General features: G+C 38.7%; 53 protein-coding genes and 5 pseudogenes (1 of these 58 running past the window's edge). 48 read left to right on the top strand and 10 right to left on the bottom strand.

Annotation, left to right across the window (positions count from 1 at the left end):
• The first annotated feature begins 1,504 nt into the window (after positions 1-1,504).
• The 20 genes and pseudogenes from ACVIJU_RS08540 to ACVIJU_RS08635 all read left to right on the top strand — a co-directional run bounded on the left by ACVIJU_RS08540 (position 1,505) and on the right by ACVIJU_RS08635 (position 20,982).
• On the top strand, positions 1,505-2,356 hold the full coding sequence (locus tag ACVIJU_RS08540; RefSeq protein WP_042411712.1) for a hypothetical protein: 852 nt from the start codon (positions 1,505-1,507) through the stop codon (positions 2,354-2,356).
• Between the two features lie 1,233 nt (positions 2,357-3,589).
• Positions 3,590-4,849, top strand: a complete 1,260-nt coding sequence (gene ltrA / locus ACVIJU_RS08545) for a group II intron reverse transcriptase/maturase (protein ID WP_456687929.1) — start codon at positions 3,590-3,592, stop codon at positions 4,847-4,849.
• 252 nt (positions 4,850-5,101) lie between these two features.
• On the top strand, positions 5,102-5,470 hold the full coding sequence (locus ACVIJU_RS08550) for an ArsR/SmtB family transcription factor (protein ID WP_011229855.1): 369 nt from the start codon (positions 5,102-5,104) through the stop codon (positions 5,468-5,470).
• Entirely contained in the window at positions 5,463-7,601 is a 2,139-nt protein-coding gene (locus ACVIJU_RS08555; RefSeq protein WP_063388926.1) for a heavy metal translocating P-type ATPase, read from the top strand. The genes ACVIJU_RS08550 and ACVIJU_RS08555 overlap by 8 nt, the downstream gene beginning before the upstream one ends.
• Positions 7,602-7,891: 290 nt before the next feature.
• Entirely contained in the window at positions 7,892-8,200 is a 309-nt protein-coding gene (locus ACVIJU_RS08560; protein ID WP_456687480.1) for a helix-turn-helix domain-containing protein, read from the top strand.
• A 55-nt stretch (positions 8,201-8,255) separates the two neighbouring features.
• Positions 8,256-8,576: an IS66 family insertion sequence element accessory protein TnpA gene (gene tnpA / locus ACVIJU_RS08565; RefSeq protein ID WP_327864002.1), complete on the top strand. Its 321-nt coding sequence runs from the start codon at positions 8,256-8,258 to the stop codon at positions 8,574-8,576.
• The gene (gene tnpB, locus ACVIJU_RS08570; protein ID WP_157727923.1) at positions 8,570-8,926 is read left to right on the top strand and encodes an IS66 family insertion sequence element accessory protein TnpB; all 357 of its coding nucleotides are present in this window, start codon (positions 8,570-8,572) and stop codon (positions 8,924-8,926) included. Before tnpA (ACVIJU_RS08565) ends, tnpB (ACVIJU_RS08570) begins: the two co-directional genes overlap by 7 nt.
• Before the next feature lie 61 nt (positions 8,927-8,987).
• A complete protein-coding gene (gene tnpC / locus ACVIJU_RS08575; protein WP_327864003.1) occupies positions 8,988-10,565 on the top strand; it encodes an IS66 family transposase in 1,578 nt (525 codons plus the stop codon).
• Between the two features lie 101 nt (positions 10,566-10,666).
• Positions 10,667-11,215 carry a hypothetical protein gene (locus ACVIJU_RS08580; RefSeq protein WP_456687481.1) on the top strand — a complete coding sequence of 183 codons (549 nt, stop codon included), beginning with the start codon at positions 10,667-10,669 and terminating at the stop codon, positions 11,213-11,215.
• Positions 11,216-11,243: 28 nt separating this feature from the next.
• Positions 11,244-11,483 (top strand): annotated as a pseudogene (locus ACVIJU_RS08585) (arsenical pump-driving ATPase); the annotation flags it as partial.
• A gap of 448 nt (positions 11,484-11,931) precedes the next feature.
• Complete coding sequence (gene merR, locus ACVIJU_RS08590) at positions 11,932-12,330, top strand: Hg(II)-responsive transcriptional regulator (RefSeq protein WP_035067772.1); 399 nt, start codon at positions 11,932-11,934, stop codon at positions 12,328-12,330.
• A 157-nt stretch (positions 12,331-12,487) separates the two neighbouring features.
• Entirely contained in the window at positions 12,488-12,619 is a 132-nt protein-coding gene (locus tag ACVIJU_RS08595) for a hypothetical protein (protein WP_268753480.1), read from the top strand.
• 60 nt (positions 12,620-12,679) lie between these two features.
• Entirely contained in the window at positions 12,680-14,329 is a 1,650-nt protein-coding gene (merA, locus tag ACVIJU_RS08600) for a mercury(II) reductase (protein WP_063388928.1), read from the top strand.
• A gap of 320 nt (positions 14,330-14,649) precedes the next feature.
• Positions 14,650-15,078 (top strand): annotated as a pseudogene (locus ACVIJU_RS08605) (hypothetical protein); the annotation flags it as partial.
• 60 nt (positions 15,079-15,138) lie between these two features.
• Positions 15,139-16,301, top strand: a protein-coding gene (locus tag ACVIJU_RS08610) for an IS3 family transposase (RefSeq protein ID WP_419177803.1) whose coding sequence is annotated in 2 segments (ribosomal slippage) — positions 15,139-15,382 and positions 15,382-16,301 — 1,164 coding nt in all. Because the reading frame shifts where the segments join, the coding sequence is not laid out codon by codon here.
• 138 nt (positions 16,302-16,439) lie between these two features.
• Positions 16,440-16,751 (top strand): metal-sensing transcriptional repressor, encoded by a 312-nt coding sequence (locus ACVIJU_RS08615; RefSeq protein WP_042411649.1) that lies wholly within the window; start codon positions 16,440-16,442, stop codon positions 16,749-16,751.
• A gap of 16 nt (positions 16,752-16,767) precedes the next feature.
• Positions 16,768-19,164, top strand: coding sequence for a heavy metal translocating P-type ATPase (locus ACVIJU_RS08620; protein ID WP_456687482.1), 2,397 nt, complete (start codon positions 16,768-16,770; stop codon positions 19,162-19,164).
• 31 nt (positions 19,165-19,195) lie between these two features.
• Complete coding sequence (gene copZ / locus ACVIJU_RS08625; RefSeq protein ID WP_042411645.1) at positions 19,196-19,399, top strand: copper chaperone CopZ; 204 nt, start codon at positions 19,196-19,198, stop codon at positions 19,397-19,399.
• A 611-nt stretch (positions 19,400-20,010) separates the two neighbouring features.
• Positions 20,011-20,540, top strand: a pseudogene (locus ACVIJU_RS08630) (cytochrome c oxidase assembly protein).
• A 76-nt stretch (positions 20,541-20,616) separates the two neighbouring features.
• A complete protein-coding gene (locus tag ACVIJU_RS08635) occupies positions 20,617-20,982 on the top strand; it encodes a response regulator transcription factor (protein ID WP_456687483.1) in 366 nt (121 codons plus the stop codon).
• Positions 20,983-21,119: 137 nt separating this feature from the next.
• On the opposite strand, the gene ACVIJU_RS08640 is transcribed toward ACVIJU_RS08635, so the two are convergent.
• A protein-coding gene (locus ACVIJU_RS08640; protein ID WP_445659443.1) for an IS3 family transposase occupies positions 21,120-22,276 on the bottom strand; the annotation gives its coding sequence in 2 pieces (ribosomal slippage) (positions 21,120-22,015 and positions 22,015-22,276; 1,158 coding nt in all).
• A gap of 185 nt (positions 22,277-22,461) precedes the next feature.
• On the opposite strand from ACVIJU_RS08640, the gene ACVIJU_RS08645 reads away from it, so the two are divergent.
• From ACVIJU_RS08645 to tnpC (ACVIJU_RS08690), 10 genes and pseudogenes are all read left to right on the top strand, one after another.
• Entirely contained in the window at positions 22,462-22,701 is a 240-nt protein-coding gene (locus ACVIJU_RS08645; RefSeq protein WP_456687484.1) for a winged helix-turn-helix domain-containing protein, read from the top strand.
• Positions 22,698-24,104, top strand: a complete 1,407-nt coding sequence (locus tag ACVIJU_RS08650) for a sensor histidine kinase (RefSeq protein ID WP_042411641.1) — start codon at positions 22,698-22,700, stop codon at positions 24,102-24,104. The genes ACVIJU_RS08645 and ACVIJU_RS08650 overlap by 4 nt, the downstream gene beginning before the upstream one ends.
• Positions 24,101-24,301: a hypothetical protein gene (locus tag ACVIJU_RS08655; protein WP_042411639.1), complete on the top strand. Its 201-nt coding sequence runs from the start codon at positions 24,101-24,103 to the stop codon at positions 24,299-24,301. The genes ACVIJU_RS08650 and ACVIJU_RS08655 overlap by 4 nt, the downstream gene beginning before the upstream one ends.
• A 2-nt stretch (positions 24,302-24,303) precedes the next feature.
• The gene (locus ACVIJU_RS08660) at positions 24,304-25,491 is read left to right on the top strand and encodes a F510_1955 family glycosylhydrolase (protein ID WP_082830419.1); all 1,188 of its coding nucleotides are present in this window, start codon (positions 24,304-24,306) and stop codon (positions 25,489-25,491) included.
• Positions 25,492-25,503: 12 nt separating this feature from the next.
• A complete protein-coding gene (locus ACVIJU_RS08665) occupies positions 25,504-25,704 on the top strand; it encodes an SHOCT domain-containing protein (protein ID WP_235600518.1) in 201 nt (66 codons plus the stop codon).
• Positions 25,705-25,845: 141 nt separating this feature from the next.
• Positions 25,846-26,058 carry a hypothetical protein gene (locus ACVIJU_RS08670; protein ID WP_042411632.1) on the top strand — a complete coding sequence of 71 codons (213 nt, stop codon included), beginning with the start codon at positions 25,846-25,848 and terminating at the stop codon, positions 26,056-26,058.
• A 213-nt stretch (positions 26,059-26,271) separates the two neighbouring features.
• Positions 26,272-26,535: a DUF2933 domain-containing protein gene (locus ACVIJU_RS08675; RefSeq protein WP_063389608.1), complete on the top strand. Its 264-nt coding sequence runs from the start codon at positions 26,272-26,274 to the stop codon at positions 26,533-26,535.
• An 822-nt stretch (positions 26,536-27,357) separates the two neighbouring features.
• On the top strand, positions 27,358-27,681 hold the full coding sequence (gene tnpA / locus ACVIJU_RS08680; protein ID WP_063389610.1) for an IS66 family insertion sequence element accessory protein TnpA: 324 nt from the start codon (positions 27,358-27,360) through the stop codon (positions 27,679-27,681).
• Positions 27,678-28,034 (top strand): IS66 family insertion sequence element accessory protein TnpB, encoded by a 357-nt coding sequence (tnpB, locus tag ACVIJU_RS08685; protein WP_063389611.1) that lies wholly within the window; start codon positions 27,678-27,680, stop codon positions 28,032-28,034. The genes tnpA (ACVIJU_RS08680) and tnpB (ACVIJU_RS08685) overlap by 4 nt, the downstream gene beginning before the upstream one ends.
• A 59-nt stretch (positions 28,035-28,093) precedes the next feature.
• Positions 28,094-29,671 (top strand): annotated as a pseudogene (gene tnpC / locus ACVIJU_RS08690) (IS66 family transposase).
• Positions 29,672-29,719: 48 nt separating this feature from the next.
• Here the strand turns inward: tnpC (ACVIJU_RS08690) and ACVIJU_RS08695 are convergent.
• Both ACVIJU_RS08695 and ACVIJU_RS08700 read right to left on the bottom strand, forming a co-directional pair.
• A complete protein-coding gene (locus ACVIJU_RS08695; protein ID WP_063389613.1) occupies positions 29,720-30,964 on the bottom strand; it encodes a recombinase family protein in 1,245 nt (414 codons plus the stop codon).
• On the bottom strand, positions 30,957-31,115 hold the full coding sequence (locus ACVIJU_RS08700) for a hypothetical protein (protein WP_161939841.1): 159 nt from the start codon (positions 31,113-31,115) through the stop codon (positions 30,957-30,959). Before ACVIJU_RS08700 ends, ACVIJU_RS08695 begins: the two co-directional genes overlap by 8 nt.
• A 186-nt stretch (positions 31,116-31,301) precedes the next feature.
• Here ACVIJU_RS08700 and ACVIJU_RS08705 point away from each other — a divergent pair.
• From ACVIJU_RS08705 to ACVIJU_RS08750, 10 genes and pseudogenes are all read left to right on the top strand, one after another.
• Positions 31,302-33,418: pseudogene (locus tag ACVIJU_RS08705) on the top strand (thioredoxin domain-containing protein).
• A gap of 669 nt (positions 33,419-34,087) precedes the next feature.
• On the top strand, positions 34,088-35,593 hold the full coding sequence (locus ACVIJU_RS08710) for a 4-hydroxyphenylacetate 3-hydroxylase family protein (protein WP_429652892.1): 1,506 nt from the start codon (positions 34,088-34,090) through the stop codon (positions 35,591-35,593).
• A 20-nt stretch (positions 35,594-35,613) separates the two neighbouring features.
• On the top strand, positions 35,614-36,099 hold the full coding sequence (locus ACVIJU_RS08715) for a flavin reductase family protein (RefSeq protein WP_063389616.1): 486 nt from the start codon (positions 35,614-35,616) through the stop codon (positions 36,097-36,099).
• A 16-nt stretch (positions 36,100-36,115) separates the two neighbouring features.
• Complete coding sequence (locus ACVIJU_RS08720) at positions 36,116-36,976, top strand: adenylyltransferase/cytidyltransferase family protein (protein WP_456687485.1); 861 nt, start codon at positions 36,116-36,118, stop codon at positions 36,974-36,976.
• A gap of 29 nt (positions 36,977-37,005) precedes the next feature.
• The gene (locus ACVIJU_RS08725; protein ID WP_063389618.1) at positions 37,006-37,431 is read left to right on the top strand and encodes a GlcG/HbpS family heme-binding protein; all 426 of its coding nucleotides are present in this window, start codon (positions 37,006-37,008) and stop codon (positions 37,429-37,431) included.
• 62 nt (positions 37,432-37,493) lie between these two features.
• Positions 37,494-38,408, top strand: a complete 915-nt coding sequence (locus ACVIJU_RS08730; RefSeq protein ID WP_063389734.1) for a catechol 2,3-dioxygenase — start codon at positions 37,494-37,496, stop codon at positions 38,406-38,408.
• A gap of 550 nt (positions 38,409-38,958) precedes the next feature.
• Positions 38,959-39,807, top strand: a complete 849-nt coding sequence (locus ACVIJU_RS08735) for an alpha/beta fold hydrolase (protein WP_235600522.1) — start codon at positions 38,959-38,961, stop codon at positions 39,805-39,807.
• A 460-nt stretch (positions 39,808-40,267) separates the two neighbouring features.
• Positions 40,268-40,513 (top strand): 4-oxalocrotonate tautomerase, encoded by a 246-nt coding sequence (locus tag ACVIJU_RS08740; protein ID WP_261308745.1) that lies wholly within the window; start codon positions 40,268-40,270, stop codon positions 40,511-40,513.
• Between the two features lie 319 nt (positions 40,514-40,832).
• On the top strand, positions 40,833-41,102 hold the full coding sequence (locus ACVIJU_RS08745; RefSeq protein WP_063389622.1) for a 2Fe-2S iron-sulfur cluster-binding protein: 270 nt from the start codon (positions 40,833-40,835) through the stop codon (positions 41,100-41,102).
• 17 nt (positions 41,103-41,119) lie between these two features.
• Positions 41,120-43,012 (top strand): XylR N-terminal domain-containing protein, encoded by a 1,893-nt coding sequence (locus tag ACVIJU_RS08750; protein ID WP_063389623.1) that lies wholly within the window; start codon positions 41,120-41,122, stop codon positions 43,010-43,012.
• Between the two features lie 540 nt (positions 43,013-43,552).
• Here ACVIJU_RS08750 and ACVIJU_RS08755 read toward each other — a convergent pair.
• Entirely contained in the window at positions 43,553-44,254 is a 702-nt protein-coding gene (locus ACVIJU_RS08755) for a Crp/Fnr family transcriptional regulator (protein WP_082830420.1), read from the bottom strand.
• 174 nt (positions 44,255-44,428) lie between these two features.
• Between ACVIJU_RS08755 and ACVIJU_RS08760 the strand changes: the two genes are divergently transcribed.
• From ACVIJU_RS08760 to ACVIJU_RS08780, 5 genes are all read left to right on the top strand, one after another.
• On the top strand, positions 44,429-45,331 hold the full coding sequence (locus ACVIJU_RS08760; protein WP_456687486.1) for a hypothetical protein: 903 nt from the start codon (positions 44,429-44,431) through the stop codon (positions 45,329-45,331).
• A 231-nt stretch (positions 45,332-45,562) separates the two neighbouring features.
• A complete protein-coding gene (locus ACVIJU_RS08765) occupies positions 45,563-46,252 on the top strand; it encodes a Yip1 family protein (RefSeq protein WP_063389624.1) in 690 nt (229 codons plus the stop codon).
• A 7-nt stretch (positions 46,253-46,259) separates the two neighbouring features.
• A complete protein-coding gene (locus ACVIJU_RS08770; protein ID WP_063389625.1) occupies positions 46,260-47,387 on the top strand; it encodes an efflux RND transporter periplasmic adaptor subunit in 1,128 nt (375 codons plus the stop codon).
• Positions 47,384-48,073, top strand: coding sequence for an ABC transporter ATP-binding protein (locus ACVIJU_RS08775; RefSeq protein ID WP_063389626.1), 690 nt, complete (start codon positions 47,384-47,386; stop codon positions 48,071-48,073). The genes ACVIJU_RS08770 and ACVIJU_RS08775 overlap by 4 nt, the downstream gene beginning before the upstream one ends.
• Positions 48,070-49,263 (top strand): ABC transporter permease, encoded by a 1,194-nt coding sequence (locus tag ACVIJU_RS08780; protein ID WP_063389627.1) that lies wholly within the window; start codon positions 48,070-48,072, stop codon positions 49,261-49,263. Before ACVIJU_RS08775 ends, ACVIJU_RS08780 begins: the two co-directional genes overlap by 4 nt.
• A gap of 103 nt (positions 49,264-49,366) precedes the next feature.
• Here ACVIJU_RS08780 and ACVIJU_RS08785 read toward each other — a convergent pair whose 3' ends face one another.
• On the bottom strand, positions 49,367-50,536 hold the full coding sequence (locus tag ACVIJU_RS08785; RefSeq protein ID WP_063389628.1) for an FtsW/RodA/SpoVE family cell cycle protein: 1,170 nt from the start codon (positions 50,534-50,536) through the stop codon (positions 49,367-49,369).
• Between the two features lie 213 nt (positions 50,537-50,749).
• Between ACVIJU_RS08785 and ACVIJU_RS08790 the strand changes: the two genes are divergently transcribed.
• A complete protein-coding gene (locus tag ACVIJU_RS08790) occupies positions 50,750-51,604 on the top strand; it encodes a DUF4349 domain-containing protein (RefSeq protein WP_157727941.1) in 855 nt (284 codons plus the stop codon).
• 352 nt (positions 51,605-51,956) lie between these two features.
• Here the strand turns inward: ACVIJU_RS08790 and ACVIJU_RS08795 are convergent, their stop codons facing one another.
• The 3 genes from ACVIJU_RS08795 to ACVIJU_RS08805 form a co-directional block, all read right to left on the bottom strand.
• Positions 51,957-52,085 (bottom strand): hypothetical protein, encoded by a 129-nt coding sequence (locus tag ACVIJU_RS08795; protein ID WP_327863000.1) that lies wholly within the window; start codon positions 52,083-52,085, stop codon positions 51,957-51,959.
• 385 nt (positions 52,086-52,470) lie between these two features.
• Positions 52,471-53,097 (bottom strand): LysE family translocator, encoded by a 627-nt coding sequence (locus ACVIJU_RS08800; protein ID WP_339195362.1) that lies wholly within the window; start codon positions 53,095-53,097, stop codon positions 52,471-52,473.
• A 309-nt stretch (positions 53,098-53,406) separates the two neighbouring features.
• Positions 53,407-54,639, bottom strand: a complete 1,233-nt coding sequence (locus ACVIJU_RS08805) for an aminopeptidase (RefSeq protein ID WP_063389631.1) — start codon at positions 54,637-54,639, stop codon at positions 53,407-53,409.
• 147 nt (positions 54,640-54,786) lie between these two features.
• Between ACVIJU_RS08805 and ACVIJU_RS08810 the strand changes: the two genes are divergently transcribed.
• Both ACVIJU_RS08810 and ACVIJU_RS08815 read left to right on the top strand, forming a co-directional pair.
• A complete protein-coding gene (locus tag ACVIJU_RS08810; protein WP_456687487.1) occupies positions 54,787-55,755 on the top strand; it encodes an acyl-CoA dehydrogenase family protein in 969 nt (322 codons plus the stop codon).
• Positions 55,718-55,954: an acyl-CoA dehydrogenase family protein gene (locus ACVIJU_RS08815; RefSeq protein ID WP_456687488.1), complete on the top strand. Its 237-nt coding sequence runs from the start codon at positions 55,718-55,720 to the stop codon at positions 55,952-55,954. The genes ACVIJU_RS08810 and ACVIJU_RS08815 overlap by 38 nt, the downstream gene beginning before the upstream one ends.
• A gap of 231 nt (positions 55,955-56,185) precedes the next feature.
• Here the strand turns inward: ACVIJU_RS08815 and ACVIJU_RS08820 are convergent, their stop codons facing one another.
• Complete coding sequence (locus ACVIJU_RS08820; protein ID WP_094245628.1) at positions 56,186-57,403, bottom strand: MFS transporter; 1,218 nt, start codon at positions 57,401-57,403, stop codon at positions 56,186-56,188.
• 264 nt (positions 57,404-57,667) lie between these two features.
• On the bottom strand, positions 57,668-57,671 hold the 3' portion of the coding sequence (locus tag ACVIJU_RS08825; RefSeq protein WP_327848549.1) for a metal ABC transporter substrate-binding protein. The gene runs 1,034 nt beyond the window's last position; the window shows 4 of its 1,038 coding nt (coding positions 1,035-1,038); its start codon lies off the right edge, out of view; it ends in the stop codon at positions 57,668-57,670.

Here is a 57,671-nt window from a genome sequence, read left to right on the forward strand (position 1 = left end):
AGAACAAATTATGAAGAAATTATGGAAAATAAAAACAATTCAAGAGAAAGTAATGTTAATCAGTAGTGTGATATCAGTATCTTAATGTATCACAAAGGGAAAGAGAAAATTTAATTGGAATCCAAACAAAGTAAAAGGATAAACGTGGATTTATCTTTCCTTTTTAGGGTAGTACCAACAAAAAGCATACGCTAAAGACATATATTGAAAACGAAAAGTCGTTTTTTCTACGCTAAGCAAGAAAGAATCAGCTTTTCAAGAAGGAATTTCAGTTGATTATTTCTGAAATAAACATCTTGGCGATTTAACAATATATCGAATGTCTTTTCACACATAGTTGGACAATCTTGGAGAGTTTTATGTGTGCTTGGCGACATCATCATTGTGAATCCATTATCATCTCTCCTCTAAATATCCTACGCTGATAAAGTATTCATTGTGCGAATATCCTGTCACCAAGGCATTAACCTAAAAATCAAGCATAAAAATACCAGTTCACGAAAGGTTGGTATTAAATAAATTTATTGTTTTATACAGAGAAAGCTGTCAAAATTCTTTTTTGGTCCAATACATTAGATCCAGCCCGTTCAAGATGATCAATCAATTCTTTCTAAGTAAAATTCTCTGGTGGATGGTCAAATTTGAAATATATCTTAAAAAATAAGGGGCGTCCTTATCTAAATCCTCCACCATATATCACCTGATTTTAAAACGCGGTGAATTTCTGAGTGGTGATTTTTATGCAAAGGTAAATTACTTGCTATTGGGGCTGGTCAAGCTAATTGCTGATTTATGTGGTCATAGATTGTAGAGTTTATTTGCGTACATATATTCAAAGGATATTCATTAAAGCGATATCAAATATTAATAAAATCTAAATCCTTGAAATACAACTGTAGAGCGCTAATAGCCATGAAAATGTTTAGCTGCATCAAATTTGACTTTTTTCATTTTTACACCACAATATGTAGTGAACACCATATGTGTGGTTAATGCGTAGAAAGGATGAGAAACAATGGAAAATCAATGAAGAGGGGATTGAATCGTTTCTTTGGAGCTTAAAGCAAAAATAATGAATTATATCTGGGCATCAGGGGAAAGTTACCATTAGGGAAGTCCCACAGCATATCAACAATGAAAAACCAATTTCTTTTAATGCTGTTATGACTGTGTTGATAAAGGATATTTACATAAAGAAACGAGAAGAGGAATTGCTTACTTTAAATACGTTCAAACCAAAGAGCATTTTTATCTGAGCAAACAAAATCCGTAGCTTATGGATTTTTTGAGGAGTTTGGAGGATTAGCTGTGGTTCAAATGGTTGATGCTATTCAGGATGTGGATCTATACTTGCTTAAACAGCGAAAAGAAAAATTAAGTGCAGTGAAAAGAAGGAATGAACATGACTTCAAGGATGAAATCTGATGTGTCCATTTTTGCAATATGTTTAGAAAGTCAAATCTTGTTTCACAAATTCTTAATCTAGAAAGGGTGAAGTATCAATATGAAAAAAATAATGCTAATAGCTCTGATCTCCGCTTTATTGATTGCAAGTGGATGCGGCAAATCCGACAATACAAATGAAAATCAACATATGAATCACAAAAATATGCAACAAGGTGAAAATCACGAAGGAATGAATAACGAAACGAACCAGTCCCCAGATGTCACTACACAGGTTGTTTGGAAGTTTTCAAAAGAAACTCCAAAAAGCAATGAAACGGTTGATTTAACAATTCAAATTAATGATAAAGAAGGGAAACCTATTGAAAAATTTGATATTCAGCACGAAAAGCTAATGCATCTAATTGTAGTAAGTAAAGATTTATCTTATTTTGATCATTTACACCCTGAATACAAAGGTGACGGACTGTTCACGACTGCCTTAAACTTTCCTGCTGGAGGAGAATATAAATTATATGCCGATTATGTTCCAAAAGGGGCATCAAAAGTTGTAAAAAATCACACTGTTACGGTTATGGGAGAAAAAGCACAAACAACTCCACTCAAACCAGATGAAAATTTAACTAAAGTTGTCGATGGCAAGGAAATTACATTATCTTTTGACGAACTCAAAGCCGGAAAAGATGTTACATTGAACTTTAACATTAAAGACCACAAGACAGGTCGACCGATTACTAATTTACAACCATACTTAGGTGCTATTGGACACGTTGTCATCATCAGTGAGGACACAGAGGAATACTTACACGTACATCCAATGGACGAAAAGGCAAAAGGACCAGACGCTAAATTTATGACCAAGTTCCCTAAGAGTGGAATCTATAAAATTTGGGGTCAGTTCCAACACGAAGGTAAGGTTATTACCGTTCCTTTCGTAGTCAAAGTTTCATAAAAACAAAAAATCCTCCCACGGCGGAGGATTTTTTGTTTTGGTGCGCCCGGCATGTACATGAACTATAGGGTGTAAGTCCCGAACCCCGAAGACAGAAGTAGAGGTTAGCCAAGAGCAAGGGTGTCCGTGGTGACGCGGAATCTGAAGGAAGCTGGAGGCAAAACACCGGTCCGAGGAACACGAACCTCATATAAGGCTAGGTATGATTGAGTGAGTTTGCCAAACAAAACAAAGCTCTTTCTGTCGAAGGTCATATCGAGTAAATGAGGCGGATAGATGGTGTGAAAGTGCATGTACTTACCCGGGGAGGTCTGGCGGATAGGTGAAATGCGCTTCATAACCTACTTAGTGATAAGTAGCTGAACCGTCAGAAGTCAGCAGAGGTCATAGTATTAGTTGGTTTAGAACTACTAAGAAGGACCGAACAATTAAGAGAGAATAGCCCTTGGCATTCAGTGAGTCATGATGAACACAGAAAACGTAGTACCTCACTTGAGGAAGGAAGCGGTGAATCCCGTGGGAGACCTCTTGGAGGGTGGAGTGACCACTGGCATAAAGAGAACAGCTATTCACGGAAGTTATAAAGACTTGCGTCAATCATCTTAATTGAACCGCCGTATACGGAACCGTACGTACGGTGGTGTGAGAGGACGGGAGTTAATCGCTCCCTCCTACTCGATTGTGCGCCCGGCATGGGTGTAATCTATAGGGTGAAAGTCCCGAGCTGCGAAGGCAGAAGTAGCAGTTAGCTTAACGCAAGGGTGTCCGTGGCGACGCGGAATCTGAAGGAAGCGAGCGGCAAACTTCCGGTCTGAGGAACACGAACTTCATATGAGGCTAGGTATCACTGGGTGAGTTTGCACAACAAAACAAAGCCCTTTCTGCCGAAGGTGATACAGAGTAAATGAAGCAGATGGATGGAAGGAAAGATTACACTCTTACCCGGGGAGGTCTGGCTGGCACGCCAAGTAACCTTGGTAACCTATCTAGTGATAGATAGCTGAACAGTCAGAAGTCAGCAGAAGTCATAGTACTCTTTCAAGCTCGAGATGGAAGAGGAAGGACTGAACAATTAAGGAGAACGAATCGCTAGGCGTTCATCTTCTGTGTGGAAGCAGACAATCCGATAGGACTTACTTGAAGGAGGAAGTGGTGAATCCCACGGGGGACTTCAAGAGGGTGGAGCAGAAGATGGCACAAATAGAAGAATTCGTTCACGTGGAGAGGATATCAATGTTGATGGAAATGATTTTGTCACGGGAAAATCTCCTGGCGGCACTGAAACGAGTCGAACAGAATAAAGGAAGTCACGGAGTAGATGGCATGTCCGTAAAAGACCTACGAAAACACCTCTACGAAAATTGGGACTCCATTCGACAGTCGTTGAGAGAAGGAACCTACAAGCCCTTACCCGTCCGTCGGGTCGAAATCCCGAAACCGAACGGTGGAGTAAGGCTTCTAGGGATCCCTACCGTGACGGATCGTTTCATCCAACAAGTGATTGCCCAAGTGTTGACGAAAATTTTTGATCCGACCTTCTCGAACCATAGCTATGGTTTCCGCCCAGGCAGAAGGGGACATGATGCGGTTAGGGAAGCAAAGGGTTATATCAAAGAAGGATATCGTTGGGTAGTCGATATAGACCTAGAGAAATTCTTTGACAAGGTGAATCACGACAAACTGATGGGGATCTTGGCGAAAACGATCAAAGATCAAATTCTACTGAAGGTAATTCGCCGGTATCTTCAATCAGGCGTGATGATCAATGGAGTGGTAATGGAAACGGACATGGGAACGCCTCAAGGCGGCCCGCTTAGTCCACTTTTATCAAACGTCATGCTTCATGAATTGGATAAGGAGCTTGAGAAACGTGGACATAAGTTTGTTCGGTATGCGGATGACTGTAACATCTATGTGAAAACAAAGAAAGCAGGAATTCGTGTCATGAATTCCATTACGAACTTTATCGAGAAGGAGTTAAAGCTCAAGGTAAATAAAGAGAAATCGGCGGTAGACCGTCCTTGGAAACGGAAGTTTCTCGGTTTCAGCTTCACACTCAATAAGACTCCAAAGGTACGGATTGCGAACGAAAGTGTGAAACGTTTGAAGAACAAGATCCGTGAAATTACATCAAGGTCGAAACCGTATCCAATGGAGAAAAGGATTGAGAAACTGAACAAGTATTTAATGGGATGGTGCGGATATTTTGCCTTGGCAGAAACACCAAGTAAGTTCAAAGAATTTGATGAATGGATTAGACGAAGGCTTCGAATGTGTTTGTGGAAAGAATGGAAAACCCCGAAAACAAGAATTCGGAAACTCAGAGGATTAGGGGTTCCAAGCCATAAAGCATTCGAATGGGGCAATACACGCAAGAAATATTGGCGGATTGCCTGCAGTCCCATTCTACACAAAACCCTCGACAACTCCTATTGGAAGCGTCGAGGGTTAAGAAGTCTATTCGAAAGATATCAAGCACTACGTCATACTTAATTGAACCGCCGTATACCGAACGGTACGTACGGTGGTGTGAGAGGTCGGGGGTTAGTCACCCCCTCCTACTCGATTTTTAGCTAATAGAATTTTTTGATGTAGCTAATTAAATGAATCGCACGGTAAATATTGGGTTGATTTTTTTAAATTCCATTCTTTTTTTGTTTTTAATTCAAATAAATATTTGAATAATAAAAGAAATGGGGTATAATATATTCAAACGGAAATTTGAATATGAAAGGGGGATAATGAATGAGTAAGAAAGATACATGTGAAATTTATTGTTATGACGAAGAAAAAGTCAATCGAATACAAGGGGAATTGCAAAAAGAAGATATATCCAGTGTTGTCCTGTTGTTTAAAGCACTGGCAGATGAAAATAGGGCAAAAATTGTCTATTCACTTTGCCAAGATAAAGAGTTATGTGTATGTGATATTGCCAATATCATTGGGGCTTCTGTTGCAACCACTTCCCATCATTTACGGACTCTTTATAAACAAGGGATTGTAAAGTATCGAAAAGAAGGAAAGCTAGCATTTTATTCGCTGGATGATGACCATATTAAGCAGTTAATCATGATTGCGTTAGTACATGAGAAAGAGGTGAAAGTCCGTGTCTGAACAACAAGCAAAATTATCTAAATCAGAAGCGAAAACCTACCGTGTTCAAGGATTTACTTGTGCAAACTGTGCGGCAAAGTTTGAAAATAATGTAAAATCATTGCCAGGTGTTCAAGATGCTAAAGTAAACTTTGGAGCATCTAAAATTACCCTTTGGGGTACAACAACCATCGAAGAATTAGAAAAAGCAGGAGCTTTTGAAAACTTAAAGGTTCGGGAAGATAAAGAAAAATCAGTCAAGCGTGAACCTTTTTGGAAGCAAAAAGAGAACATTAAAGTGTATATTTCCGCCGTTTTGCTTGTGATCAGTTGGTTTTTAGGGAAGCAATACGGAGAAGAGCATATCTTTGCGACAATTGGATATGCTGCAGCAATTTTAATCGGTGGATATTCGTTATTTATAAAAGGTTTCAAAAACCTAGTTCGATTGAATTTTGATATGAATACGCTGATGACAGTGGCGATTTTAGGAGCTGCAGCGATTGGTGAATGGGGAGAAGGTGCAACGGTTGTTATTCTATTCGCCATTAGCGAAGCCTTAGAGCGTTATTCCATGGATAAAGCTCGTCAATCCATTGAATCGTTGATGGATATTGCTCCAAAAGAAGCATTAATTCGTCGCGGAAATGAAGAAATGATGGTCCCTGTTGACGATATTCAAGTCGGAGATATTATGATCGTAAAGCCTGGTCAGAAATTAGCGATGGATGGAATCGTCATCAAGGGTACATCTACGCTAAATCAGGCTGCCATTACGGGAGAAAGTGTTCCAGTAACCAAAACAGTCGGTGATGAAGTCTTTGCAGGAACATTGAATGAAGAAGGGTTATTGGAAGTAAAAGTTACAAAACGAGTGGAAGATACAACTCTTTCGAAAATCATCCATTTAGTGGAAGAAGCTCAAGCAGAACGAGCACCTTCTCAAGCGTTTGTAGATCGTTTTGCCAAATACTATACACCAGCCATTATCATTTTTGCTCTTTTACTAGCCGTTATTCCTCCATTATTTATGGGTGCTGATTGGAGCGAATGGATTTATCGAGGTCTAGCTGTATTAGTGGTTGGTTGTCCGTGTGCGTTGGTTATTTCCACGCCTGTTTCGATTGTAACTGCCATTGGAAATGCAGCGAAAAACGGTGTGTTAATTAAAGGTGGTATTTATTTAGAGGAAGCAGGAAACTTAAAAGTGATTGCTTTTGATAAAACAGGAACATTAACAAAAGGTATTCCTTCCGTCACCGATGTGGTCACTTATAATGGCAATGAAAATGAACTAATGACCATTACAGCAGCCATTGAAAAAGGCTCACAACATCCACTTGCTTCCGCCATTATAAGAAAAGCAGAAGAAGATGGATTGAATTTTAATGATGTATCGGTTGAAGAATTCCAATCCATTACAGGTAAAGGGGTCAAAGCCAAAGTAAATAACGCAATGTATTATGTCGGAAGTCCAGGTCTTTTTGAAGAACTTCTTCCAAATGGCATCCAATCAGAAATAAAAGAACAAATTACAACCCTTCAAATACAAGGGAAAACGGTCATGGTATTAGGGACGGAAAAAGAAATTCTGGCGTTAATTGCCGTGGCAGACGAAATAAGAGAATCATCCAAAGAGGTTATTCGAAAACTTCATCAAGTCGGTATTGAAAAAACGGTGATGCTGACGGGAGATAACCAAAGAACAGCCGAAGCCATCGGAAAACAAGTCGGTGTTTCCGATATTAAAGCCGATTTACTTCCAGAAGATAAACTGAATTTCATCAAAGAGCTTCGCGACAAGTATCGAAGTGTTGCGATGGTTGGAGATGGTGTGAACGATGCACCAGCTCTTGCAGCTTCAACCGTTGGTGTGGCAATGGGTGGTGCTGGAACCGATACAGCCCTAGAAACAGCCGATATTGCCTTAATGTCTGATGATTTAAGCAAATTGCCATATACGATTAAATTGAGCCGCAAAGCTTTAGCGATTATTAAGCAAAACATTACTTTCTCTTTAGGGATTAAGGCATTGTCATTACTGTTAATTGTGCCTGGTTGGTTAACGTTATGGTTAGCGATATTTGCCGATATGGGAGCAACATTAATCGTAACATTAAACAGCATGCGATTGCTAAATGTGAAAGAATAATGCAATAGTTGAAGAAGACACACAAAAAGACCGAATTTATTTCGGTCTTTTTGTGTGGTTTAAAAATCAACATTGAAATTTAACAAAGCCCTGATTAAAAACAGTCAAAACTAACAAAACAAATGACCTAAATTTTAGAGATCTTAATTAATTAAATGGGATTTTAATAAAAATGCTTGGCGCTTAAAGCCAAGCATTTCTTATTTTCCTAAAATTACTTAGGTAATGTCATAGGTATAACATTACCAACATATTTTTATTTTAAATAATTTTGAGCGGGGGAGAAGGAGATGGAAGTATATAATGTTCACCAAGCACTAAAAATACTTCAGGAATATTACATTACTGACTCAATTCAAATGGTTACTCGTTGGATCAGAGAAGGAAAGATTAAAGCAGAACGTTCGGCAAATCGAAAGGAGGGTTGGCGAATTTATCACGATGATTTATTCGAGTTTATTGAAGAACAGAGACCAGGTTTGCCTGAAGTAATGGGAGTTTATGAATGGTATGTAGAAAACTCTTTTTCAATGTTGGCGAATGACCATCGTGAAAAGCATAATAAATTGGTAAGCGTCAAATCTTGCACACCTTCTTGATGTGCTAATTTCATGAGATAATCTCCTCAAGATGAAATTGAAGGGGGTTTTTTTTATGCCTAAGAATACTGAATTACAAAAGGTTTGGGAACAACGAATCGCTGACTATCGTAAAAGCGGTCAAACTCAAGTAAACTGGTGCAAGGAAAATCAATGGAGTATTCACCAGTTTAAATACTGGTTAAGAAAAATTGAAAATCCAATAAAAAATCAAGGAAAGTCTACAAAATGGGCATCCGTTACCCTAGAAGATCATTCACAAACAGTTGAAAATTCATTACGGATTGAAATTAGTGGGATTTCAATTGAAGTAAAACCTGGTTTCGATCCGGCCTTTCTTTCAGAAGTGGTTAGGACGTTGAAATCAACATGTTAGCTGGTACAAGAGCTGAACGAGTTTACTTGGCAAAAGGAAGTACTGATTTGAGAAAATCCATTGATGGATTAGCTGCTTTGGTGAAAGAGGGATTTGATTTAGATCCCTTTTCATCAAGCTATTTTGTGTTCTGTAATCGAAAGCGAGATAAATTAAAAATTCTTCACTGGGACTATAATGGTTTTTGGCTTTATTATCGTCGATTGGAAAAAGGAAAATTTCAATGGCCAAATGAAAATGACACTGGAACGATACAAATTAGTTATCGGCAATTACGCTGGTTATTGGATGGTCTTGCAATGGAGCAAAAGAAAGCACACCCAGAAGTAAAGGCTAGAACAGTTATATGAATTTTTTACTTTTAACAAAAACCTTGGAGGAAAATAGCTAAAACCGTCGAATTATTACTACATGATGAAAAATTTAAAGAATCCTACCCAAAACCCATTTGAATTAATTGAAAAACTTCAACAGCAAATCGTTGAATTGACGGCGAAATTACGATGGTATGAAGAACAGTATCGTCTTAGTCAAAAACGAAAATTTGGCTCTTCAAGCGAAAAAACAAATCCTAATCAATTAGAACTACCTTTATTCAATGAAGCAGAGGTAGAGTCTAATGTAAAAGCCGAAGAGCCAACTGTTGAAACAATTACATATCGTCGTAAAAAGAAACGTGGTCAACGTCAAGCTACGTTTGAAAACCTGCCTATGGAAACGATTGAATATCGTTTACCCGAAGAAGAGCAGGTCTGTTCGTGTTGCGGTGAAAAAACACACGAAATGAGCACAGAAGTACGACAAGAATTAGTGATTATTCCGGCTCAAGTCAAAGTTTTAAAACACGTTCGATATGTCTATGGATGCCGTCATTGTGAGCGTAATGAAATAGAGACACCAATCGTTACAGCACCTGCCCCAAAATCTGTGTATCCAAAAAGTTTAGCTTCACCGTCAAGCATGGCATATATTATGAATCAAAAATATGTAGAGGGGCTACCTCTATATCGCCAAGAACAACAGTTCAAACGATTAGGTGTGATCTTATCCAGGCAAACCATGGCCAATTGGATGCTTTATGGTGCCGAAAAATGGCTTGCGCCAATTTATCAACGAATGAAAGAGCATCTCCTCTCTAAAGACATTCTACATGCGGATGAAACAACTGTTCAGGTTTTACATGAACCTGGAAGGTCAAGTACATCGAAATCTTACATGTGGCTTTATCGGACTGGAAGAGAGGATCCACCACTTGTCCTTTATGACTATCAGGAAACTAGAGCAGGAGAACATGCCAAAGAATTCCTAAAAGGGTTTAAAGGATACCTGCATGTCGATGGATATGCAGGATACCATAAGGTATCCGGCGTAACATTAGTTGGATGTTGGGCTCATGCCCGCAGAAAGTTCGATGAGGCTTTAAACGTACTTCCTGAATCCAAACGTCATTCAGCAGTCACAGCTCGGGAAGGACTCAATTTCTGTAATCAGCTATTTGCCATCGAGCGTGATTTGAAAGAATGTACACCAGAAGAACGATATAAAAAACGACTTAAACACAGCCAACCATTGTTGGAGGCTTTTTCAGCATGGCTAAAAACAGAGAAAAGCAATGTTTTACCAAAGAGTCTATTAGGTCAAGCCATTACATACTGCCTCAACCAATGGGAAAAACTCGTGGCATTTTTAGAGGATGGACGTTTAGAAATCGATAATAATCGAAGTGAACGATCCATTAAACCATTTGTGATCGGAAGGAAGAACTGGATTTTTAGCAATACTCCGAAAGGAGCTAAGGTCAGCTCAATCATTTACAGTATTGTGGAGACAGCAAAAGAGAATAAATTAAATCCATTTTATTATCTTCGCTACTTATTTGAAAGGCTTCCCAATATGGATATAAGCAATATGGATGAGCTTGATCAACTACTTCCTTGGTCCAAAACAATTCCTTTGAATTGTCGGGTTTTTAATAATTTATCACAATAATAGTATTTAATCCCTATCATTAAAAGGTGGGGATTATTTTACGCTTACATAAATTGGATTCTGAAGAAGTTAAAGGTGATAGCACTCACTCGGAAGAATTAATGAAACAGCTCATGGAGGAGAAGAATCAATTAGAAAATCAACTCATTAATATGCAGGATGAGTTGAACTTGGTTTACGAGCAAATCACTGAGTTAACGGTTAAAATTCAAAAGCTGGAAGAAGAAAATGCTTTTTTAATGGGTTTATATGAGCAAATGGATGAGATGTATCAAGAATTAATAAAGAAAAATCAACAAGAAAGTAGTAATGAAACACCAAAAACAATGGAACGCAAATTAAAGAAAGAGATGTCTATTGAAGATTTTAAAATGATTTTCGAAAAAGTGATCAAGGGATACAAAAGTGAAACAATAAACTACATACAGCAAGAAAATAAACTAATCAACGAAATATATACGTTGTTTTTCAATGAAGATGGAGAGTTAAAAAACGAGGTTATTGATGATGGAGAATATATTTGTCCATTGACTAAGAAGAAGTATAAAAAAAATTTAAGATCCATGCTTAAAAACGCGATCCGAACCAAATTAGAACAAATCCTGAATTCAGTTGACGAAACAGTGTTAGCTAACGACTCGAGTCGTTAGTCTTTTTTACTTATCAAATAAATAAGGATTTGAAATGGAGTTAACAAACGAACTGAAACAAAATTTGTTTGCTTGCAATCTAGATCCGGAAGCAACAATCAAAGCCTATCGAGAAAAAGTTGTGGGTCCCTATCGCAAAAAGTTACCGGATTCTGTTGTTGCCTCAATGGAGGAACAATTGTCGGGGGCTTGTACAGTAGAAATTGCTGCTTTCGATGAATTTACCAACTTGTTAACCAACCTTGATACATCGAAACGAAAGAAACATTAAAACGTTTGTTTCCAAAAGCATAGCGACTAACGATCAATTAAGAAAAGGGGAAGAGAAATATGGTGATTACTGATCAAGCGAAACAAGCACTACAAGATATTTTAAAGAAACACGGTAAAGAAGGAGTTTGTCTTTATTCTGCAAACCACAGATCGGTTGGAGATTATTAATGGTATTCGGGTAGCGATGGATGAGAAAGTGGCTTCTATCATCGAGAGAGTTACACTTGATGTGGAAGAAACGGGAAAAGGCGTTCAATTCGTCTTATTAGGCTTAAATCAATGTTGTTAAAAAGTTGAATTGCTAATAGACCAAAGTAATGAGGACAAAAAAGTTGTTTAAACATAAATTAACGAAAGTAGATTTTAATAAGCTATAAAAACTTCGAAATTCATTTGACCCTGTACTATGGTACAGGGTTTATACTTTATCTAGGGGTGATAAGATGAAATATCGTATTGGTGAACTGGCTGACAAATGTAACGTTAATAAAGAAACCATTAGATATTACGAGAGAAAAGGCTTAATCAAAGAAACTTCACGAACAGATTCAGGGTATCGAATGTACTCGGAAGAGACTGTGAAGCGCATTGGTTTTATTAAACGTATGCAGGAACTAGGGTTTTCTCTAAGTGAAATTCATAAATTACTTGGTGTTGTTGATAAGGATGAGGTTCGATGTGCGGATATGTATAGCTTTGTTTCTCAAAAAATAGGTGAGGTTCAACAACGAATTAAAGATTTAAAGCGTATCGAAAATATGTTGAATAAATTAAAAGAAAGCTGTCCGAATGAAGAGCAACTACATGAATGTCCAATTATTGAATCTCTGATTGATGATTAAAGAAATGAGATATCAATGAAAAATAAGACATTTATAGTGATCGGAACACTTGTTACATTATTACGACTTGTAGTAACGAAAATAATGTAGAAACTACAGCGAATGGAAATAATACTAAAAGTGCTACCTTTACCATTACTGAAATGGATTGTTCAAGTTGTCCTGTGTTGTCAAAAGTGCTCTTGAACGTGTAGAAGGTGTAAAAACAGTGGAAGTAACCATTACAGAAGGTTCCCAAGGAACAGCTAAAGTTGTGTTTGATGCTTCAAAAACAGATGTAAAAACTTAAAAAAATACCGTCTTAGAATTAGGAAATGGTGTTAAACAATAGGAGGTGTTTCATTTGTCAATTCGTAAATATCGTTTACAAGTGGAAGATATGACATGTACTGGGCGTGAAAGGCACGTTGAAACAGCTCTAAACAGCATAGGAGCTAAAAATGTAGATGTAAATTTTCGCCGTGGAGAAGCTGTTTTCGAATTGCCAGAACATATAGGTATCGAGAAAGCCAAAGAAGCTGTGAATAAGGTTAATTATAAGGCAGGTGAAGCTGAAGTTATTCATCAACAAAAAAGCTCCGTTGTTGGTGATGATGAAGGTGATTATGATTATGACTTTATTGTCATTGGTTCTGGGGGAGGAGCTTTTTCTGCTGCTATTAAAGCAGTGGAATATGGGGCAAAAGTGGCGATGATTGAGCGTGGTACCATCGGTGGGACTTGTGTAAACATTGGATGTGTTCCATCAAAAACACTGCTACGTTCTGGAGAAATCAATCATTTAGCAAAAAACAATCCATTCCTTGGTTTAAATACTTCAGCTGGTTCGGTAGATTTGAAAAAACTAATGGAACAAAAAGATGAACTGGTGAGAGAATTACGTCAGCAAAAGTATGTTGATTTAATTGATGAATATGGGTTTGAACTAATACAGGGAGAAGCAAAATTTGTCAATGAAAAAACAATAGAAGTAAACGGGAATAAAATAACAGCTAAACGCTTTTTAATCGCAACAGGAGCTTCCCCATTGATTCCTAATATTCCGGGATTAAAAGATGTTGACTACTTAACAAGCACTTCTTTGTTAGAGCTTAAAGAACTGCCAAAAAGTCTTGCTGTTATTGGTTCAGGATACATCGGATTGGAGTTAGGTCAGCTCTTTCACCATTTAGGAGTGGAAGTAACGTTAATGCAGCGTAGCCAAAGAATTCTTAAAGAATATGATCCTGAAATTTCAGAAGCTGTAGAAAAAGCATTAACAGAACAAGGCATTCATGTTATTACCGGTGCTACATTTGAGCGTGTAGAACAGAATGGAGATATGAAACAAATTCATGTTACTGTTCATGGTGAAAAGAAAATCATTGAAGCTGAGCAGCTACTTGTAGCTACGGGGCGCAAGCCAAATACGGAAGCACTAAATCTTCAAGCTGCAAACGTAGAAGTGGGTTCTCGCGGTGAAGTTAAAGTTGATGACTATTTACGAACCTCCAATCCTAGAATTTATGCTGCCGGAGATGTAACAATGGGACCGCAATTTGTTTATGTTGCTGCATACCAAGGTGGAATTGCTGCCGATAATGCAATCGGTGGCTTGGAGAGAAAAGTAAATCTTGATACTGTTCCGGCTGTTATATTTACTAGTCCATCGATTGCTACGGTAGGATTAACTGAGGAGCAAGCTAAAGAAAGAGGATACGAGGTGAGAACTTCTGTTTTACCACTTGATGCAGTTCCAAGAGCGCTTGTGAATCGCGAAACGACAGGTGTATTTAAACTTGTTGCTGATGCAAAAACATTAAAAGTGCTAGGTGTTCATATTGTTGCCGAAAATGCTGGTGATGTGATTTATGCAGCCACATTAGCTGTAAAATTTGGTCTAACGGTGGAAGATTTGCGGGAATGCCTTGCACCATATTTAACGATGGCAGAGGGATTGAAATTGGTTGCCTTAACATTTGATAAAGATGTTAAAAAATTATCTTGTTGTGCTAGTTAAAGCTCCTTTTCATAAACATATAGGATTTTTGATTATTCTAACTGTACTTGAGCAAATTTACAATGAAGCAGAAAAAGAGATACGAACCGATTCCTTGGTTAGAATAGAATGTACCATCAAATTCCCCAATCAAGGACAAGGAGGGAAGATGGAAAATTGGAAGGGAATTTTTTATGGGAACAGAAGCTCTCCAACTGATTGGAGAGACGTTTACTTGATAAACACTCCAAATTAAAACATTTTCATTAGCATCATTGTCGATTTCTATTAGAATCGAAACAGTATGATGGAAATCATATGAACAAAAGGAGTATATAAACATGGATTCAACTGTTTCAAAGAAAGTAACGATGATTTCATATATCATTAGCATTACATTCATTATCGCGATGATTACGGCTTCGGTGATGTTGAAAGATCACGAAATTATTTTGCCGGAAGTTGCGGCAATGGCGATTGCCATGTGGGTGTACCGAGAAGCAGGATGGATCAGGCAACCATCGAAAATTTTTCTTGCGCCGTCCATCACGGCAGTGATCGGTTTCGCAGTGAATCAACTACACATTTCTTATTTAGGAAAAGTAAGCCTTACCCTTATACTTTTAATGCTCTTTTTACGTATCATTCAATCAAATTTGGGACCGTCCATTGCAACGGGCTTACTGCCAGTGGTGACAAATGCAAATGAATGGTCATTTATTATATCCGTTTTTATTTTTACCTTTATATTGATGCTTGGAGTGATGCTAGTATAGTTTCATGGACACCCTTTAGTGAAATATAATATTAACGAAGGGATGTGTCCTGATATGGGTAACACAAGCGAAAAACGTAAACGTTATCATGCTGAATTTAAGGAAATGGTGGTTGAGCTTTATCAAACTGGAACACCAGTAAAACAGATCTGCAGCGAATATGGCCTGTCTGAAACGACAATCTACAAATGGATCAGAAAACAAAAACCGGTTAAGCTGGATGACGGGGGCTCTTTTACCCCGGAAGAATTTCTGAACCTGCAAAAAGAATTGCACCGGCTGAAAGAGGAAAACGAAATCTTAAAAAAAGCTATGGCCATATTCGCAAAGAAGTAGATCAAACCACTGTTATATCCATGATTGACGAGATAAGAGCCAAACACCATTATGACCTTAAAACCATGTGTACGGTCCTTGGCGTGCCGAGAAGTACCTACTATCAATCCAAACAAAAAACAGAGTCAAAAACAAAACGGGAAAACCGGGAGCTGACAGACAGAATACGAAAAATCCATACGGAAAGCAAGCAGAGATACGGAGCACCGAAGATCCACCATATGCTTGAAAAAGAAGGGCTCAAAGTCAGCCTGAAACGGGTTCAGCGTTTGATGAAGGCTGCAGGCATTTATTCCATTATCAGAAAAAAGTACCGCCCCCATTCCAATAAGGGCAAGATGGAAGAACACGATAACCTGCTGAACCAGGACTTCTCAACGACAACCATCAACGAGAAATGGGTTACGGATATTACGTACATTCATACTTTGAGAGACGGTTGGTGCTACCTGGCTTCCGTAATGGATTTACATTCCAGAAAGATTGTCGGTTACGCTTTTGACCGCCACATGACGACTGAACTGGCTTTAAAGGCAGTAGAAAACGCTTATCAGGCACAACGTCCAGGTCCGGGATTGATCTTGCATTCTGATTTGGGATCCCAGTATACAAGCGAGAAATTTGCAGAATACATGGAAAAGAAGCAGTTCAAACACTCCTTCAGTAAAAAAGGTTGCCCACACGATAACGCCTGCATGGAGTCTTTCCATGCAATTCTGAAAAAGGAAGAGATCTACAGAGTCAACTATTTGAACTTTCAAGCTGCCAGAAGAGCCTTATTCGAATTTATAGAAGGCTGGTACAATCGGAAACGGATTCATAGCTGCCTGGGCTATATGACGCCACAAGAAACAGAAGACAGTATCAAAGGGGCAGCGTAGTGCTCTTCACAATTTTACAAGCATCCGCTTTACATGGAGTGGCGGGGCGTGGTAGGCTTGTTTGCCATGCGAAAGTTATACCCAATACCGGTATAATGTATTCGAAGACAACTGTTATAAACAAATGAGGTGGTAGCAATGAATCAATATGAAGATGACAATATAAATGCCAAAATGGTTCCGCGAACCGAAGAAGAGATCGAAAGCATCGTCAAGCGCTTGAAGCGTATTGAAGGGCAAGTACGCGGAGTGCAAAAGATGGTCGAGGACAATCGGTACTGTATTGATATTTTAGTGCAAATTTCCGCGATTCAAGCTGCGTTAAACAAAGTCGGGTTGAATTTGCTGGAACGCCATGCCAATCATTGCGTTTCCAAGGCGATCCGCGAAGGCAGCGGAGAAGAATCCATCCGGGAATTGATGGATGTGATTAAGCAATTCTCAAAGTAAAGGAGAGGAATGCTTTATGAGTGAGCAAAAGCTCGTTACACTTAGAGTGACCGGCATGACATGCGCCGCTTGCTCCAATCGTATAGAGAAAGCGTTGAACAAGATGGATGGAGTAGAAGCCAATGTCAATTTAGCCATGGAAAAAGCAACGATTAAATATGATCCATCGAAGCAAACGATCGCCGATATCCAAACGAAAATTGAGAATTTGGGGTATGGTGTCGCGACAGAAAAAGTGACGCTAGATATTGAAGGGATGACATGCGCGGCATGTGCGACACGGATTGAAAAAGGGTTAAATCGTATGGAAGGTGTTACGAGCGCTACTGTAAACTTGGCGACAAACAGTGCCGTTGTAGAATACAATGAAGGCATTGCATCTGTAGAAGATATTTTAGAGAAAATCAAAAAGCTTGGGTACAAGGGGCAGATACGAAACGAAGAACAAGATCATGTGGGGCGGAAAGAAGAGCGGCTGAAACGAAAACAACGGCAACTCGCGATTTCTATCATCTTATCGTTGCCGCTGCTTTATACGATGCTTGCCCATATGCCGTTTGATATAGGCTTGCCGATGCCGCATCTGCTGATGAATCCGTGGTTCCAGCTTCTTTTAGCTACACCGGTTCAGTTCTACATCGGCGGTCCTTTCTATGTCGGGGCGTACCGGGCGTTACGAAACAAGAGCGCTAACATGGACGTCCTAGTGGCGCTTGGAACATCAGCCGCGTACTTTTACAGCTTGTATGAAGCTTTTCGGACGCTTGGGAATCCTGAATATATGCCAAGATTATATTTTGAAACGAGTGCCGTCTTGATTACGCTTGTGCTTGTCGGCAAATACTTTGAGGATCTTGCGAAAGGGAGAACAACAGAAGCTATCTCTAAGCTGTTGAGCCTTCAGGCAAAGGAAGCGACTGTCATCCGTAATGGGGAGGAAAGAAAGGTTCCGCTCGAGGAAGTGGTGATCGGCGATACGATTCTTGTCAAGCCAGGAGAAAAAATCCCGGTAGACGGTACGGTCATCGCCGGGGCATCTTCCGTAGATGAATCGATGATTACTGGTGAATCGATTCCAGTTGATAAGAAGGAAGGCGACTATGTGATCGGGGCGACGATGAATACGAATGGCGTACTGACCATTCGTGCCGAAAAAGTCGGAAAAGATACCGCGCTGGCCAATATCATTAAAATCGTTGAAGAGGCGCAAGGGTCGAAAGCCCCGATTCAGCGGATGGCGGATACCATTTCCGGCATTTTCGTACCGATTGTTGTCGGAATTGCTGTCGTTGCATTCATTATATGGTACTTCTTTGTTGCGCCGGGTGATTTGGCAAAAGCGCTTGAAGTGGCCATCGCCGTTCTTGTCATTGCGTGTCCTTGTGCGCTCGGTCTTGCCACGCCGACATCGATTATGGTCGGTACAGGCAAAGGGGCAGAACAAGGAATTCTCTTTAAAGGAGGTGAGTACCTAGAGGGAACGCATAAAATCAATGCCGTATTACTGGATAAAACAGGAACAGTGACAAAAGGAAAACCGGAAGTGACAGATGTGTTACAATTCCAAGAAAACATGCTTGACTATGCCGTTTCAGCCGAGAGCGCTTCGGAACATCCGTTGGCTCATGCCATTGTGGAATATGGGAAGAAACGATCGATTTTGGTTAAGCCACTGGAGCATTTCTCCGCCATTACCGGTCATGGAATTGAAGCTGTCATTGATGGCAAAAATGTCCTTGTTGGAACGCGAAAACTTATGAAGGAACGCTCTGTAGAGATTGCCATGCATGAAGATAAAATGATAGAACTTGAAAAACAAGGAAAAACTGCCATGCTAGTTGCCGTTGATGGGCAGCTTGCCGGCATCATTGCTGTCGCGGATACGGTAAAAGAAAGCTCCAAAGAAGCGATTCAAACATTAAAACAAATGGGTATCGAAGTGTACATGGTAACGGGAGACAACAAACGTACTGCGGAAGCCATTGCTAAGCAAGTGGATGTGGATCGTGTCTATGCAGAGGTGCTTCCGGAAGACAAAGCAAAAATTGTCGAGGAGCTACAAAAACAAGGGAAACGAGTGGCGATGGTCGGTGATGGAATTAATGATGCTCCAGCTCTTGCGAAAGCGGATATTGGCATGGCCATCGGCACAGGAGCGGATGTCGCCATCGAAACGGCCGATGTTACCTTGGTCGGCGGAGATTTAGCTCATATCCCGAGAGCGATTGAGTTAAGCCGTAAAACAATGAAAAACATTCGACAAAACCTGTTCTGGGCTTTGTTCTATAATACCATTGGCATTCCTGTAGCCGCTGCTGGATTATTGGAGCCTTGGATTGCCGGAGCGGCAATGGCATTCAGTTCTGTATCAGTTGTGACCAACGCGCTTCGTTTGAAACGCGTGAAAATATAAAAAATGAAAATAAATGAAGGAGGAATAAAAAATGGCGATTACATTACAAGTAGAAGGAATGACTTGCGGACACTGCAAAATGGCGGTGACAAACGCTCTTAAAAAGTTAGACGGGGTAAGAAATGTAGAAGTACATTTACAAGAAGGCACTGTGGATGTAGATTATGATGAAACAAAGGTAAGTGTAGAAAAACTCAAAGAAGCGATTGAAGAGCAAGGTTACGATGTGAAGTAACATACATGGATTTATACTCCCTGATATGATCCCCTCCAAGTAGAATTGGAGGGGGTCTTTTTTATAGTGTGGGAAGGGCAACTTAATTGCTTATACCAAATCTGCTATATGAACTTCTCCACCGGGCTTTAAAATTCGAAATTTCCTATGGAATGTAGATTTTTTCTTTGTGGAATCAAGATGGTAGTCGAAAGTACGTGTTCGAATGTTGCGAAATCGAAGAGAAGAGTTGTGAAGAATCCTTGAATAAAGATTTATGTTGTTTGTACTTTCGTTTTTTGTCTAACTATTTCTATATTTTAAGATTTTCAACAAGTTCATAAAGCGTTTGTTGAGGATACAATCGGTAGCAAAGAAATGTATACACACAAAAGAATATAATATCAGCATCTATCTCCATATTTTCTTCAAAATTTTTTAATAAGATTAATCATTGTAAAAATCAACGAAAAATAGTGATAGAAGGTGTACGACTTCTTTAATCAAATTATTAATATTTTGAGTCAGCCTTTTATGATACGGCTCATCGTTTCGAAGGAACACCAGTTTTATTTGCGTTTTTGTTGGGGATAGCCTTTTACATTACTTAGGAGATCATTTTTTGCGCTCATATGTTGGAACAATTGTTAATTTATATAGTTTTACCACCTTTACTGCTGTTAGGTTTGCCAAATCGAATGATGGTATCAATTCTTCATTTAGGATTAAGATACAAATGGATCAATTTTTTAAAATATCCGTTGATCCCGTTACTTTTATTTAATGTGTTGTTTTCGTTTTATCAAGTCCCATTCATATTTAATACAATCGTTTCACATAATATCTTGCATAACTTAACCCATATTATATTAACCATCTCCGCATTGTTCATGTGGATCCCTTTAATTCCGGTCACTAAGGAATTAGATTGTTTATCAAATATCCAAAAAATTTACTATATTTTACATCAGGAATGTTACTGACTACAGCTTGTGCCTTAATTATTTTTGCGAATGAACCGTTTTATACCGTCTATTACGACGCACCACAATTGTTTAAAACACTTTCACCGCTTGTGGATCAACAAGCAGGTGGAGTTATCATGAAAGTGGTTCAAGAAATCGTATATGGGACGATGATTGAATGTGTTTTCTTTAACTGAAAAAATGAGAGGTTAAAGGACAAACAATTGACCGGATCATTTATTAACAAATTATAACAGGGATTGTGATATAAGGATGAAGAAAGAAAGAGTATTAATCGTTGATGATGAATGGAACATGAGGCATTTACTAAAAATCAATCTTTCTCCATATTTTCACTTAACTGAAGCGGCAAGTGGACAAGAAGCATTAACCTTATTGACAAAAGGAAGAATCGACGTAGTGATTTTAGACATCATGATGCCCGATATGGATGGATGGGAGGTATGCAAAAAGATAAGGGAAATGAGTCAAGTGCCCATCCTTATGCTTACGGCACGTGGTGATGTAAAAGATAAAGTACAAGGATTTGATGTTGGAGCCGATGATTATCTTGTAAAGCCTTTTGAACCCGAAGAATTAGTGGCAAGGGTTAAAGCACTAATGATATTAGGTCAATAAAGTAGACACAAAAATTTATAAATTTTTTTCGCAGCTACCGCGCTATCGCTTGGTGGCCTTTTAAAAATAATTACGACGTTGTCCTAATTATTTTTAAAGGTAAATTTTCGGGTCTAACTATTCTATTAATATGCTCATTAAGCTCCCTTTTTGTCGTACATACGTTCGTATTCAGATGGTGAAAAATACTCTGTTGCGGAGTGAATACGTTTATTATTGTAAAATATTTCTATATACTCAAATATGCTCTTTTTTGCTTCTTCCCTTGTTTTATAACGAGTCTGATAGATTAGTTCTTTTTTTATTATCCCATGAAATGATTCAATACAAGCGTTGTCATAACAATTTCCTTTGCGGCTCATGCTACATTTCATTCCGTATTCCATTAGCTTAGCTTGATAGTCATTTGAAGCATATTGACTCCCTCGATCAGAATGATGGAGGATAGAACCCTGTGGTTGTTGACGCTGATAGGCTTGCTTTAAAGCACTTAACACTAGCTCCTTTTTCATTGAACAGTCTATATGCCAGCCGACTATTTTCCTTGAATACAAATCCATCATACTAGCTAGATAAAGCCAACCTTCATCCGTTGGAATGTATGTGATATCAGCTACCCATACTTCATTTGGTTTCGTAACAGTAAAATGTTGGTTTAAGACATTTTCGTGGACCGGATGGTTATGTTTTGAGTTAGTAGTTGCCTTATGCTTTTTCACGGTACGAGACTTCATTCCCTCTTCATTCATTATGCGGGAAACCGTCTTCTGTGAAACCTTAATGCCTCCATGATTAAGCTTTTTGGTAACCTTGGGACTCCCATACAGTTGGCGGGATTCGATATACACACGACGCACTTCCTGCGTCAATTCTTCTCGACGCTCTTGTCTAGCACTTTTGGGACGATCACGCCATTTATAATAACCGCTTCGAGAAACTTTCAATACTTCGCACATCTTCTCCAATCGGTAATCGAAGCGATGTTTATGGATAAATGAATATTTTACCGATGGTCTTTCGCGAAGAAGTGCATCGCCTTTTTTAAGATGGAGTTTTCCTCCTCCAGATCCCGAATACGTTTCTTCAGTTCACGAACTTCGTGGTCTTCGGATCGAAACGTTTGGGTTTCTGATATTTCAGGTTCTTGCTTATATTTTTTCATCCAGCCGTGAAGAGTATTTTCGTTAATTTTGAGCTCACGAGCCACTTGTGCAACGGATTTCGCTTCCTCCAAAATATAACGAACAGTTTGACGCTTAAAGTCTTCCTCGTACCGCCTTTGTTTTTTTGTCATGTAGACACCTCATTTTTCTCTATTATTACTATAATAATCTGTGTCTACTTTTTAGTCTAACATCACTAATAAGACGTTCAGCTGCTTCTTCCAATCCTATTCAAACGGAAGGAATCATTAAGATTGCAGATTTAAAAATCGATCAAAATGAAAGACAAGTTTTTGTAAACGATCGTCCATTAGAATTGACACCAAAAGAATTTGATATTCTCTTGCTATTAGTGTTAAACCCAAAAACGATATTTACAAGGGATATGTTACTAGATCGGGTATGGGGAGTTCATGACGTTTTAGATATTCGTACAGTTGATACCCATGTGAAAAATATAAGGGAAAAGTTTAGAAAAAACGGGCTTTCCTTTAATCCGATTAAAACGGTTTGGGGAATGGGCTATAAATTCCAAGCTCCTGAAGAAGACCAATGAAATGGAATAGTATCGTTGTAAAATTAGGGGCAAGTATTCTAGTCATTGTGTTAACCATTTTGCTTCCACTTGGTTTTATTATCAATGAAATATTTTCTGGCTTTTATTACAGTAAAATGAAAGATCAAATTTACGATTTATCCAATCGTTATGCGAATTCCATCACATCGTTAGAGGATAAAAATATCCTCCGTATGTTTGAATTACTTGCCGATATGATAGATCAGGAAATTGTAATCGTAGACGAACAAGGTATCGTTGTTGCAAACTCTGGGATCCCAAGCTTATCGAAAGGAGAAAGAATCGATGCAAATGACATTTCTCTTTTAAGGAGAAATTCCGTCATTGAAAAGGAATATTACGATGAAATCTTAGATAAACGTTTTCTAAGCGTTGGAAGACCTATTTTTGCACAAAATCGCTTTATCGGCGGAATTTTTGTATTGGCTTCCATCGATGAGATACATCAATCAATTCATCTAATAAGGAATTTAATTGTTTGGGCTGGCATTGGTGCCATTCTTTTAGCCCTTGGCTTTACCTTTATTGTATCACGCAAGTTAGCCAATCCACTTTTAGAAATGGAAAGAGCAACCCGCAAAATGGCTGAAGGTGATTTAAATACAAAAGTTTTGGTTGAAACAAAAGACGAAATTGGCTCCCTAGCCAAGGCGATTAATGATTTAGCCGTTGAATTATACAGGTACCGGTCAAACCAGCGGGAATTTTTTGCAAACATTTCCCATGAATTGCGGACTCCTCTTACGTATTTAGAAGGGTATGCGAGAGCATTAAAAAACCAACAGTATCAAACAGAGGATGAAAAAGAAATGTATATACAAATTATCGAGCAAGAAGCCAATAGAATGTCCAAGCTAGTCAATGACTTGTTTGAACTGGCAAAGATGGAGGAAGGAAAGTTACCATTACATTTGGAGGAAATTGATCTGATTGAAGTGATTGAAAATGCCGTATTAAAAACAAAAGTGAAAGCAAAGGAGAAAGGGTTACAGTTATATTTTCATAAAATTTATCAATTGCCGAGTATTTATGCGGATGGTTTAAGAATGGAGCAAATTGTCATTAATTTAATCGAAAACGCCATTCGTTATACAGAAAAAGGGTTTATAAAAATAGAATTGTCTTATGATCAAGACAAAGTAAAGATTTTGATTGAAGATACGGGGATAGGGATACCGAAAGAAGATCTTCCATTTTTATTTGAACGATTTTATCGTGTGGAAAAATCAAGATCAAGAGAATTCGGGGGTACCGGGCTTGGACTGGCAATCGTCAAACAACTTGTGAAACTGCAAAATGGGACTATACATGTAAGTAGTGAAGTGGGAAGAGGGACAAGCTTTGAACTTACATTCCCGATTTATAAGGGGGATGCCCAATGAAAAAATTTGAAATCATTGTGCCTGTTTTGTTGATCATGGCTGGATTGTTATGTTTGACGATGTCCGGTTCGTTCATGTTCCGGCCGGAATTAAGGGTATATATGAAAACGTTTGTTCAAATTTGTCTATGGATGGGAGTTCCCATTCTTCTTGCGGGAATTTTCTATCTTTTACTTTATAAGAAAAGGGGAGAATAGGATTGAAGTTAAAACTTTTTACTTTTTTGATCTCAGCATTATTTATGATTCCGGTTGGTGTATTCGCGCATGGTACTGAAGAAGAACACCAACGGGAGATGTTGACCGCTACTTTGTTAAATTATAGCTTTATTGTGTCGTCGATTTTGTTGGGGTTAGGAATCATTTTATTTTTCCTAATCAGAAATCAATTAAAAACTGTTAATGTGAAAAAACAAGAAGGACGCTTAAAACGGGACAAGCTGCAAAGATGGTTAAAATTAAGCCGATGGGTATCAGTTTTAGCTTTACTAGCCTTAGCTGTTTCTGGAGTATTTGCATTAACAAATGGGACAGGAGAAGAAGAGGACATTGATTTTATGCATATTCACGGGTTAGGTTTTACGAATGATGGGACTGAAATTTATGTACCGGCGCATGATGGATTGAAGGTCTATAAAAACGGTAAGTGGAAAATTCCAGAAGGAGAAAAACATGATTATATGGGATTCTCTATGGTTGATAACGGGTTTTACAGCAGCGGACATCCAGCTCCAGGTTCTTCTATGAAAAATCCACTCGGTGTAGTGAAAAGTACAGATATGGGGAAAACCTTGCAAACGCTTGATTTATATGGGGAGGTTGACTTCCACGGAATAGGGGTTGGATATTATTCTCATGCCATTTATGTTTTAACCCCAGAACCGAATTCAAGAATGGATGACGCTGGATTGTACTACTCGTTAGACGAAACAAAAACGTGGACAAAAAGCGATATGAAAGGACTAGAAGGGCAACCATCAGCTATTACTGTTCATCCAGAGAAAGAAAATATTGTTGTGATCAGTACAAATCGAGGGGTTTATTTATCTAAGGACTATGGCAATTCTTTTAATAACATTCTAGAAGGTACTCCAGTCACATCCGTTTCCTTCACAAAAGAGGGGAAACTTCTTGCCGGAGGTATGACTGATAAGCCTTCTTTGATGGAAATTAATCTGGAATCCGGAGAGAAAAAAAACATCCCTATTCCAACTTTAAGTGAGGATGATGCTATTGGATACATTGCGGTAAATCCAAACAATGAAAAGCAAATCGTCTTCACGACGTTTGAAAAAGACATTTATTTAACGGATAATTTTGGAGAAAAATGGATCCAAATAGCAAAACAGGGAAAAGGGATGAATAGCCAAACAACCACTAATGAATAGGAGGAAGCCATGATGATGAGCATGGGTATGATGTTAAATATGTTATTTTGGATTATCATTATCGGATTTGCAATATATGGGATGATCTTGTTAATCATGAAACCATTTGAAAATAAATCAAATCATGCATTGAATATTCTCAAAGAGCGACTTGCCCGTGGAGAAATTGATGCAGAAGAATATGAAGAGAAAAAACGGCTATTGAAAGATTGATGAGTCGTCTTTATATTTCTTCAAAAAATTTGAAGTACATTTGTAAGATAGCATGAGACATGTTAGAGAATAGACAAATCTCCATATTTTCATCAAATTTATTGTCTATAATGGTTTTAAAACGAAGGGAGGGGATCATAAATGAAAAAGAAAATTGCATTTGTTTCTTCATTTGCGCTGGCAGCATTGTTAGTAGTCGGACAGTTTTCTTATGCGGAAAAGTCAGATAGTATGACGAACATGATGAATGGAAACGGTATGATGAAGATGATGGAAGCGATGAATTCTCCTCAAGGACAAAAAATGATGAAGGCATGCGGAGAATTCATGGAATCTTATAATAAAGCTGAATAAAACCATCGTGTAAAAATTGATAAAAGTTCTTCTTTTTTGAAGGGCTTTTTACCGAAGTTGCCCTGTTCTAATGGGCGGTAGGACAGCCTCAAGCATCTTCGAACGAGGAATTACCGACCGAAAGAACCTCATTCGTGGACGAACTTGTAATATAAAGGAAGGAGATCTCCTACTGAAAGAGGTTTCAATTTATATGAAAGGGGATCAGGAAATATGGAATGGTTGATATACTTATTATGTCCTTTAATGATGTTATTCTGTATGAAAGGGATGTTTACACGAGGGAAAAAGGACTGTCACACAACTCAATCAACAAATCAATTGAATGAACTGAAATCATTGAAGATGCAAGTGAAAAATTTACAAGAACAAAATATGAAATTAATGGAAGAAATCGAACTCCTTAAACAAACTGATGATTCCAATGTCATTATATTGTCTAAGACAAAGAATACTAATAAAATAGCAATAATGTGAAACAGGCAACCGATTTGGTTGCTTTTTTTGGGGAAATACTAGCAATTTCCCATTTGAACTTATATAGCTGGATAGTTACCTTTATTTTTTTTGTTTAAAATCCATTGTTTGGAAGGAGGAAATTTCTTGCCGTTTTTACGCTCATTTATAAAGTGTATTGGTTTGCTTATAATATTATTTTTTATAATTCCCGGAACATCGAGTTGGGATTGACCGGTCCATTTTTACGCTTCGTGACAAATTTCACAAATCGGCTATTCGTCAATAGTCCACCAAAGAACTCCAAAACCGTTATCCCCGAAGTAATAACGAGGGAAGGCCTGCTCATTATGAATTTCTAACTATTGACAGAGAAGCTTTGTTAAGAAGCATTGCCTTAGTAGAGTTAGCTCGCGAAAAGTGGGTGGAATCTGTAAGATTCTATACTCATTCTTATCATGTATTAATCCAACAAATCTTTTCGACTATTAGAGAAAAACAAGGTGCCACTCAAAAGCAACTGCTAACTTTGCTAAAGGGAAATCTAAATTTCAGCAGTATAAATAAAGATAGCTTCCGACAACTCTTAAATGGCTTAATTGAAGTAGGTTATTTATCAATTGTGGATGGAGTGTATTTTTTATCAGACGAGTTAGAAGAGAAATTTGCTCGAAAGAACTTCTTAGAGTTATGTTCGGTCTTTGAGACTTTTCCAGAGTTTGTTGTAAAGTATCAAAATCGAGATATTGGATCATTAGATTGTAAGCGTCAAATACTCAGCACCTTCTAGTTGTGAATGTTACATGAGATAATCTCCATAGAAAAAATGCTGGAGGTTATGCTATGAATGATGCTGACAAAAGAATAGAATGGAAATCCAGGTATGATGCTTGGAAAACAAGTGGATTGAGTGCTTCTGAGTGGTCTCGCATCAATGATGTAAATATACATCAGATGTACTACTGGATTCGAAAGTTTCGAGAGGAAGAAATTTCTACGAACGAGCATCAATCAAAATGGTTGACGGTGGATGTCCAAGAAATCTCCTCCCATCATACGGGTCAGGAATCTGTCCTTATTCATTACGGTGCACTGTCCATCGAAGTACGTCCAGGCACCGATTTGAATCTACTTTCCGATGTAGTGCGTGTGATTCAAAATCGATGATATCTAACGCAAATTTTGAACGAGTGTACCTTGCACGTGGAAGCACCGATCTCCGGAAATCGATTGATGGTCTCGCAGTCATCGTCAAAGAATGCTTCGATTTGGATCCATTTTCCCCTTGTTTATTTGTTTTCTGTAATCGGAAAAGGGATAAACTTAAAATTCTACAGTGGGATAATAATGGGTTTTGGCTCCATTATAGAAGATTAGAAAGAGGAACTTTCAACTGGCCATCTGAACAAGAAGGAGTGCCGATGGATATCAGTCCTCGTCAGCTACGCTGGTTATTAGATGGCTTATCCATCGAACAAAAACAAGCCCATCCCACAGTGAAAGCACGCACGATTCTATGAAATTAAAAAACTTGAGAATCCGACTGGTCAAGCCGGATTCTTTTGCGTATACTGGAACTATGAAAAACATGGACATGAAAACTCAAGAAACAATTGAATACTATAAAGCGCGTAACGAAAAGCTTGAAATAGAAAAGGAAGCTTTGGAAGCGAAGCTAAAATGGTATGAGGAGCAATTTCGGTTAAGTCAACAACGTCGTTTTGGTTCTTCCAGTGAGAAGACCAATTCAGACCAACTGTCCCTTTTCAATGAAGCTGAAGCTACCGCAAATCCTGATGATGAAGAACCGACGATTGAAACCATTACATATACACGCAAGAAGAAGCGAAATCGTCGAGATGAAAAACTAGAAAACCTGCCTACTGAAACGGTGGAATACCGTTTGCCAGCTGAGGAACAGGTTTGTTCGTGTTGCGCTGGACCTCTACACGAAATGAGTACGCAAGTACGCAGAGAAATAGAAGTTATTCCAGCACAAGTAAAAGTGAAAAAGCATGTCTAATATGTTTATAGTTGTCGTCATTGTGAACGCCATGAAATAGAAACGCCTATTGTCACGGCGAAAATGCCGGCTCCTGTTTTTCCGGGAAGTCTGGCATCTCCATCGTCAATGGCTTATACGATGACGCAGAAATACGTTGAAAGTATGCCTTTGTATCGCCAGGAAAAACATCTGGAGCGATTTGGCATATTCATTTCCAGGCAAACTTTATCCAATTGGATTTTGTATGGAGCCGACACCTGGTTGAGTCCTGTTTACGACCAAATGCGTAACCATCTATTGAATCAGGATATCCTCCATGCGGATGAGACCACCTTACAGGTTCTTTCAGAACCTGACCGACGAGCGACTTCCAAATCATTTATGTGGCTTTATCGGACAGGACGAATGGGGCCTCCAATTGTTTTGTATGACTACCAGCGAACCCGTGCATCCAAGCATCCTTTACGATTTTTGGAAGGTTTCCGTGGATATTTACATGTGGACGGGTATGCCGGTTATAACGGAATCCCTGATGTCAGTCTGGTCGGTTGTTGGGCTCATGCCAGACGTAAATTCACAGAAGCTTTGCAGGCTCTTCCTGAATCGGCTAAAACTACTCACGTAAAAGCCAAAGAAGGTCTTGCATTCTGTAACCAACTTTTCTCGATAGAACGGGATTTAAAGGATGTTAGTCCTGAAGAGCGTTATAAGAAACGTTTAGAACGCAGCCAACCGGTATTGGAGGCTTTTTTGGCATGGCTTCATGAACAAGCCCCAAGAGTGTTGCCAAAAAGTGCACTTGGGCAAGCCATTAAATATTGTCGTAATCAATGGGACCGTTTAGTAGCTTTTTTAGAGGATGGTCGTTTAGAGATTGATAACAACCGCGCAGAACGATCCATTAAACCGTTTGTAATCGGGAGGAAAAACTGGCTGTTTAGCAATACCATAAAGGGAGCTAAATCCAGCGCAATCATTTATAGCATTGTGGAGACTGCGAAGGAAAACGGATTAAACCCATTCAATTATCTTAAATATTTATTTGAACAGCTTCCAAATATTAATCTGACTGACAAAGAAAAATTAGATCAACTCCTTCCTTGGTCCACAACAATTCCAGAAGAATGTCGTGTTCCTAATAAAGCTAAATAAATCATAACAATAGTCCACATCTAAAGGTAGGTGTGGACTATTTTACGCTTACTTATAAATTCTATTCAAACCATCTTCCGCATTTTTTAGTTCTTTTCTTTTCTCAGCAAGTAAATCGTCCAATTTGTATTGATTAGAAGGTTGTGGGTTCTCAAAAGATTTAATTTCATTTAAATATAGTAAGAGTTCGTTTTCGATTGCTTCAAGTAAGATATCAGCATCGATTCCGGGATGACCACATTGATTACCAAATGGATCGGTTTTCTGGCACTTTACCACGTAACACTTTAACCCTTTGGTTACAGTTTTCTTATAATTCATTCTCATCGAATAGCCGCATTTACTACACTTTATTAGTCCTGATAAGGCATAGACACCATTTCTAGCGCGTTTTGGAATTTTCTGTTTTGCATTTTTAATTGCTAACATTCGTGAGTGTTCTTCTAAAGTTTTTATTGCTGTATGGCAATTCTCAACAATAATCCATTCATCTCTATCCTTAATTTCTAAAGGTTTAGCGGGCTTATTTTTATGACCACTTCCACTAGTTTTTCCATAGATGATTCTCCCTAAATGAATCTCACTAAAAATCACACGCTCAACTTTAACTTCGGACCAATATTTACCTCTGTTTGTTTTTATACCCATTTTATTAACTTTAACAGCAATGTCTTTTAAGGACGTTCCATTTAAATATTCTTCTACCATCATTCTGTAGATCGGGAGTTTTGCCTCATCAACTACTAAACTTTTTGTATTTCTATCATAAAAGTATGGAAAAGGGGGTACACCGTTTGTCCATCTACCTCTTTTTGCACCCCTAATTTTTCCTGCTTTTAGCCTACCCTTTATTAAACGGTATTCATGTTTCGCCATTAATGCATCCATGTCATTAGCCAATTCTTGGTTCTCATCATTGTAATCAAGGACTTTTTGTGGGGTAATAACGACAGTATTAGAAGCTTTAAAAGCTTTTCTGATTTCACCTACATCCGCCCAATCTCCACGTCCTAATCTATCAGGATGAATCACTAAAACGGCATCGTATACACCGTTTTTAACTTCGCGTAACAGTTTTTTTAATTCAGGTCGAAATTCAATACTGTCACTAGTACCAATTTCCTCATAAATTACATATTTGAGATTATATTTTTGGGCTAATTCTACTAGTTCTAAACGATGATTCGCAAGGACATCCTCTTCACTTTTATCATCTCTACTTTTACGTAAATAAATAGCAACAAATTCAATGGAAAGAGCGTTTATTATTTCACCAATATTATAGTTATACATGGTTTTTATCACTTTCCTTTTCTAAATAGGCACTTAAAGCCAGAGAAAAATTTTTAATAGAACTTAAAGTTGGTTTATTAGAAATGATTTTTATTTTGTATCCAGACTTTGATGTTATAGTCTTTTCTTGCTTTTTGGTTAAATTAATCATCTTTGTATCACCTCTGAATAATTTCAAAGATGATACCAGCGCTTTTTTGATATTCTAAGTTCTTGATTAAAAGTTATTATTTTCAGAATATTCTCAGGTGAAATTTAGAAGTAAGTATGGTAATATTCCTTTTAGTTTGAACCAATAATGAAATAATGAAAAAAATTCAAAAGGAAGTGTTGAGAGATGTCAGTACATGAAAAAAAATACACGAATCGATTAATTCATGAAAAATCACCTTACCTTTTACAACATGCGCATAATCCAGTTAATTGGTTTCCGTGGGGACCTGAAGCTTTCCAAAGAGCCAAAAGGGAAGGTAAGCCAGTGTTCGTGTCTATTGGCTATTCCTGACCCTTCGGGGTCAATAGATGAAGATGAAAGTGAGGATGCTTATATCTACATGTCATTGGTGCCATGTCATGGCTCATGAAAGCTTTGAAGATGAAGAAGTTGCAAAGATATTAAATGAACGGTTTGTCGCTATAAAAGTAGATCGTGAGGAGCGACCAGATATTGATTCCATATATATGAGGGTATGCCAGATTCTCACGGGGCAAGGCGGATGGCCGCTCAATGTATTTATCACACCGGATCAAAAACCTTTTTATGCAGGCACTTATTTTCCTAAGCAAAGCCGTTTTGGCCGTCCGGGATTTATCGATGTGTTGCAGCAGCTTTCGGAAATTTATCAAAAAGAGCATGAAAAAATTGAAAAGACAGCAGCACGCATAACGGAAGTTTTAAATAAAAATGCCAGTCGAAATAAGAAAGGTGAGTTGAAGCAAAGCGTTCTTCATGAAACGTTTCATCAGCTTTCAAGCAATTTTGACACAATTTATGGAGGGTTTGGTCAGGCACCAAAGTTCCCCATTCCTCACATGCTCATGTTTTTAATGAAATATCACGAATGGACTAAACATGAAAATGCTCTTTATTTTGTGAATAAAACGCTTGTGCAAATGGCAAAGGGAGGGATTTGGGATCATATCGGCTTCGGATTTGCCAGATATTCGACAGATGCCATGTGGCTTGTTCCGCATTTTGAAAAAATGCTGTACGATAATGCCCTTTTGCTTTATACATTCTCCGAGGCCTATCAAGTGACCAAAAACCCTCAATTTAAAACAATTGCAGAACAAATCATTGAATTTGTCCGACGGGATATGCGGAATGAATCAGGGGCTTTTTATTCTGCCATTGATGCAGATTCTGAGGGGGAGGAAGGGAAATTTTACGTATGGACAAAACAGGAAGTGGTAGAGATTCTCGGGCAGGAATTAGGCGAACAGTTTTGTCATATTTACGATATAACTGAAGAAGGGAACTTTGAAGGAAAAAATATCCCGAATCTTATTCATACGAATGAAGAAAAAGCGGCAATTACCTATCAAATGGGGCTGGAAGAGCTGAAAGAGCAATTGGAGCAGGCGAGACAAAAGCTTTTTGAAAAACGAATTGAAAGACCGTTTCCACATGTTGATGATAAAGTGCTGACCGCGTGGAATGCTCTCATGATTGCTGCACTAGCAAAAGCAGGTGCTGTTTTTGATCAGGAAGCATATATCGAAATGGCAAAAAAGGCGCTGGATTTTATTGAAAATCATTTAATTGTAGACGGAAGAGTTATGGTGCGCTATCGCGATGGCGAAGTAAAACAACAGGCATTCATTGATGATTATGCATACCTTCTTTGGGCCTATATCGAAATGTATGAAGCGACATTTGATTTAACTTATTTGCATAAAGGTAAACAACTTGCTGACAAAATGATTGATCTTTTTTGGGATCAAGAAAATGGCGGATTTTTCTTCACAGGTCATGACAGTGAAGCAATGCTTGTCAAGGAGAAGGAAATTTATGATGGTGCGCTCCCTTCAGGAAACAGCGTTGCGGCCTTCGCGCTTTTGAAATTGAGCAGGCTGACCGGCAATTTGGATTTACACGAAAGCGTTCAGCAAATGTATTCTATTTTTAAAGAAGAAGTGGAGCAATACCCAAGCGGTCATACGTTTTTCTTGCAAAGCCTTTTGATGGAACAGCTGCCGCAAAAAGAGGTTGTCATTATTGGTCCGAAAGATTGCAGCAATAGGAAAAGATTATTGAATCGTATTCAACAGGCGTATACAATGGAACTTTCAGTGTTAGTTGCTGAAGATCCAAATCAATTTGCACAAATTGCGGAATTTGCGAAAAATTATCGCATGATCAATAATGAAACGACTATTTATATATGTGAAAACTTTGCCTGCCAACAGCCGACAACAGATGTAAAGGAAGTTATAAATACATTGAACTTATAATGAAGATGTACGATACTATTATCCCCGACAGGCAGACAGTAAAAAACGATGCATTTAATACGATGCTTTGAAAAAGTCTGCCTCGGACTGGGGTTTTTATGTGAAAGGACAATCCTGAAAACGGGGAGTCGTTCGTTTGCAGTTTAAAGAGCACTTTCTGATCGGTGACTTGATCCGATTGCTGACGATTCGGCTTCTGACAGCGCAGAAGAAACGCTGATCTTATCGGCGGTGCCGCAAACATGTTGGAATAAAGAGCAATGCCCAGATAGCACAAGGGATTAAGAAAGTTCACATTGCTAGGTCATTGAAAGATCAGCGGGAAATGTGATTACAACATTTCAGTACATTAGACAGGGATATGTATGAGCATTATATGATAAAAAACGCCTGGAGACTATTCACCGGAAGCGATCGAAGCCAAGATATGTATGAATATTATTTGAGAAGACTGTCTCACGCTCAAATCACCAGCTTGTTGTCATTTTGACGCAATGCTGGTGTTTGGCAATGAGGCAGTCTTTTTTGTGTATTTTCAACAACAATTGTTTAGTTTTCAATGATTTTTAAACAAACGCTGTCATTGTCTGAAAATTCAAATCAATTATATGATAGAACTGTAGAGGAAATACCAGTTCATTATATTTTCATTTAGGAAGGTGATAAAAGATGATGAATGGTAAGGAATATTTAGAAAGTTTAAGAGATAACAGGGTTGTTTATTTAAATGGAGAAAAGATTGATGATGTTACAACACATTCTGCCTACGAAAACTCTGCTCGCTCCATAGCAAGAATGTATGATGCTCTTCATGATGAACAGATGGGAAAAATTTTAACGACGACTACTGAAGAAGGCTATCCAACTCACAAATTTTTTAAAGAACCAAAAAATGCTCAAGATCTTTTAGAAGCAAGAGATGCGATTGCACAATGGGCCAAGCTGAGCTATGGCTTTATGGGGCGCACCCCTGATTATAAAGCTTCTTTCACAGCACATTTGAAAGCGTTTGCGGATTATTACGAAGGTTTTGAGGACAATGCGCGAAATTGGTACAAAAAAACAACAAAAGAAGTTCCGTTTATTAACCATACGATTATTAATCCGCAGGTCGACCGTTCAAAACCTCTTCATGAAAATAAAGATGTTTATGTTCGCGCTGTAAAAGAGCGGGATGACGGTATTATTGTAAACGGTGCCAAAATGGTGGGAACGGCAGCTGCACTAACTCATTATAACTTCGTCTCTAACTATGGAGCTCAAGATTTAGGAGATGGTGATCAAAGCCATGCACTCGTCTTCTTTGTACCGATGAATGCGCCTGGCGTAAAAATGATCAGCCGTCAATCGTATGAACAAATCGCAAAAACGTTAGGTTCTCCGTTTGATTATCCGCTTTCCAGCCGTTTTGATGAAAACGATGCAGTCATTGTATTAGATAATGTATTTATTCCTTGGGAGAACGTACTTGCCTACAAAAATGTAAACGTAGTAAACGGGTTTTTTGTTGAAACGGGATTTGTAAACCGCTTTACATTCCAAGGTTGTACGCGTTTTGCCGTCAAGCTTGACTTTATGGTCGGCTTATTAATGAAAGCGACAGAGGCGGCAGGTACGAAGCAGTTTCGTGGGGTTCAGGCAAATATCGGTGAGGTTATTGCCCTTCGCAATATGTTTTGGGCTCTTTCTACCGCAATGGCAGCCAATTGTGAAACGAAAAATGGCGTTGCACTTCCGAACCTTCAGTACGGCGCTGCTTACCGTGTGCTCGCTCCAATGGTATGGCCGCGTGTCAAACAAATCTTTGAACAAATCGTTGCGGGGGGCCTCATTCAATTGCCTTCCAGTGCCAGCGACTTTTTAAATCCGGAGCTGCGTCCGTATCTCGATCGTTATTATCGCGGTTCAGGCATTGATGCAAAAGAACGGGTGAAATTGATGAAAATGATTTGGGATGCGATCGGAACGGAATTTGGCGGACGTCATGAGCTTTATGAAATCAACTATGCGGGCAACCATGAGAACATCCGTCTAGAGACGTTAAAAATTGCTGATGCAACTGGAGATTCCGACCGGTTTAAAGCGTTTGTCGATTCCGCTTTGGATGATTACGATCTAAACGGTTGGCTCAATGATACTTGGGTATCTCCACAAAAAGAACTTGTTCAGAAATAAAAGGAAAGGAGATGGTGGATATGGACGATCGCTTGTTTCGCAATGCGATGGGGAAATTTGCTACAGGGGTAACGGTCATTTCAACGGAGCATAACGGAGATATTCATGGAATGACAGCAAATGCCTTTATGTCCATTTCCTTAAATCCGAAGCTTGTATTAATTTCCATTGGAGAAAAAGCGAAAATGCTGGAAAAAATTCAACAATCAAAAAAATATGCCGTTAACATCTTGTCGCACGATCAACAAGTGCTTTCGATGAATTTTGCTGGGCAGCTGGAAAAACCAGTCGATGTACAATTTGAACAGCTGGGGGGACTGCCGGTCATTAAAGATGCTCTTGCGCAAATTTCCTGCCAAGTTGTTAATGAGGTTCAAGCAGGTGATCATGTCCTTTTCATCGGGGAAGTGACGGATATAAACATGACAGAGCAAGATCCGCTTCTGTTTTTCAGCGGAAAATACCACCAGCTTGCTCAAAGCGAACAAGCGACGGCGTCGAGCTAAAAAAGGGGGCATTTCATTGAAAACAATCATCATTGATCATCAAAATGATCTAGATCTTATTGCCTCTTGCCCTGTCGTTGCTGCACTAGGGTTTTTTGACGGCGTTCATCTCGGACATCAAAAAGTCATTCAGACCGCTAAAAACTTGGCGGAAAAAATGGGGGTAAAAACAGCGGTTATCAGCTTTTTTCCGCACCCTAAAGACATAATCGGCAAAACGGGAAAACGTGTCCAATATTTGCTCCCGCCTGCCGAAAAAGCAAAAAAGTTTTCCCATTTAGACATTGATTACTTTTATTTAATACGATTTACATCGGAATTTGCAAGACTTGAGCCGAAGGAATTTGTCCAGAAATATTTAGTTCCGCTGCAAATCAAGCATGTAGCAGCTGTATATGACTTCACGTACGGCCGAAAAGGAAAAGGAAGTTTAGATACGATGGAGGAAGACAGCGGATACTCAATCACTGTCACGAAAGTAGAAAATGTCAAACGAAACGATGAAAAAATTAGTTCTACGTTGATTCGAAATAAGATTCAATCAGGATTGATGGAAGAACTTCCTGATTACTTGGGGGAATTTTACGAAACAAAAGGAAAAATGATCCATACTGATGCAAAAGATGAATTGATTTTGGATCGGTACTATATGCTTCCTCCAAAAGGATGCTACGACGTGGCAATTGATAGAGGAAAAGGGTGGTTTGAGGGACGCGTGCTTGTTACTAAGCAGAAAAAAATCTATTGGCTTGGTCCATCCATATCTTCTGTGTGGAGTATTTCTCGAGTCAAAGTAAAATGGATTGCCAGAAGTTTCGATTTCACATTAGAGATCGAAGAAAAGGAAGAGAAAAATCTAGTATTTACAAAAGGATAGCGGTGTTGACTTTAGGAAAGGGGGAAGAAATGTTGGCGTTTTTACAGCAAAAAAGCATCAGCAGTGACTTGGCGAAACAAATGATTGACAAAGCGGTACAAAAGGCTGAAGAACTTGGAGTGAAAGTGAACATTGCTATTGTGGATCAAGGCGGAAATTTGAAATCGTTTTTCCGGATGGACGAGGCGCCTCTTTTAAGCATACAAATTGCTCAAAATAAAGCCTATACAGCAGCGGCATTCGGGATTCCGACCCATCAATGGTATGACATGATCAAAGATGAGCCGAGTTTGCGCCTTGGGATTGTCCATACAGAAAAGCTTGTCGTTTTCGGAGGAGGGTACCCGATTTATGACGGAAACGATTTAGCTGGAGGAATCGGGGTCAGCGGCGGCTCAGAAGAAGAAGACAGATTGTGCTGCGAGGCTGCGTTATCTTTATTGGAAACGGTTTAATGGAAAGAGCTGATGATCAAATTCATAAAAATAAGAGATTTTTCAAGAAAGGGAGGATTCAAATGAGCGAAATTTTAAGATTAGGGCGATTGGAGCTTCGGGTGTTGGATTTAGAAGAATCTGTAAAATATTACACAAATGTCATTGGGCTTGAAGTGACGGGACGCGAGGAAAATCGAGTATATTTAAAAGCTTGGGACGAATATGACCATCACAGCATCATTTTGCAAAAATCCGATACAGCTGGAATGGATCATATGGCATTTAAGGTAAAAGATATTTACGAGCTGGAAAAATTAGAATATAAAATTGAGCAATTTGGCTGCAAACTTTCCCGAATTTCCAAAGGTACTAGATTAGCAGAAGGAGAAGCGGTTCGTTTTCAGCTTCCAACAGGCCATCATATGGAGCTGTATACGGAAATAGAACAAGTAGGGACAAAAACTGGGAATCTAAACCCAGATCCATGGCCGGATGGACTAAAAGGAATTGCTCCGCATCGATTGGATCACGCTCTTTTAACAGGCGATGATTTAAAAACAGCAACCCGCTTCTTTACGGAAGTGCTCGGTTTTAGACAAACCGAGAAAATCGTTACGGTAGATGGAGAAGATTTAGTCGGAAGCTTTATGTCAGTGACGAACAAAGGTCACGATCTTGCATTCGTGAAAGGACCGGATGCGAAATTTCATCATGCAGGATTTTATGTCGATAACTGGTATGAAGTATTAAAGGCAGCAGATATTTTAACCAAAAATAATGTTCAAGCAGAAGTGACGCCAACAAGACACGGCATTACACGAGGCCTTACCGTTTACTTTTTTGATCCATCCGGCAATAGAAATGAAGCATACACAAGCGGTTATATGAGCTATGCAGACTTTCCGACCATTACTTGGACGGAAGATAAAATTGGAACAGGTATTTTCTATCATCGAAGAGAACTCATTGAATCATTCTCTAAAGCACTAACATAAAAACACAAAGGTTAAGAATATTCTTGTTAAAGGGGTTCGATCATCTCTTCTGATTCGGGAAACACGTAAGGAGATGTTTGCAGCCCCTTCGCTATTTATTTTGCATTCTTAAAAAAGAAATGCTTCAGATGGCTGACCGAAAATCGCTTGAAGTCGATGTTTGGGGTCAGCTTCTTTTTATACGGACATGCGAATCCATAATTTACGGATTGTTTTTTTGATGCGGTTTCCATGCCCAATTTTAATTTCTTTAACAGTACGTTTCGCTTTGTTGCGATTTCATGCCCATTTTTTTCTGGAAATTTCTTTAACAGCACGTTCCACTTTGTTAGGTCTATCCAAGGATCTGTTTTAATGTGTGAAAAAATTTGTTATTTTTTCCTTTTGTTTCTTATTATGAAACAATGGAGTTGTATAAACAATCAATACCGTTTACGATTGGGATAATTAGTATTTTCTAAAAATTGTGTCAATTAATTTCGTGTCAGGAGTACGTGTTGGAAAATGATTCGATAATAGAGTCGAGAGGGGAGGAATTGGTTTGCAAGAAGTGACAAGTACCCGTGTCAAAACCGGAGACTATGAAACTTATTTTTACCGCACCGGCATCGGAAATAATGAAGCGATTCTTTTTATCCATGGGTCCGGTCCTGGAGCAACTGCTTGGTCTAATTGGCAATATGCGCTCCCTTTTTTCAAGGAAAGGGGATTTGATTGTATCGCGCCAGACTTAATCGGTTTTGGAATGTCGGAACATCCGTCTTCACCTCCGAAAGGTATCCGGTCATGGATGAGGTTATGGGTGGATCAGCTTAAAGACCTTTTGGATGAATTGGAAGTGAAAAACGTTCATTTAGTGGGAAATTCTTTAGGCGGGGCTGTTGCTCTTCATTTATTGGCCGAGGCGCCTGATCGAATTGATCGCGTTGTGTTGATGGGCTCGGCGGGTGCTCCGTTTCGATTGACTCCAGAACTTGACCGCGTTTGGGGGTTTTATGAGGATCCATCAGCAGAGGCAATGGCGCAGATCATTCGCTGGTTTGCATATGATGAAAGCTTTATTAAAGACAATCTTGACAGCATTAGTAAAATGCGCTTTGAGGCGGCAATGAATCCTGCCGTGCGCCGTTCCTATGAAGCAATGTTTCCTCCGCTTCGCCAGCGGATAGTAGATGATCTTGTTTTGCCAAGCGCCACTTTGTGCCGCATACAACAACAAGTTTTACTCGTTCACGGGCTGAATGATCCGATCGTTCCTGTTGAGACAAGTTATTATTTTGCCAAACATCTTCCGTGGGTAAAAATGATGATTTACGGACAATGCAGCCATTGGACGCAAGTGGAATATCGAGAAAGCTTTCATTCTTTGCTTTTGCATTTTTTTCACAATGAAATATAAGAATATTTTTATGTTTTTATCAAAAACAAGGTTATGATTCGCTTTTTTCAAAGCCAGACAGCATTGCGAATATGCCTAGTACAACACAACAGTTACGGTTGTTGTACATTTCAATCATTGACGCTTTATCTAGAAAGACAGCCTGCACTAAAAGCGATTTGAAATTTTTTGCAGCCGGCATCGCATTTTGTCACTTTAGCGGCTGTCTTCCCGCATCATGTTAAAAGAACGATTTACGAAAAATGTTGGGTCAGATGTATGCTCATCTTTATAGTTTTTTAAAGGAATGGTGCCATTATTTCGACGGTTGCGGTGCTAGTGTGTCAGGGGCCATTATTTGAACGATAACAAACTTTCTCGTGACCAGGAATCAGTGCAATGGTAGAAATCGTTCTAAGCGGGAGTTAGCCGATGCAATAGCAAAACGTTTTCTCCATAAGCCTGAACTTCTTTCGTTCGGTTGAAGCCTTTTTATCTTTGGAAAGGAGAGTCAAAACGTATGCCTTTCATTCAAGTTCACATATTAGAAGGTCGTTCTCCGGAAAAAAAGGAGACACTTATCTATGAATTAACGGAGACGGTGTGCAAAGTATTGGATGCGCCGAAAGAAAATGTCCGCATCATGATTCAAGAAATGCCTCTAGAACATTGGGGAATTGCTGGAGAATCTGTGAAAAAACGAAGAGAGCATGAAAAAGAGGGATGAAATCGGCAGATACAAAAGTAGAAAGTTAATTGTTTATGAATGGGGAACATGTTGCGTGATTAAGAACTCCGTTCGACGCTTTCAAGAACTGCGGCATTGGTCGTGAAGAAGAAAACATACCTTAAGCAAAAATATTTATTATGCTTATAGGTGTCGGATAGCCATGATGTTATGTTCATCAACGATGCGATCAATGCTATGGCATTTTTGTTTCTTTTCGCCAGCGCTAGTAAAAGCAGGTGCAAAATGGCGCATAACGTTATGCTGTAGAGCATGCTTGAATAATAGAAAAAATTATCATGTTGGGAGGGAGATAATAATGGTATATCAAATTCATATAGGCGGAGAAATTTTTTCTTGCGGAGAGAGCGTTGATTTATTAAAAGCTGCGAGATCTCATCAAGTAAAAATTCCTTATGGATGTGCAAATGGAGGTTGCGGAATGTGCAAAGTCAAAATCCAAAAGGGAGAATACAAAATTGGATTGTGTTCGAAAGGAGCTCTTTCGGATGAGGAGCGGCAACAAGGTTATGTATTGGCTTGCAAAACGTATCCGCTCAGCCACTTGATTGGTGATCTTGTTGAATAAAGCTAAGGTGGTAACATATGAACAAAAAAAGATCGGCATTAGATCAGCTGGAATTAAATTTTGATAACGGTTACATTTATATGGGGAAGTCCCGCTCGATGATTGTGGCGACAAATGCGCTCGGATTATTGCGCAGAGATTTAATTCGCGACATGGGATTTGAACGGATGAAAGGTTTTTTGTTTCGGTATGGATGGAATCTAGGTAGACAAGACGCGAAAGAATTGATGAATCATGCAAACTGTACAGTAGAGGAGTACATTCAAGATGGCCCAAAGCTGCATACGATGAAAGGTCATGTGAAAGCGAGATGTACTTTTTTAGAAGTCAGAAGGGAAAATGGAAAATATCAAGTCACAATGGAAGGATATTGGTGTCATTCCTATGAAGCAGAAGAACATGTGCGCCATTTTGAGACATCATCCATCCCAGTTTGCTTTACCCTTTCTGGTTATGCCAGCGGTTTCGTTTCAGAAATTGTCGGAGAAAAGACGATTTTCAAAGAAATTGCTTGTCAAGGTATGGGAAAAGAACAATGCCATTGGATCGGCCAAACGGTGGATCGATGGGGAGAAGAAGCGGAACAAGAGCTGTGCTATCTTGAAGAGTCCCCAATCGTAGAAGAGCTGGCGGCAACATACGAAAAACTTTTAGAAGAACGGAATAATTTAAAATTTGTGACGGATGTTCATAAGAAGCTCACTGAGGAAATCATTAAAGGAAACAATTTAGACTCCGTAGTTCGTCAAGTGTTTCAATCGACGAATGTCCCAGTTTTAATTGAGAATCTGCACCTTCATCCGATGGCCTATGCCGGGATTGCTTCCAATGAATTAGAACAATATAAAAACGAACTTATTGACTATGTAGGAAAAAATCCTTTTTGCCAGCCTCAAGCCATCGTCACATCAACACAACTTCTTCATTTGCGCCATCATGATCGCCTGATGACACCAATATTTTTGCAAAACAAAATTGTAGGATATTGTTCGTTTGTTTATCGCGATTTGCATCAATATAACGCCTCAATTTCTCCTATGATTTTAGAGCGGCTGGCCTCTGTCAGCTCGGTATGCTTGCTCAATGAAAAAGCGAAGCTAGAATCGTATGAACGGATTAAAGGATTTTTTTTAGAGGAAATGATTAATGCGGGACAACAAAGCAATGATCACGACTTAATCATGAAAGCTAGTTTAATAGGAGTGGATTTATCCAAGCCTTTTTATATCTGTGTGCTGGATTGCCGGTTTCAAGAAGATGATTTATCGAAGGAGCTGGAAATGCAAAAAGAAGTTTTAAGTTTTCTTTCCGCTTACGGCAAAGATCAAAAACAAAACATGTTGATTGGCCAGCGTGCTAAACATCTTATTTTGCTGGTAACAGCAGATCAAGTTGCTAAAACAGGTATACAAACATGGCTGTCAAAAATCGTTGATTTACTATCTTCACAATTCTCTACTATTAAATTTTACGGGGGAATCAGCTCCAAAGCAAACAATGTGTCAAATGCCGGGGAAGCATATAAAGAAGCACTTACAGCAGTCAGGGTGTCATCGAAACACCAACAAATCATTTCATTTGAATCGTTAGGAGTTGTTGGTGTGCTGATTAATGAAAAGAATGAACAAGAGGTAAAAAAAATGGCTAAAGCTTGCCTTGGAAACTTAAAACTGGATGATCCAAAAAATATCGAGTTCCTGCGAACATTGTACATCTTTCTAGTCAATGGAGGCAATTTGGAACAGACAGCGGCAGATTTGGCGTTATCCATCAGCGGATTGCGTTACAGGGTGAGCAAAATCGAAAGCATTATTCAGCAGGAACTGCGAAATCCTATGATTCATCATCAACTTCTTTTATCGATCCAGTCATTAATGATGATTGGAGAGATCGATATCGGCATTAAATAATGAAGGCACCTAAAGGTACGGACATTTTCCTGCATGGGAATGGCACCGGTTGTGCTTTTGTATTCATAATAAAAGTTTCATATGGAAATTCTAAAATTTGCAGGAATCAAGTGCAAATTTTGAGTTAAATTCCATTTGGTATCCCATACTCAGGTAGACAAAAAAAAACAGATGCATTTCATATGATGTGTAAAGAGTCTGCCTGGGATGGGGTTTTTAATGGCAAAGAAAAAACAAAACCTCAAATCAGGAACCTTTCATTTGAAGGAAAAGATTAAAGACACTTATATGAAGCACACCCCGAAACGATCGAACAGGTTCTCATTTTTTTAGCCTTAGCCGCTTTAAAAAATGCCTGTCCTGCGATCGAATCATTGTCCCGGCATAGTATTCCCTATTTTCATTGTTTTACTTGACAGAATATATGCACGACTAGATCTTTGTTAAATGAAAAATAAATAAAGAAAACTGGCGATTTGCCAGTTTAAAGTTCCGGCTCCATCTCTGAAAGACAAGGCGCATATAAGATGTTTTTACAATTTAATCAATTCGGCAGTAGGAAACGGGGCAATTTTCACAATTGATTGCATCTTTTAAATATTGAAGATCGTGAATGGTGATTTTTTTATTTTGAAAAGAAATTACGCCTTTTTTCCGCAAATTGCTCAACATTCGATTGATGCTTTCTCTAGTTGCTCCGCAAAAATTCGCAAGCTCCTGATTGGTCATGTCGATATTGATGAGAATGCCATTTTCAGTTTCTACTCCATAGGTGTTCGCCATTCGTATGAGTGTGGAGTATAAGGCACCTTTCTTCCCGTTTAAAATCAAATCGCGGAATTTTGTTTGAGTAATTTGATATTGCTCGCTCATCCATTTTAGGAACGAAAGGCTAAGATTCGGATTTTCAAACAGTTTGCATTCTAATCGTTCTTTTTTTATGAAATAAATAGAACTGTTTTCCAAAACTTTTGCGTTAAATATGTGCTTCGGGTCATTTGAAAAAATAGAAAATTCACCAATAAGGTCGCCTTTTTTGCAGATCTTTAGCGCCAATTCTCTTCCATCTGAAGTTGTTTTGCTTATTTGCACCAAGCCGGATTGGATGCAATATAATTCATGAACCTCCATGCCTTCTTGAAAAAGATACGTCCCTTCCCTCACGTTTATGATTCCGTCGAAATATTCATGCAAAGCACTCAATGGATCGGTTAAGAATGGATCCGCCACTTGTTTGACCATTATAAAACCTCCTTTCAAGAAGGAAACCATCTATATACCAATATTTTACCAGAACCTAGGAATCTTGATTGTGAAAAAATGGTGAATTGTGATGTAAAGCACATTTTTTTATGAATAAAAATTAGGTGATTACAAAAAAATAAAATGAATTTAAATGATAAGGAGGGAAAAAGAGTGCCGCAACGCATTCAATCGTATGTAAATCAAGCGCAGCAAGCATTGCAGCAGATTCAACAAATTGCCAAAGTACTGAAACAGCAAGAACAGCAAAACGCTAATCAAGCATTTAGCTCAAATCAATTTACAGCACAACAGACACAAGCATTTGGACAAAAGGAACAAAATGCGGTGCAAAATTTGCAGCAAATTGAAAATTTGGCTCAGTCGCTTCATAGTCAAGCACAGCAGCTGCAAAATTATCAACCGAAAAACCAGTATCAAGCAGTATACCAAGCTCAACAACCGCAAAATCAATATCAAAGTCAAGCATCAGGCTTCAGCTTCAATCCGTTAAGCGGACAAGCGAGCCAAACGAACATCAATGAAGTGCGCCAGCAAAATCAGCAATCAGCACAGCAAATACCGAACCAGTATCAATCGCAGCAATCATCCGGCTTCAGCTTTAATCCGTTAAGCGGACAAGCGAGCCAAACGAACATCAATGAAGTGCGCCAGCAAAATCAGCAATCAGCACAGCAAATACCGAATCAGTATCAATCGCAGCAATCATCCGGCTTCAGCTTCAATCCGTTAAGCGGACAAGCAAGCCAAACGAACGTCAATGAAGTGCGCCAGCAAAACCAGCAATCAGCACAGCAAATACCGAACCAATATCAAACGCAGCAAGCATCCGGCTTCAGCTTCAATCCGTTAAGCGGACAAGCAAGCCAAACGAACGTCAATGAAGTGCGCCAGCAAAATCAACAATCAGCACAGCAAATACCGAACCAATATCAAACGCAGCAAGCATCCGGCTTCAGCTTCAATCCGTTAAGCGGACAAGCAAGCCAAACGAACGTCAATGAAGTGCGCCAGCAAAATCAACAATCAGCACAGCAAACCCAAGCTCCGTTTTAAAAAAACGTGGCAAGCAGGAGCAAATTAGAGCTAGACAACATGCGGACAAAATGATAACCAAAGAGTTAATAACCTGTAAAAGACCGTAGAATGTATTTCTGCGGTCTTTTCATCATGTTAAGGGAAGTTTTTCAAAATATTTGTAAGAAATTCAAAAAATGTGAAACTTCATTCTTATCAATCTCGTAAAATAAATTGAAAATAATCATTATAATGGAGGAGATGACTTTAATGAGTGAGCAACTGAACATTCAGCATTCAAATGAAAAAGTGGATAAACCGTCGTTGTTAGGGATTGTGACAAGTCCGATTGAGACGCTTGAGCGGATCAAACAACAGCCAAAAGTATTGCTTCCATTAATTGTTGTCATTATTATTTCATCTTTGGCAGCTTACCTTTCAGTGTTATCAGTCGACTATAGCATCGTGGAAGAGGAATTAGGTGCAGAAGGAGCAGCTTACGTCGGCGCATTTACAACAGTCGGTGCACTTGTGTCTGGTATCATTGGCGGACTTATTACACTATTGATTTCGGCACTCATTCTTTTTGCCATTGTAAAAATTGCCGGAAAACAAATTCGTTTTAAACAAATGTTTTCAATGACCGTTTTTATTTCTCTTGTTACATCAATAGGAACACTGTTAAATGCGATTATTTTATATTTTGTCGGTGGAGGAGACATCACTAATCAAGTATTTACTAGTTTAAACAGTATTGTAGGAGCTGAAGGGGCGCTTGGATCATTTTTGTCATCTATCGAAATTTTTGGAATTTGGGGAACAATATTGACCGCTTTTGGGCTTCATCATGTAGGTCAACTGTCAAAAGGTGCATCTTGGACTATTTCAATCGTTTTATTCATTCTTGGCAGTCTGCTATTGACATTATCTGGAGCAACACAATCATTAGTGGGGGCATAGTTATAGTATGAGAAAGAAAGTTTTGATCGGTGTAGGAGTAGCAGTTATCATCGCTTTATTTGTTGGGATCAGTATTTTTCGTGCTGCATCGAAGGAAAATCCGACTGTAGAAACAGTCAAATTGGAGCAAAAAGAAATTACCGGGAATGTTATGATTCCCGGTACTCTTCAATTAATGAATGAACAAAAAATTTATTATGATGCTGAAAGAGGAAAGATCAAAAAAATCCTTGTCAAAGAAGGGGACAAAATAAAAAAAGGAGCACCTCTCGTCATTTATGAAAACGAACAATTAGAGCTTGAAAAGGAACAGGCCAAGCTTTCGATTGAACAAAGCTATATCAAACTAGATCAAATCAATGAGCAGTTGGATGATCTGAAGAAAAAAGAAGAAGAATTGAAGAAACAAGTCGGTAAAGAAGAAGCAGAAAAGCAGATAGAAAATGAAAAAAATCAACTGCAAATGGATAAGAAAATGACGAATCTTGAGCTTAAACAACAGAAGATTCAACTGGAAACAGTAGAAAAGAAGATTTTAGAACTTGAAGTGAAAAGCGAAGTTGATGGAATTGTGATTACCGTAGATGAAGACGCAGCAGTAGCAATGGGCGAAAATGTGAAGCCGCTCATACATATTGGCAGTTTGAACAAAATGAAAGTGGAAGGGGTCATTTCTGAATACGATTCTTTAAAAATTAAAGAAGGTCAGCCTGTAGTTTTAAAATCTGATGTGGTGCCTGATGCAAAATGGAAAGGAAAAGTATTGAAAATTGGCATTTTGCCTCAACAAGGCAGTGAGATGGCGGCGGAAACAGGAAACGAGGCTGTCCAGTATCCAGTGGAAGTTCTTGTCCAAGATCAGAACATTCCGGTGAAGCCAGGCTTTAAATTGATTATGGAAATTGAAACGGAAAGAAAAAAAGCGAATGTTATTCCTCTTACCGCTGTTCAACAAGATGATGATCAACAATATGTTTATGTAGTGAAAAACGGAAAAATAACAAGAAAAGAAATTAAAACCGGTACTTCAACCGATGAATATATTGAGGTGACGAGCGGTTTAACAAAAGATGATGAAATTGTTCGTGAACCATCTGATGAAATCAAAGCAGGCGTGGAAGTGACAATCAAATGATCAAGCTGGAAGATGTGACGAAATCTTATAGAAACGGTAAAGAAACAATGGATGTGCTCAAAAAAATCAATTTAGAAATCCGGCAGGGGGATTTTGTGGCCATTATGGGGCCGTCCGGTTCCGGCAAATCAACTCTCATGAATATTATTGGCTGTTTGGACCGCCCGACATCAGGTGCTTACTATTTTGAAGGGAAGGATATATCGTCCCTTGATGATCAAGAATTGGCCAAAATACGCAACAAGAAAATCGGTTTTGTTTTTCAGCAGTTTCATCTTCTGCCGCGGTTGAGCGCCTTAAAAAATGTAGAGCTGCCAATGATTTACGCCGGCATTGGAAAAAAACAGCGGGATGAACTCGCTAAGCAGGCTTTAATAAAGGTTGGACTCGGCGATAGAATTCAGCATATGCCAAACGAATTATCGGGAGGCCAAAAACAACGGGTGGCAATAGCTCGAGCCATTGTGAATAATCCAAAGCTCATTTTGGCAGATGAACCGACTGGTGCATTGGATACGAAAACAAGCGAAGCAATTATGGAACAATTTACAATGCTAAATAAAGAAGGGACAACCATCATTGTCGTAACGCATGAACATGAAGTGGCTCAATTTGCTAAGCGTACGATTGTAGTAAGAGATGGAGAAATTTTACAAGAAGATTTGGGACGGGGGAGCACATTATGAATTTGATGGAAAATTTTCGGATGGCGTTTTCCTCCATTCTTGCCCATAAGCTCCGTTCAATTTTGACAATGCTAGGAATAATTATCGGTGTCGGATCTGTTATTTTAGTTGTAGCAATCGGCCAAGGGGGCGAACAAGCCTTAAAAGCCCAAATTGCAGGCAGCAGCAATACGATAGAAGTGTATTATCAACCAAGTGAAGAAGAGTTGAAAGCAAATCCGAACGCAATGTTAGTGGATCCGTTTACCCAAGAAGATGTTGAAGCGTTGAAAGGGATCCCTGAAGTTAAACAGGTTGTTGCTTCCACGACAAGTTCTTATCAAATAAGGTATAAAGAAGAAACAATCGATGCCACGGTCTATGGGATCAATGCTGCATATATGGATGTCAATCAATTAAACATTAATAAAGGCCGACTGTTTACGGAAGCGGATTTTTTAGGCGGCAGACGTGTAGCGATTATTAGCGACCAACTAGCAAAAGATTTATTTAAAAAACAAAATCCGATTGGCGAGGTCGTTTGGGTATCGAATCAGCCGTTCGAAATTATCGGCATACTTGAAAAACCGACAGGAATTTTTGCCTTTGGCATGTCGGAAATTTACACTCCATGGACGGCTTATCGAAATGCTTTCGGTCAAACGAATTATACGCAAGTAACGCTTGAAGCAGTTAGTGCAGACGAAATCAAAGCTGCAGGGGAAAAAGCTGAGCAATTGCTAAACGACATGCATCAAACAGAAGATTCGTATCAAGTGGTGAATTTTGAAGAAATTGCAGAATCCATCGGCCAAATTACCCGTATTATGACCATGATTATCGGAAGCATAGCCGGAATTTCCCTCGTAGTTGGCGGCATCGGTGTCATGAACATCATGCTCGTCTCCGTCACCGAGAGAACGAGAGAAATCGGCATTCGCAAAGCTCTTGGTGCAACAAGGAGACAAATTTTGCTGCAATTTTTAATTGAATCGATGACATTAACATTAATTGGGGGAACTTTAGGGATTTTATTAGGTGCAGGAATTGCATCCATCATTTCCATTTTTGCCGGTTGGCCATCATTAGTATCATGGCAGGTTGTCGTCGGCGGACTTTTATTCTCAATGTTTATTGGGATTCTCTTTGGACTATTGCCGGCAAACAAGGCGGCAAGATTGGATCCAATCGAATCGTTAAGATATGAGTGATACAGAAAGCTGCTGCCTTTGCCTTCCATAGGCGAGAAAAATTCATGCTAATACAATTTGTTTCTTAAACAAAACAAAAAAGGTGTCCAACTTTATTGGACACCTATTCTTTTGAAAACATAGATACACGATGGTGCCATCGGATACTGAAAATCAATCCGATCGCCATCATGCTGCCAATAAGGGAGCTTCCTCCATAGCTGATAAAAGGAAGCGGTATACCTGTGATCGGCAGAAGGCCAATCGTCATGCCGACATTTTGAAATACATGGAAGACAAACAAGCTGATGACGCCAGTACAAAGATAGCTGTTAAACGGTTCAGTTGTTTCAATTGACACTTTAATGATGTGATAGATTAATAAGAAAAATAAACTAATGACAATACTAGTGCCGATAAATCCAAATTGCTCCCCAATCACACTGAATATAAAGTCGGTGTGGTTTTCAGGGATATATACTTGTCCATGCCCAACCCCTTTTCCGAAAATTTGGCCAGATCCGATAGCTTTTAGAGAATTGAGCAAATGATAGCCTTCAGCGCTTTTATATCCTTCGGGATTTAACCATGCATAAATCCGGCCGAACTGATATTGCTTGACACCTAAATATTTGGCAAGAAATTCAGGCATTCGCAATACAAGATAAAAAATTGTTGCAGCAAAGAGGGTTACGATGAGAAACCCTAATGTAAGAATCCGCCAAGATATGCCTGAAACAAGAATAAGGCCGGCTAAAATGGCAAACATGACAAGCGCAGTCCCAAAGTCAGGCTGCAGTATAACGAACAATACCGGTACTGCTGTCGTCACACCCATTTTACATAACAAAATGAGATCGGTTTGAATGGTTCGATGCAAATACTTTTGATGATGCTTGCAAATAATATGGCTCAAAGCAATGATTAAGAAAACTTTCATGATTTCTGAAGGCTGAAACGAAAAACCGGGAAGAGTAAACCATGCTTTAGCGCCATTTATTTCTTTGGCAATTTTTTCTGGTGAAATCATTAACAAAAATAGAAGAAATATCCCAAAACCGTATAAATACCATGTCATTTTTTGAATTTGTTCTGAATCGAACAGCATGACAACTCCGGCAATAAGACAGCTGGCTGCATAGAAGGCAATTTGCTTAAAAATAAAGTTTACCGCATATTGCCCTGAAGTCATTTGCGCTCCGTAAATGGCCACGCAGCTCGCGCAAAATAGTAGAAATATAATAAATGCTAATTGATAATCAAACCGCGATTGCGCCTTTTTGTTAGAATCCATGAAGCCCACCAACTTTATGAAAATGATTTTTTTAGAAGAGTAGAATTTCCTTATGTTAGACGAATGGTAAAAGCGAAAGGTTTCAAGCGCAAGTACGTTTATTATAGTAGCACACTTTCATTTGTTTGCACACATTTTATTCATCTATTTAAGATACCTTTGCTTCATTATTTCGTCTAATCCATAAACTGTAATTAACTGGAGATGATGAAAATGAAGAAAGTCTTGATTGGTTTGTTGCTGCTCTTCTTGGTCGCCTGCAGCAATTCAGAACAAAAATCATCCGTAGAAAGTGCTAAAATGGATCAGACCATGATAGAGAAAAAAATTGAAAAAAAAGGAGAAATGGAAACAGTTGAAGCGAAATCAGCTGCCAGCACATACTCAAACGAACGAAAAGTTATGTACACTGCGAATATAACGGCAGAAGTGGTAAGCTATGATGAAACGATTGCAAACTTAACAAAGAAGGCCGAAAGCAGAGGGGGCTATATCATTCAATCAAATGCAGTGGAACAGGATGGAAAGATCGAGGCATATGTAACGTTCCGCATTCCTCAAAATGAACTTCAACGATTTATAGAGGAAGTGAAAAAGGCAAGCAAATCAGTCAAATCGGAGCAAATGACTGGTGAAGATCAAACAGAAGAATATGTCGATTTAAACTCTCGATTGAAATCGAAGCAAGCGGTTGAAGCTCGGCTCCTTAAATTTATGGAATCGGCTGAGAAAACAGAAGACTTGTTGAAAATTTCGGAAGATTTGGCAGCTGTCCAAGAAGAAATCGAACAATTAAAGGGCAGAATAAAATATATTGAAAATAGAACAGACTATGCAACAGTTGAACTGCAATTAACAGAAATAAAATCTCATGAAAATTTTTCAAAGGATTTTAATACGTGGGAAAAAACGAAAGAACAATTTTTGACAAGCATTCATTGGATTGTTCAGGCGGCATCTTGGATTGTTGTGCTCGTTGTAGGGAATTTACCAATTGTTTTATTGGCGCTTATTATATTTTTCTTCGTCTATCGAACATTTAAAAAGAAACAGGAGAAGACTGAGTAATCTTTTTTACTTATGGATCGAGCTGTTAAAATGATGAAGACCGCACAATTTATTAATGAAATTGTGCGGTCTTTTTCAATTTGAATTTTTTAACTCCGTCTTCAAAGAAGCTTGCGAGCCAAGGCATGTTTTTTTAGGGGTATCTTTAATTCGTTTTTTCGCATAATAGAAGCCCTCATTATTGTTTTAGAAACGTTGATATATTGAGGATTTGGCTTTCCGGAAAGCCCTGGAAATACCGATTGCAGCGCTTTTGCTTTCGTCATCGTTTGTTTATTATGGGCAGTTTCGGACTTCACGTACTAAAAATGTGAAGTCTCTTTGTTATGAATTCGCTGCGTTTATTCTGCATTTAATTAACTAAGTAGTATAAAATATATCCGCAAATGATCGATAAAAAAAGATGCTGAAGAAACCGCTGCAAACGATGTTCAAAAAATGTTTTTATTTGTAGAGCCGGCTTAGTTTTTTCTGCGTTCACCATGTTCACCTCTCATTTGTACAAATATATGCGAATTAGAAGGTTAAAATGAATAAACACCTTCAATTTATTGGAATGATGATTATTCAGCTTGACGATTTTGTTTTTGGGATAAGGATGATAGGAAGAATTCATTTATTTAGGAGGACAAATAGATTAATAAACGTAGAATTATAGCAGACAAAAGAAGCTGTAAAAAGAATGAGTTTGGACGGCTTTAAAACATGTTGAAAAAATTGATCTTACTGCCTTAAGTAAAAATATGTGCGGGAAAGTAATGATGTTGATTCGGACATTCATCTTCTAAATAAATGAAGTAGGGGGCAGAGTAAAAAAACTGGAGCGAAAAAAATTTCGCTCCTGACGTTCCCCCTCATTGTATCTACTAAATTTTTGTAAAAAGCAGCTTTCCGCCAAGAACTGCAAATAAAATAGATTTGCCGTAATGAATAGTAGAAACTGTTTTTTTAGATTGAAACAGAATTTTTATTTTGCCGGCTAATGCTGAAAATAAGGAAAACAATACCAATGCTTGTACAATGAAAATAAGACCTAGCACAAACATGTCGAGCTGAACATGGCCGCTGTTTGTTGATACAAACTGCGGCAAGAAAGCTAAAAAGAACAATGACACCTTCGGATTTAACAGGTTCATCAAGATGCCTCTTTTATATAAAGAAAAGAGGGAAAGACTTTTTACATTTGCTATTTTACCGGAAACTGCTGATTTCCCTTCCTTATAAGATTCCCATGCTAAATATAACAGATAGATCGCACCGACAGATTTAATAGCTGTAAAAATAACAGTAGATTGATAGAGTATGGCTGACAGTCCGAGTGATGCGATTAAAGTATGTCCGATAAGTCCGGTACAAAGTCCGAGAGAAGTGATGAACCCCGCTCGAAAGCCGTAAGACATGCTTTGTGCAATAACAAATAAATTATCGGGTCCTGGTGCAACGGTTAATAAAATAGAAGCTGCAAGAAAACTTAAAATGATGGACAATTCCATTTTTTACGTTCTCCTTTTCGCATAGTGGATCATTATAAAGTTTTTATATTTACAGAGGCTGTTTTTTTCTTTGAATAAGAATGAAAAGGGCAAAGTCAAATGACCGCCCATTAGCATGATAAAGTACGATTCGATTCAAAGAAGACAAATACTATGATGATGTTGATGCAGCAAATAAGCAAAACGAGAAATATAGAGCTTTTACTGACTTGCCTGAAACAAACGTCAAGGATGTACGGTACAGTTTCAGCTAAGTGTTGTGCAATATTTAAGCAAGGCTTTCATGAGAAACGATCAGCCGGCCCTTTTTTAAAACGCCCAATTTCCTTTTCGGAAGATTGGTTCACGTGTGCCGTCCGGAAGAATGCCGTCGATGTCCATTTCTGCACTTCCAATCATAAAATCAACATGTGTAATGCTCGTGTTGAGACCATGCTGTTTCAATTCATCCTCTGTCATCGTTTTTCCGCCTTCTAAGCAAAATGCATAGGCGCTGCCGATCGCTAAATGGTTTGAAGCATTTTCGTCAAACAACGTGTTATAAAATAAAAGATTTGACTTTGAGATCGGTGAGTTATGAGGTACTAAAGCAATTTCACCTAAATAATGAGAGCCTTCATCTGTTTCGACTAATTGCTTCAAAATTTCTTCGCCTTTTTCGGCTGTTACATTTGTAATGCGTCCTCGTTCAAATGTGATTACAAAATTTTCGATTAAATTTCCGCCGTAGCTTAACGGTTTAGTGCTAGTCACATAACCATTTACCCCATCTTTTTTCGGAGCTGTGAACACTTCTTCTGTAGGCATGTTTGCCATGAAAGAAACGCCTTTTTCATTAACGCTTCCTGCTCCCACCCATAGGTGCTTTTCAGGCAGCTCAATAGTTAAATCCGTTCCAGGAGCTTGATAATGGAGCTTTCTATATTTTTTCGCATTTAAATAATCGACTTTTTGATGAAGACTTTCATTATGTTTTTTCCATGCAGAAACCGGATCTTCCTCATTAATGCGTGTTGCTTGAAAAATAGCATTCCATAATTTTTCAACTCGAAGCGATTTTTCTTCATTTGGAAAAACTTTCTCCGCCCACTCTTCGCTTGCGGCAGCGATAACCGTCCAGCTGACTTTATCCGATTGTATGTATCTGCGAAACGTATTTAAAGCTGTTCCAGACGCTTTCTGGAAATTTGCGATTCTCTCAGGCTGAATGCCTTTTAATAAATCAGGGCTTTGGGACACAATAGAAATAAAAGCTGCATTTCTTTCTGCTAGGGCAGTTCTTTCGAGAGACTTCCATTCAGGATATTCTAAAAACACGTCATCAGGAGCCTTTTCATATTTTAATCTTGTTAAAACATCATCTTGCCAGTCGATATGAATATTCCTTGCACCAACCTCATAAGCTTTTTCCGCAATGAATCGGACGAGTTCTTTTGCATCTATGCTTGCAGAAATGAACAATTCTTGTCCTTTTTGAACATTGACTCCGACCTTTACGGCAAGTTCTGCATATTTTTCAAGCTGCTGTTTGAAAGTTGTCATCATCATTCTCCTTTATTTCCTACATATTTTTTTCTGTATTTTACCAAAAAAATTAAAATAAAACCAATTGGATTGCTTAACGAAAATGAATAATAGAGCTACAATAGAGATAGAAAAGAAAGAAAAAGAAACAGGTGTGTGAAGAATATGAATTTTTTAGATGAAATGGTTATTGTCAACAAATCGCATCGAGAATTAAGAGAAAAAGCCGAAAAACTTGCGGAGAAGTTCGCGGAGCGAGCCGCGAAAAATGATCAGGAATCTTCGTTTCCATTTGAAAACTTTTCAGATTTAAAAACGGAAGGATTTCTGAAATTAACTGTGCCAAAAAAATATGGAGGAAATGAAATTTCTTTATATGAATTTCTGCTTGTGCAAGAAAAAATTGCAGAAGGAGATGGCGCAACAGGTTTATCGTTAGGGTGGCATAATGGAATCGTAATGGATTTATCCGAATCAAAAAAATGGGATGAACGCACGTTTGAGCGCATTTGCGAAGAAATTGTCGCTGAAGGAAAATTAATCAATAGCTGTGCATCAGAACCGGCTGCCGGAAGTCCTGCAAGAGGCGGAAAACCAAAAACAACGGCAAGGAAAGAAGGAAGCAGCTGGATTATTAATGGCCATAAATCGTTCACATCACTGGCCCCGATTCTAGATTATTTTATTGTAACCGCAACAATTGAAGAAACAGGTGAGGTTGGCGAATATTTAGTCCCAAAAGGAGCAGAGGGGCTTTCCATAAAAGAAACATGGGATACAATCGGCATGCGCGCGACAAGAAGCGACGATTTATTACTGCACAACGTAAAGGTCGAAAAAGACGCTCTCGTTTCGATTAGACAAGCTACATTCAGTCCTTCCACTCCGAAAGGATGGCTTTTACATATTCCTGCCTGCTACCTCGGGATCGCTATCGCCGCAAGAAACTTTGCTGTCAAATATGCAAAAGAGTATCAACCTGCCAGTCTTTCTCATCCAATTTCAGAACTTTCGGAAGTGCGGCGAAAAACAGCTGAAATGGATCTGGAGCTTACAAGCGCACGGCATTTTATGTACAGTGTGGCGAAAAAATGGGATGAACAGCCGCATTTACACGAACAAATGGGGCGATGAGCTGGCTGCCGTAAAATATGTTGCCACAAACAGTGCGATCAAAGTCGTTGACCTAGCCATGCGAATTGCAGGCGGACAAAGCTTAAGAAAAGAATACCCATTGGAGCGCTACTATCGGGATGTCAGATGCGGTCTTCATAATCCTCCAGCAGATGATATAACGTTAAAAATTTTCGGTGACCGTGCTTTTCAAGAATAAAAGAACACAAAAGGCGTTTTCTCAGGCTGAAAAGTTGATGGACAGCCGAAAAACGCCTTTTATTATTTCTGTGTTCATTCGTTCCTTAGTACAAATAAAAGCTTTCATTTATTACATTTGAACAAAAAATTGTTCATTGGCTTTAACTTCATTCAATCTTTTTTTATTGTCAAAACAACTTTGTCTTTTGTTTCACATCAATTGAAAAGTAGCTGCTGTCTTGTAAAAATGTTAAGATGCCCATTCTTTCAGCTTTTGATCGGAAGGTAAAAGCATGGAGAGCATGCCGATAAATGGAAGAAAGCCGCACGCGATCATAACTGGCTTTAAGCCGAATAAGTCCGCGAGAGCACCGAGCACGACTGATCCTAAAGCGCCTAAACCGAAGGCAAGACCGACCATTAAGCCTGATGCAGTTCCGATTTTTCCAGGCATTAGCTCTTGTGCGTATACGACAACTACAGAAAAGCTTGACAAAATAATAAAACCGTTAATGAGCATTATTGGAATTGCCCAAAATTCATTCACATAAGGCAAAATGACCGCCAGCGGAGCTGATCCGAGCATTGAGAAAGCAATGATATTCCGTCTTCCGAAACGATCTGAAAGCGGCCCTCCTAAAAATGTTCCGATTGCACCTGCTGCTAAAAATATAAAAATATATAGCTGTGTTTTGCTGATGGAAAGTCCATGTTCATGAATTAAATAAAAAGGGTAAAAATTAGTGATTGCTGCATGATACCATGAACGAGCAAAAACTAAGAAGATGAGCAGCATAAGTCCAATTTTCACTTGCTTTTTTCGAGCGGCAGGAACTTGCACAACGGCTTTTTTTGCGCTTGTTTTTTTTCGGCTGTCGAGCTTTTCCTTATACCAATTTGCAATGTATAGAAGGACGATGACGGCCATGCCGGCAATTAAAGTAAACCAAATCGCGCCAAATTGTCCCATAGGGACGAAAATAAGAGCTGTCATAATGGGAGCAAGAGATTGTCCGGCATTACCTCCAACTTGAAAAATTGATTGGGCGAGCCCTTTTCGTTCTCCCGCTGCTAAATGCACCACTCTTGAACCTTCCGGATGAAAAACGGCTGAACCGATTCCGACGAAAAATACCGAAACTAAAACAATCCAATAATTAGGTGCAAAAGCAAGTCCCAGCATGCCGAAAAACGTACACGTAAGCCCGATGGGCAGCAAATAAGGCATCGGCTTTTTATCTGTATAAAACCCGACAGCAGGCTGAAGCAAAGATGCCGTTAGCTGAAGGCTGAATGTAATGAATCCAAGCTGCATATATGTAAGATTCATTGATTTTTCCAATATAGGGAAAACTGCTGGAATAACAGCTTGAATCGAATCGTTTAGAAGATGAACAAATCCGATAATAAATAATATTCTGTATAATGTAATTTGACCCATATTCTGTTTTTGAACAGCTGCTTCCATTTTGGTTTCTCCTCTCATATTTATTCGTATGTCTAAATATTTTACTTGATTTTACAAAAATATGAAATAAAAAAGTTTGTCAGTTTACAGTAGTTTTATTATGTAAACTCAGTTTATATAAAGGTCTGTCTAGAAAGTCAAATTTCCATTTGAAAACAAAAAACTCATAAACATAGATATAGCAACGTTTTCTAAAGCATTAAAGGGGCATCAATAAGTCAAAAAGACTCATTGGACAGCCCCCTAAAAGCGTGCAAATAGTATTTAA

Source organism: Aeribacillus sp. SP014 (genome assembly GCF_054055575.1).

What these genes read in the sequence shown, in the direction of transcription:
- ACVIJU_RS08620 (WP_456687482.1), top strand. Translation starts at nt 16,768, where the DNA reads ATGAGTGAGCAAAAGCTCGTTACACTTAGAGTGACCGGCATGACATGC.
- ACVIJU_RS08755 (WP_082830420.1), bottom strand. Translation starts at nt 44,254, where the DNA reads ATGGTCAAACAAGTGGCGGATCCATTCTTAACCGATCCATTGAGTGCT.
- ACVIJU_RS08700 (WP_161939841.1), bottom strand. Translation starts at nt 31,115, where the DNA reads ATGATTAATTTAACCAAAAAGCAAGAAAAGACTATAACATCAAAGTCT.
- ACVIJU_RS08580 (WP_456687481.1), top strand. Translation starts at nt 10,667, where the DNA reads ATGAAACAGCTCATGGAGGAGAAGAATCAATTAGAAAATCAACTCATT.
- ACVIJU_RS08725 (WP_063389618.1), top strand. Translation starts at nt 37,006, where the DNA reads ATGTTGGCGTTTTTACAGCAAAAAAGCATCAGCAGTGACTTGGCGAAA.
- ACVIJU_RS08715 (WP_063389616.1), top strand. Translation starts at nt 35,614, where the DNA reads ATGGACGATCGCTTGTTTCGCAATGCGATGGGGAAATTTGCTACAGGG.
- ACVIJU_RS08650 (WP_042411641.1), top strand. Translation starts at nt 22,698, where the DNA reads ATGAAATGGAATAGTATCGTTGTAAAATTAGGGGCAAGTATTCTAGTC.
- ACVIJU_RS08670 (WP_042411632.1), top strand. Translation starts at nt 25,846, where the DNA reads ATGAAAAAGAAAATTGCATTTGTTTCTTCATTTGCGCTGGCAGCATTG.
- ACVIJU_RS08745 (WP_063389622.1), top strand. Translation starts at nt 40,833, where the DNA reads ATGGTATATCAAATTCATATAGGCGGAGAAATTTTTTCTTGCGGAGAG.
- ACVIJU_RS08805 (WP_063389631.1), bottom strand. Translation starts at nt 54,639, where the DNA reads ATGACAACTTTCAAACAGCAGCTTGAAAAATATGCAGAACTTGCCGTA.
- ACVIJU_RS08560 (WP_456687480.1), top strand. Translation starts at nt 7,892, where the DNA reads ATGGAAGTATATAATGTTCACCAAGCACTAAAAATACTTCAGGAATAT.
- ACVIJU_RS08710 (WP_429652892.1), top strand. Translation starts at nt 34,088, where the DNA reads ATGATGAATGGTAAGGAATATTTAGAAAGTTTAAGAGATAACAGGGTT.
- ACVIJU_RS08800 (WP_339195362.1), bottom strand. Translation starts at nt 53,097, where the DNA reads ATGGAATTGTCCATCATTTTAAGTTTTCTTGCAGCTTCTATTTTATTA.
- ACVIJU_RS08820 (WP_094245628.1), bottom strand. Translation starts at nt 57,403, where the DNA reads ATGGAAGCAGCTGTTCAAAAACAGAATATGGGTCAAATTACATTATAC.
- ACVIJU_RS08750 (WP_063389623.1), top strand. Translation starts at nt 41,120, where the DNA reads ATGAACAAAAAAAGATCGGCATTAGATCAGCTGGAATTAAATTTTGAT.
- ACVIJU_RS08675 (WP_063389608.1), top strand. Translation starts at nt 26,272, where the DNA reads ATGGAATGGTTGATATACTTATTATGTCCTTTAATGATGTTATTCTGT.
- ACVIJU_RS08730 (WP_063389734.1), top strand. Translation starts at nt 37,494, where the DNA reads ATGAGCGAAATTTTAAGATTAGGGCGATTGGAGCTTCGGGTGTTGGAT.
- ACVIJU_RS08775 (WP_063389626.1), top strand. Translation starts at nt 47,384, where the DNA reads ATGATCAAGCTGGAAGATGTGACGAAATCTTATAGAAACGGTAAAGAA.
- ACVIJU_RS08635 (WP_456687483.1), top strand. Translation starts at nt 20,617, where the DNA reads ATGAAGAAAGAAAGAGTATTAATCGTTGATGATGAATGGAACATGAGG.
- tnpA (WP_327864002.1), top strand. Translation starts at nt 8,256, where the DNA reads ATGCCTAAGAATACTGAATTACAAAAGGTTTGGGAACAACGAATCGCT.
- ACVIJU_RS08765 (WP_063389624.1), top strand. Translation starts at nt 45,563, where the DNA reads ATGAGTGAGCAACTGAACATTCAGCATTCAAATGAAAAAGTGGATAAA.
- ACVIJU_RS08615 (WP_042411649.1), top strand. Translation starts at nt 16,440, where the DNA reads ATGAATCAATATGAAGATGACAATATAAATGCCAAAATGGTTCCGCGA.
- ACVIJU_RS08815 (WP_456687488.1), top strand. Translation starts at nt 55,718, where the DNA reads ATGAACAGCCGCATTTACACGAACAAATGGGGCGATGAGCTGGCTGCC.
- ACVIJU_RS08785 (WP_063389628.1), bottom strand. Translation starts at nt 50,536, where the DNA reads ATGGATTCTAACAAAAAGGCGCAATCGCGGTTTGATTATCAATTAGCA.
- ACVIJU_RS08540 (WP_042411712.1), top strand. Translation starts at nt 1,505, where the DNA reads ATGAAAAAAATAATGCTAATAGCTCTGATCTCCGCTTTATTGATTGCA.
- tnpB (WP_063389611.1), top strand. Translation starts at nt 27,678, where the DNA reads ATGATATCTAACGCAAATTTTGAACGAGTGTACCTTGCACGTGGAAGC.
- ACVIJU_RS08790 (WP_157727941.1), top strand. Translation starts at nt 50,750, where the DNA reads ATGAAGAAAGTCTTGATTGGTTTGTTGCTGCTCTTCTTGGTCGCCTGC.
- ACVIJU_RS08550 (WP_011229855.1), top strand. Translation starts at nt 5,102, where the DNA reads ATGAGTAAGAAAGATACATGTGAAATTTATTGTTATGACGAAGAAAAA.
- ACVIJU_RS08665 (WP_235600518.1), top strand. Translation starts at nt 25,504, where the DNA reads ATGATGAGCATGGGTATGATGTTAAATATGTTATTTTGGATTATCATT.
- tnpC (WP_327864003.1), top strand. Translation starts at nt 8,988, where the DNA reads ATGATGAAAAATTTAAAGAATCCTACCCAAAACCCATTTGAATTAATT.
- tnpB (WP_157727923.1), top strand. Translation starts at nt 8,570, where the DNA reads ATGTTAGCTGGTACAAGAGCTGAACGAGTTTACTTGGCAAAAGGAAGT.
- ACVIJU_RS08655 (WP_042411639.1), top strand. Translation starts at nt 24,101, where the DNA reads ATGAAAAAATTTGAAATCATTGTGCCTGTTTTGTTGATCATGGCTGGA.
- copZ (WP_042411645.1), top strand. Translation starts at nt 19,196, where the DNA reads ATGGCGATTACATTACAAGTAGAAGGAATGACTTGCGGACACTGCAAA.
- ACVIJU_RS08780 (WP_063389627.1), top strand. Translation starts at nt 48,070, where the DNA reads ATGAATTTGATGGAAAATTTTCGGATGGCGTTTTCCTCCATTCTTGCC.
- tnpA (WP_063389610.1), top strand. Translation starts at nt 27,358, where the DNA reads ATGAATGATGCTGACAAAAGAATAGAATGGAAATCCAGGTATGATGCT.
- ACVIJU_RS08770 (WP_063389625.1), top strand. Translation starts at nt 46,260, where the DNA reads ATGAGAAAGAAAGTTTTGATCGGTGTAGGAGTAGCAGTTATCATCGCT.
- ACVIJU_RS08695 (WP_063389613.1), bottom strand. Translation starts at nt 30,964, where the DNA reads ATGTATAACTATAATATTGGTGAAATAATAAACGCTCTTTCCATTGAA.
- merR (WP_035067772.1), top strand. Translation starts at nt 11,932, where the DNA reads ATGAAATATCGTATTGGTGAACTGGCTGACAAATGTAACGTTAATAAA.
- ltrA (WP_456687929.1), top strand. Translation starts at nt 3,590, where the DNA reads ATGTTGATGGAAATGATTTTGTCACGGGAAAATCTCCTGGCGGCACTG.
- ACVIJU_RS08810 (WP_456687487.1), top strand. Translation starts at nt 54,787, where the DNA reads ATGAATTTTTTAGATGAAATGGTTATTGTCAACAAATCGCATCGAGAA.